Origin of the sequence: Streptomyces sp. NPDC093109 (assembly GCF_040701725.1) — a bacterium.
In the GTDB taxonomy this organism is placed as follows: domain Bacteria; phylum Actinomycetota; class Actinomycetes; order Streptomycetales; family Streptomycetaceae; genus Streptomyces.
The window spans coordinates 280,533-337,276 of record NZ_JBFBEZ010000002.1 but is presented as its reverse complement, the minus strand read 5'-3'; the positions used below and the strand labels follow the sequence as shown (position 1 = coordinate 337,276).

Here is a 56,744-nt window from a genome sequence, read left to right as displayed (position 1 = left end):
CCGTTCTCCGCGTACGGGACGTACGCGCCCCACCAGGCCCCGCAGCCCGGCTCCAGCAGCGGGCCCGCGGCGCACCGGCCGCTGGGCAGGGCGCCGGAGGCGGCGTTGTCGGGCAGGTCCCGGGAGGAGGCGGACGCCCGGTCGGCGCGGTCTTCGCGGGTGATCCAGACCCCGAGGCCGACGATCATCGCCCCTATGGCGGCCAGGATGACGGCGGTGTACGTATGCCTGCGTGTCATGGGTTCCTTGCGCGTCATGGGTTCCTTGCGTGACGTGAGTTCCTTGCGTGTCAACGTCATCGGCCCCTTCAGGGGCCCGGTGTGCGGCGCTCGGCCGCTCCTCGGGTCGCGGCGGGCAGCGGTACGGCGGGCAGCGGCGCCGCGAGGGTCGTTACGGTGGCGAGCGAGGCCAGGAACACCGTGGCCGTGAAGCCCGCCACCAGGTAGAGCGCGGTGGCGGCGAGCGTCGCGAGCGACAGGCTCAGCGGCGCGGCCAGCGCCAGCGCCTCCAGCCGGGCGGCGGGCCGCAGCCCGTGCGGCAGCGGGAGAAGAAGCGCGCAGCCGGGGCCGAAAGCGACGAAGAGAAGCACGGGGATCCAGCGCGCGGGCCAGCCGGCGGGCAGCGCCGTGGCGGCGAGCGCGAGCCAGCCGGAGAGCGCGAGGGCGGCTCTGAGCAGCCATGACGCGGAGAGGGCCGCTCTGAGCGGCGCCTTGGGCTGTGCCTCGGTTGCATACATGGCCGCGGTGGCCTCCTCATCTCTCATGGGCTGGCCGGATCCGGTACGTGTTCCAGGAACAGCCCGTTCCGGTTCTCCTCCACCACCCGGAAGTGCGGCGACCGCTTCAGCGCCGCGCTCATCCGGGCGAAGCCCCCTTCCGGCAGATACCCCTCGCCGAACGTGGCCTTCTCCTGCGACGGCGTGAGCAGCACGTACGCCGGACGCCCGTCCGGTACCCCCGCGTCGAGATAGCCGGCCGGATCCTTGAGCATCCGCAGGTTCTCCGGCACCTCCTGCTCGGTGAAGAACCAGCGCTCGTAACGGTCGTAGCGGTAGTACGCCCCCGGGAAGGACCCCGTCGTCGCCATGATCAGCGCGCCCTCCGGCGCCCGGTCGTAGGACCGTCTGACGAACGCGGTCTCGGCCGGGGGCACGTACTGCATGCCCTCCTTGCCGTAGTACGACGGCAGAAAGCCCGCCAGCAGCGCGAGCAGCGCCAGCGGCAGCGCGACGACCGTCACCCGGCGGGCATGGCGGCGCGCCCTGTTCGTGCCCGCGGCGGCCGGGACGAGTGCGGCGGCGGCGAAGAAGGCCGTGCCGGGTAGCCCGAACAGATAGACGCGGAAGAGCATTTCGCCGCCGTAGTCGTTCACGGCGAACAGCGGTACGGGCGCGGCGGCGGCCAGCAGCAGCGGCAGCGCGCTACGGGCCAGCCGGCGGCGGAGCAGTACGGCCGTACCGGCGAGCCCGCCGAGGACCAGCACCATCAGGATGTTGGCGTCGCCCACCAACTCGGGCCCCGCGCCCGTCGGTTCGCCCGCGAAGCCGGGACGGGAGTTCTTCATCAGGTCGCCGGCCGAGTCGCGCAGAGTACTCAGTGTGTCCAGGAAGAGGACGCGGCCCATGGTGAGATCCCAGATGAGCATGATCAGGCCGGTCACGGCGAGCAGCCCGAGATTGCGGTAGCGGCGGGTCAGGCAGAGCGCCATCAGGGTCATGCAGAGCATGACGGGCGTCAGCTGGTGCGAGGCGTTGATGGCCGCGATCAGCGGCGCGAGGATCGCCACGCAGATCGCGCGCTGCCACCGGCCTGTGGGCGGCGGCACGGCGGTCGCGGCCGGGTCGAGCCGGTCGCGGGTGCGCAGCGTCCGGGCGGATCCGGGCCGTACGAAGTGCCGTACGACGACGGCGAACACGCTCAGGAAGAGCAGATACGCGAACGCCTGGGGCGCCAGATAGTCCTGCCCCACCCAGTTCGCGAGCTGGAAGATCCACACCGCCGTCCAGACGAGCCGCCAGTCGTCGGTGAAGGTGCGGTAGATCAGGACGAGCACCGGCAGCATCAGCAGACCGAAGACGATCGGCGCCCAGTTGATGTAAGAGGCCGCGCCCGTCACCCCGAAGGCCCTGATCAGCGCCGCGTTGAGGGAGAAGAAGCCGGGCCACTGGTCGTACGCGGCCATGCCGCCGGAGAGCGGTGCGTGCGGGTGCACGGTCCCCTCCGCCAGCAGCCGGGCGATCACTTCGTCGTGCTTGGACGCCCAGGCGTAGCGCACCGCGTCGTAGAGCAGCGCGGGCGGCGCCTTGAGCGCGACGAGCAGGGCGACGCAGTAGGCGAGCGGCCACAGGGGGGCGGTGCCGGCGCGGCGGAGGGTGTGGAGAAAACCGGCGGTGAGGACGAGGAGGGAGGCGTAGAAGGCGATCGGGAAGCGGTCGAGGAGGCCGAACTCACCGATGTCGCGGAAGCCGATCCGGGGCAGGGACCAGCTCCAGAGGGCCCCCGCGATCAGCAGGAGGAGGAGCGGTACGGAGGCGAAGGGGCCGGCGCCGGGGCGGCGACGGCGTCGGGGCGGGGGTGGAGGCGCGGGGGGCGGGGATGCCGGAGGTACGGGTGCGGGGGGTACGGGTGCGGGTGCGGGGGGCGGCATGGGGCGCGCGTCGGCGCGGGTGGCGGTGCCGGTGCTGGTGCCGGTGCCCAGTTCGGTGCCGGTATCACTTTCGTATTCGTACGTACGTTGCCGCACGGCGTGGCGCTCCCCTCTTCCCGTAGACCTGTGCCCGTTACCGTTCCCGTTCCCGATACCGTTCCCGTTCCGTTCCGTCATCCGGCGAACTCGGGGCCGCGCACGCGGGCGCGCGCCCCCCGGTACAGCCGCCAGCCCAGCGTCGGCAGCGAGTCCGGGAAGGGCGCCACTTTGGCCGCCCGTTCGCCCTCGGCCGGCTCCCCCGCCATCCAGGACGCGACATCGGCGGCGGTGTGGGTGCGGCGCACGATCAGCCGGGCGATGCGGTACGTGTCGTCCCGGTCCGAGCTGAGCGCGTGGCGGACGGCGACGGCGGAGGCGTACCCGGCGCGCGCGGCGGCCCGGCGCACGCGGGCGCTGTTGTAGCCGTGGGGATAGGCGAGATGCGCGACCTCGTGCCCGAGCGCGTCCTCCAGCACCCGTTTCGCGTCGCGGAGTTCCCGGTGGAGCACGGCGGGCGGCACGGTGTCGAGCTGGGGATGGGTGACCGTGTGCGCGCCCACCTCCACTCCGTACCCCGCCAGCGCCGACGCCTGCCGGAGCGTCATCATCGGGGCGTACGGCAGCAGGCTGGTCAGGCCGGTGGTGATGGCGCCGGTGGTCAGATAGGCGGTGGCGGGCAGCGCGCGGGCGGCGAGTGCCTCGGCGGTCGGGCCCGGCAGATCGGCGAAGCCGTCGTCGAAGGTGAGGACGACGGGCCGGGACGGCAGCGGCGCGCCGCACGTCAGATGCCGTACGAGGGCGCTGACCGGGACGGCCGACCGGCCGGAGGCGACGACCGCGTCCAGATGGGCGGCGAAGTCGCTCGGCGCGACGGTGAATTCGGCGATCCAGGGGGGCGGGTCCGCCATGACCGCGTGGTAGAGGAGGACGGGGATCGGCGTGCGGGCGGCGGCGTCGGTGGTGGTGGTCATGTCAGACGCCCCCGCCCGTGCCTGTGCCTCTTCCCCCGCCGCTGCCCTCGCCTCTGCCTCTGCCTCCGCCGCCGCCTCCGTCGCCGCCTCCGCCGCCGCCTCTGCCGCCGCCGCGTATCCGTGCGCGCGCCTTGGCGTAGCCCAGCGGGCCGTACAGCATCCCCCGGCGCTCCAGCCGGGAGAGCGCGCGCGGCCAGGGGTGGCCCTGCCCGCCGTGCGTGCCGGGCACGGCGTCGGAGGCCGACCCGCTCCCGTCGTCCGCCCGGTGAGCCGTGATCGCGCGGGCGTGCGCCAGGGCGCGCGGGAGCTTCGCGAGGAAGGCGGGCAGCAGCACGGGCCGGCGCACCAGCAGGGCGGTGAGGTACGCGGTGAGCCCGGCGCCGTATCCGTACGCCTGGTTCCGCAGGTCGGCCCAGGTCTCGCGGTGGTGGTGCCAGACGAGCGCCTCGGGCGTGTAGCGCAGCCGGTGGCCCGCCGTCAGGATCCGTACGAAGGCGTAGAGGTCGTCGCCGCCCCGGGCGGCGGTGCCCGTGCCGGTGGCCGGGTCGAAGCCGCCGACGGCGCGCAGCGCGTCCGCGCGGAACGCCATGTTCGCGCCCGAGCCGAAGCTGCCCGCCGTGAACGGGAACAGCGGCTCGTCGGCGGGTGGCCGCGCCGGATCGTACAGCCGGGGCGCGAAGCCCTTGGCGAAGCCGCCGTGGCTCTCCAGCAGGATCTGCGCCGGGGTGGCCAGCCGGGCGGGGAGGATCAGGCCGGTGACACACCCGAGTCCGGGGTCCGTGGCGAAGGGCGCGGTGAGGGCGGTCAGCCAGTGCGGATCGGCGATCACGTCGTCGTCGGTGAAGGCGAGGACAGGATCGCTGACGCTCGCTTCCGCGATGCCCCGGTTGTGGGCGACGGCCAGGCCGGGGCGCGGCTCGACCACGTAACCGACCCGCCCGTCGTAGCGCGGTGACCGTACGAGATCGCGGGTGGCGGTGGTGACGGGCGCGTTGTCGACGACCAGGACGCGGAAGTCCGGGTGGTCCTGCGCGAGGAGCGAGTCGAGGGCGCGGGCGAGCTGCCCGGCGCGCTCGCGGGTGGCGACGACGACGGTGGTACGGGGGAGTTGGGGCGTGCCAAGGGCCGGACCAACGACGGTGGCACGGGGGAGCCGGGGCGTGCCAAGGGCCGGACCGGCCTGCCGGGGCTTTTCGTCCTCGTACCCGCCCCGGTACTCCTTCCGCGCGCGGAACGCGGCCGTCAGCACCTCGGCCGGGTCCTCCCCCGCCGCCACCCGCCCGACCACGGTGGCCACCGGCCGCCCCCGGAGCCGTACGAGCGCGTAGACGTCGCCGCCCGCCTCGCCCGGGAGCGGCCCGCCGGGGGCCGGGACGAGGGAGAGCACCGCGCCGTCGGGGCCGTCCAGGTCGAGCTGGACGACGGCGATGGGGCGGGGTTGAGGGCGGGGTAGCGGGCTCGGTCCACGTGGTGCGCGTATGTTCTCTGCCATCGGCTCCCCCGTTGTCTGACGCGGCAGGCACAATCGGTCCGCACAATCGGTCCGCCGTCCGCCGCCCGCCGCCCGCCGTCACCTGTCCGCCGTCACCTGTCCCGCAGCCGGCCCATCCGGCTCAGCGCCGCCTTCGCGTATCCGGCCAGTCCGGGCCGGTTCCGTACGAAGCCGTGGGCGCGCCGGGACGGCTCCCGGCTCAGCCAGTGGAGCGCCGCCCGCGCGCCGGGACGGACGGTCGCGCCCTCGTACACGCGCAGCCCGCCGGTCTTGAGCGCGTCCTTGTACTCCGCCGCGCCGCGCCCCAGATCGAGCATGCCGATGCCCGCCCCGGCGGCGGCCTCGGCCATCCGCAGATGCAGGATCAGCCCCGGTGAGTACTTGGCGAACTCCGGGTCGTACGCCGGGAACCAGCAGGACAGCACGGTGCGCGAGCGCAGCCCGAAGTGTGCGGCGACGGGGCGGTCGGCGACGTACAGCACGGAGAGCACACCGGCGCACTCCGGCGCGCGGGTCGCGGCGAGCCGGCGCACGAGCACGCTGATCCACTCCCGCGCGAACCGGTCGCGCCGGCCGGTCCGCCGGTATTGCGCGGATTTCCACGCCATGAGGGTGCGCAGGGCGGCCGGGTCGCGTTCGTCGAAGACGAAGCGGACCTCGCCCGCCTGCCGGCCCAGTTTCCGTTCCTTCGCGGTCGTCGTCCGGAAGAACTTGGGCGACCGTACGCGCAGGGCCGCCTCGTACGCCGCGTACCCCTCCCCGACGTCGATGACCGGGGACTCCAGCTCCTCGGCGGCGGACGGGACGAACAGCCCCTGGCCCGCTTCGAGGTTGTCGAACTCCCAGGCCGACAGCGAGCAGCCCGCCAGCAGTTCGCGCGCCGTCAGCCCGAGGCCCGCGCGGAACACCCCGCCCTGGCAGTCCGACACGCCGAGCCCGATGGCCCGGCCCCGGCCGAGCCGTCCCTTCTCGTACGGGAGGAAGCCGACCGGTTCGCCGGTGCCGGCGTCCTGGACGACGGCGACCCGGGCCCGGGGGCGGACGGAGCCGACCGCCCGGGTGAACTCCGGTTCCATGAAGGGGTTGGCGGGCGCGCCGGACTTGGCGCGTAACTCGCGCCAGGCCTCGGCTTCCGCTTCGCTCAATTCCCCCGGTGCCACCACGCACACACGGGTGCGCACGGCACTGCGTACCTTGCTCAACTCGACCCCCCGGTCACTGCCCTGTCCCCGTACCGCGCCACGTACTGCCCCCGCGCGGCCCCCGCCCCGCTCGACAGGACGTTACCGGTCGAAATCATTGCGGGACAGTGCCAGTCGCCCATCTGGTGATGGATCCGGGGATGGGGTGATACGGATGGGGCGAGTGATGCTAGAGAGGCGAACGTCGCCCTCCCGTAACCACGGTCGCTACAACCGCAGTCACTACAACCGCAGTCCGACCGCCAGGGCGATGGTGAGCCCCAGCGTGCAGACCGCGACCACGAACCACGCTTGCTGCTTTCCTTCGGGACTCATGTGCGGCCTCGCAGGTAGTCCATGAAGGTGCGGCACATCCGGGCCATCGCGCGCATGTGGACCCAGTTGGCCATGGCGCCCTCGCCGGGGCCGCCGTCGGTCAGGTCGTACCAGTCCTTGAGGGCGCCCTTGGCCCGTACGGAGTGCTCGGACTCCGGGATCGCCTCGACGACGGCGACGAGCCGCGCGCCGTGGCTGATGAGCCGGACCGTCAGATCGGCGATCTCGGCGGGCGGGGGCATCATCCGGTGCGGGGCGAGTGCCCGGTCGGCGTCGAAGCCGATGGTGTCGTGGTCGGGAATGCCAGGAGTGGCGGAAACGCTGGGAGTGGCAGGAACAGGAACTCCCGGCGTGTTGAGAGCGTCGGAGGTGGTGGGACGGACGGGGGTTGTGGGGCGGACAGGTAACTCGGTGTGGCTGGCTCGGGCGGTGTGCGTGGCGTTGGCGGTGTGGGTGGCGTTGGCGGTGTGGGCGGTGTGTATGGCCGGCGTGGTGTGCGTGGTGTGCGCGTTTTCGCCTGTGCCACCTGTTCTGTCGTCTGTCACTGTGGTCACCTTGACCCCCGTCTTCGTGTTCTCTGCCGCTGGAAGTGCTGGAACCGCTGGAGCCGCTGAAGCTCTGCGACGAGAGAACCGCGTTATCACCCTCCGCGAGTACCGTGGAAGGCAGGTCCAATGATGAAAGCCATGAACGCACTGGGGGAGTTGGAACATGGCGAGTAATTCACGCACGCCCAACAGCGGTCTGGCCCTGCTGCTGACGCAGGCGAAATGGTCCCGCTCACAGTTCGCCCAGATCATCAATCGCATGGGCGCGGAAGCCGGGCTCGAACTCCACTACGACCAGTCGGCCGTCTCGCACTGGGTGGCCGGAACCGTACCGAAAGAGCAGGTCAGGCCGCTGATCGTGGAGGCCTTCGCACGGAAGCTGCGGCGGCCCGTCACCCACGCGGAGGCCGGCCTGCCGAGCGCTTCGGGCTCGTCCGACCCTCCTGGCCTCTCCACCGCTCCCACCACCGCCGGCGCTCCGGGATCGGCCTCCTCACCCGCCTCACCTGGCTCTTCTCGCACCAACACCCTCGAAGAACTGGTCGACATGGGGAGAGCTGACATGGATCCCTCGCGCCGGAGCCTGATCGCCGCGGGACTGTTCTCGGCCGCCGTCGTCGTACCGCTGTTCCCCGATCTGGCCCATGCGGCCACCCACTCGATCACCGCCGCGCCGGGGAAGCGGACGGTCCGGATCGGTGCGCCGCAGGTACAGGCCGTACGTACAATGACCGACCGAATAGCAGACATTCTGGACGAGTTGGGTGGTGGTCACGCACGCCCCATGGCTGCTGCGTTCCTCGTGAATACGGTCATGCCGTGGCTGAAGGCCGAGGCCGCGGAACCCGTCCGCAAGGACATGCTGGCCGCCGCCTCCGATCTCGTATATCTGACCGGGTGGATGGCGATGTACGAGCGCGCGCACGGCCTGGGCCAGCGGTACTACCTCCGGGCGCTGGAGCTTGCGGGCGCCGCCGAGGACCACGTCACGTACTGCCGCACCCTGCGCGGTATGTCGCTCCAGGCGTCGAACCTCGGTTACGGCAAGCGCGCGCTGGAGCTGGCCGACTCGGCCGCCGAGGCGTCCCCGAAGGCCGAGCCGCGCCTTCAGGCGTTCCTCTCCGGGCAGCAGGCGCACGCGGCGGCGATGGTCGGCGACAAGCGGCAGGCCATGGCGCGGCTGCGGCAGACCGAGGCGGCGCTGACGAAGGCGGACAGCCGGCGGGAGTCAGTCGGGGGGTACGACCGGAGCGCGTACCTCTTCCATGTGTCGCACGTGCTGTACGAGTTCAAGGATCTGCCGGGCTCGATCGCGGCGCTCCAGCAGTCCTTGAAGGCGCAGGAGAAGAACGAGCGGCAGGGGCGCGTCCACTTCCTGGCCGTACTGGCCCAGCGCCAGCTGGAATTGGGGCATCTTGAGGCGGCGTGCGCGAGCTGGACGCTGTTCCTGGAGGACTACGAGCACGTGTCGTCGGCGCGTGGGGACGAGCACTTCGAGACGATGCGCCGACGGTTGAAGCCGTACGAGCGGACGCGGGTGGTACGGCAGTTGCGGCCGAGGGTGGACGAGATGGCGGTGCTCAAGGCGTAGCCGCGGCGCGCGGGTCCCGCCTACGCCTGTACGACGACGCGCGTGCCGGCGCGCCAGACCTCCGAGACGAGCGGGACTCCGGGGCGGTACGCGAGGTGGACATGGCTCGGCGCGTCGAGGAGGGCGATGTCGGCGCGGGCCCCGGGCGTGATGCGGCCGATGTCCGTACGGCGCAGGGCGGCGGCGCCGCCCGCGGTGGCGGACCAGACCGCCTCGTCCGGGGTCATGCCCATGTCGCGTACGGCGAGGGCGATGCAGAAGGGCATCGAGGAGGTGAAGGACGAGCCCGGGTTGCAGTCCGTGGAAAGCGCGACGGTCGCGCCCGCGTCGAGCAGCCGGCGCGCGTCGGGCCAGGCGGCGCGGGTGGAGAACTCGGCGCCGGGGAGCAGGGTGGCGACGGTACGGCCCTGGGCGAGGGCGTCGATGTCGGCGTCGGTGAGATGGGTGCAGTGGTCGGCGGAGGCGGCGTCGAGTTCGACGGCGAGCTGGACTCCGGGACCGTACGACAGCTGGTTGGCGTGGACGCGGGGGTGGAGGCCCTTGGCGCGGCCGGCGGTGAGGATCGCGCGGGCCTGGTCGCCGTCGAAGGCGCCCTGTTCGCAGAAGACGTCGATCCAGCGGGCGTGGGGGGCGCAGGCGTCGAGCATCTCGCCGGTGACGAGGGCGACGTAGGCGGCGGGGTCGGTGGCGTACGCGGGGTCGGGCGCGACGATGTGGGCACCGAGATAGGTGGTTTCCTCGGTCTGTTCGCGGGCGATGCGCAGGGCGCGGGCCTCGTCGTGGACGGTGAGGCCGTAGCCCGACTTGGTCTCCTGGGTGGTGGTGCCCTGGCGGAGCGCCTCGGCGAGGTAGCGGGCGACGTTGGCGCTCAGTTCGGCGTCGGTCGCTGCGCGGGTGGCGGCGACGGTGGTGCGGATGCCGCCGGCGGAGTAGGGGCGGCCGGACATGCGGGCGTTGAACTCCTGGGTGCGGTCGCCCGCGAAGACCAGGTGGGAGTGGGAGTCGACGAAGCCGGGGACGGCGGCCCGGCCGCCCGCGTCGAAGGCGTTGTCAGTGGCGGGTGCTTTGCTTGATTCACCGACCCAGGCGATGCGGTCGCCGTCGATGACGACGGTCGCGTCCTGGATCAGACCGATGGGGGTTCCGTCACCGAGGGAGGGGTCGTTGGTGACCAGACCGGCAATGTGGGTGAGGGCGGTGGTCGTCATCGCGGGGATGCTCCTGTACGGCCTCTTCGGCGAGGTCAGCGGGGTGGACGGAAGGGGTACGGCCGACGGCGTCAGCGGTCGTCGTACAGGGCCGCGATGGCCGAGGCGAGTGCGGCGGGGACGTCCGGCACCTGGGTGTGGACCCCGTCGCGGACGATCTGCCGGCCTCCCACGACCGTGTGGCGTACATCGGCCGCGGAGGCGGCGAATACGGCGGTCTCCGCGCCGAGCGAGGGCCGTGGTCCCGCTGTTCTGACCGAGTCCAGGGCGATGGTGGTCAGGTCCGCGAGCGCGCCCGGTGCGATCCGGCCCGCCCGGTCCCAGCCGAGCGCCGCGTGGCCGTCGGCGGTGGCGGCGCGCAGCAGCGCGGCGGCCGTCCAGTGGCCCCGGGTCCTGGTGCGCAGGCGCTCGTTCAGCTCCAGCGCGCGGGCCTCTTCGAGGATGTCGATGACGGCGTGGCTGTCGCTGCCGAGCGAGAGCGGCGAGCCGGCGTTCTGGAGGCGGGCCGCCGGGCCGATGCCGTCGGCGAGGTCGCGTTCTGTGGTGGGGCACATGCAGGTGCCGGTGCGGGCCGCGCCGAGGAGGGCGATGTCCTCGTCGGTGAGGTGCGTGCTGTGGACGGCGGTGGTGCCGGGGCCGAGGACTCCATGGTCGGAGAGGAGCTGGGTCGGGGTTCGGCCGTGGGCGTTCAGGCAGGCGTCGTTCTCGGCCGTCTGCTCGGAAAGGTGCACATGGAGCGGGGCCCGCCGTTCCTGGGCCCACCGCGCGACCGTGGCCAGCTGGTCGGCGGGGACCGCCCGTACGGAGTGAATGGCCGCGCCGATCCTGGCGTGGTCGCGATCCTTGACAACTGAACAGCGTGCGGCCCAGGCGTCCGCCGTCCCGTCGGAGAAGCGCAGCTGGTGGCGGTCGGGGGCGGCGCCGAAACCCGAGGAGAGATAGGCGGTGTCGAGGAGGGTGATCCGGATCCCGGCGTCGGCGGCGGCCTCGATGAGGGCCTCGCCCATGGCGTTGGGGTCGGCGTAGGGGGTGCCGCCGGGCGCGTGGTGGAGGTAGTGGAACTCGCCGACGGCGGTGATGCCGGCGAGCGCCATCTCGGCGTACACGGCGCGCGCGAGCGCGTGGTACGCGTCGGGGGTGAGCCGGTCGGCGACGCCGTACATGACCTCTCGCCAGGTCCAGAAGGTGCCGGAGCCGACCTGGACGGTGGCGCGCAGGGCGCGGTGGAAGGCGTGCGAGTGGGCGTTGGCCAGCCCGGGGAGGGTGAGCCCGCGCAGCGCGGTGGCGCCGGGGGGCGGGGTGGCGACGCCGGTGCGGATGTCGGTAATGCGGCCGTCGGCGACGGAGAGGACGACGCCGGACGCGACACCGGACGCGACGCGGGACTCGGCCCGGGGGCCCTCCTGCGCTGGAGAACCCTCCTGTGCCGGAGAACCCTCCTGCGCCGGCGGGGCGGCCGGTGCCGGAGCTCCGGCGAGCCAGGCGTGTTCGAGCCAGTAGACGGTACGGGCCACTGCCGTCTGCGTCATGGGCGCACGAGTCCTTCCAGTACGTCGGCGAGCGCGCGGACTCCGGCCACGCAGTCGTCCTCGGTTGCGGATTCGGCCGGGGAGTGGGAGACGCCGGTCGGGTTGCGGACGAAGAGCATGGCGGTGGGGACGGTGCCGGAGAGGACCCCGGCGTCGTGTCCCGCGCCGGTGCCCAGGACGGGCGGCCGGCCGAGGATCCCGCCGATCTCGTCGCGCAGGGCGTGCCCGAACTCGACGATCGGGCTGAAGGACTCCCGTACGACGCGCAGGTCGATCCCGGCGCGGTCCGCGTCGGCGCGGGCAGCGTTCTCGACGGCGGTGACGACGGCGTCCAGGGTGGCTTCGTCGGCGGCCCGCGAGTCGAGCCAGCCCCGGACGAGGGAGGGGATGGCGTTGACGCCGTTGGGCTCGACGGAGACCTTGCCGAAGGTGGCGAGCGCTCCGGCGAGTGCCGCTTCGCGGCGGGCGGCGAGGACGGTCTCGGCGAAGGTGAGCATCGGGTCGCGGCGGTCGGCGAGGCGGGTGGTGCCCGCGTGGTTGGCCTCGCCGTGGAAGTCGAAGCGCCAGCGGCCGTGGGGCCAGATCGCGGAGGCGATGCCGACGGGGTCTCCGGACAGGTCGAGGGCGCGGCCCTGCTCGACGTGGAGTTCGACGAACGCGCCGATCCTGGCCAGGCGTTCGGGGTCGGGGCCGATGGCGGACGGGTCGTGTCCTGCGGCCTCCATGGCCTTGGGCAGCGGGATGCCGTCGCCGTCGTGCAGCTCGTGGGCGCGGGCGGGGGTGAGCTGTCCGGCGGCGAGCCGGGAGCCGACGCAGGCGACGCCGAAGCGGGCGCCCTCCTCGTCGCCGAAGTTGGCGATGGCGAGGGGCCGGCCGAACCGGGTCCCCCTGCGGCGCAGTTCGTCGAGGGCGGCGAAGGAGGAGACGACGCCGAGGGGGCCGTCGAAGGCGCCGCCGTCGGGTACGGAGTCGAGGTGCGAGCCGGTGACGACGGCGTCCCCGGCGAGCGGGTCGCCGAGCCAGGCCCACTGGTTGCCGTTGCGGTCGACCTCGTACGTCAGTCCGCGCGTCTCGGCCTGCGCCTGGAACCAGGCGCGGCAGTCGGTGTCGGCGGCGGTCCAGGCGTAGCGGCGGTAGCCGCCGGTGACGGAGTCACGGCCGAGGGGGGCGAGGTCGCGCCACATCTCCTGGAAGGAGGGGGGCGCGGCCGTCGGCCCGGGGGCGAGGGGCACGCTCACACGTCCTCCCGCATGGGGATGCGGACGTCGCGCTCGTCGGCGACGGTCTCGGCGATGTCGTAGCCGGCGTCGACATGGCGGATGACGCCCATGCCGGGGTCGTTCGTCAGGACGCGGCGGATCTTCTCGCCCGCGAGCTTCGTGCCGTCCGCGACGGAGACCTGGCCGGCGTGGATGGAGCGGCCCATGCCGACGCCGCCGCCGTGGTGGATGGAGACCCAGGAGGCGCCGGAGGCGACATTGACCATGGCGTTGAGGAGGGGCCAGTCGGCGATGGCGTCGGAGCCGTCGAGCATGGCCTCGGTCTCGCGGTACGGGGAGGCGACCGAGCCGCAGTCGAGGTGGTCGCGGCCGATGACGAGGGGGGCGGCGAGTTCTCCGGAGGCGACCATGTCGTTGAAGCGCTCGCCGGCGCGGTCGCGCTCGCCGTAGCCGAGCCAGCAGATCCGGGCGGGCAGCCCCTGGAAGTGGACGCGCTCGCCGGCCATCCTGATCCAGCGGTGGAGGGACTCGTTCTGGGCGGAGTCGCCCTCGGGGAAGAGTTCGAGGATCGCCTTGTCGGTCTTGTGGATGTCCGACGCCTCGCCGGAGAGGGCCGCCCAGCGGAACGGGCCCTTGCCCTCGCAGAAGAGGGGGCGGATATAGGCGGGGACGAAGCCAGGGAAGGCGAAGGCGCGGTCGTATCCGGCGAGTTGGGCCTCGCCCCGGATGGAGTTGCCGTAGTCGAAGACCTCGGCGCCCGCGTCCTGGAAGCCGACCATGGCCTCGACGTGCCGGGCCATCGACTCGCGGGCGCGCACGGTGAAGTCTGCGGGCTTCTCGGCGGCGTACGCGGCCATGTCGTCGAAGTCGACGCCGAGCGGCAGATAGGCCAGCGGGTCGTGGGCGGAGGTCTGGTCGGTGACGATGTCGACGGGGGCGCCCTCGGCGAGCATCCGGGGCAGCAGTTCGGCCGCGTTGCCGAGCAGTCCGATGGAGAGCGGGCGGCGGGCGTCCCTGGCCTCGGTGGCGAGCTGGAGGGCGTGGGCCAGGTTGTCGGCCTTCACGTCGAGGAAGCGGTGCTCGATCCGGCGCTCGATGGCGCGGGGGTCGCAGTCGATGCAGATCGCGACGCCGTCGTTCATGGTCACGGCCAGCGGCTGGGCGCCGCCCATGCCGCCGAGTCCGGCGGTGAGGGTGATCGTCCCGGCGAGAGTGCCGCCGAAGCGCTTGGCGGCCACGGCGGCGAAGGTCTCGTAGGTGCCCTGGAGGATGCCCTGGGTGCCGATGTAGATCCATGACCCGGCCGTCATCTGCCCGTACATGGTGAGCCCGAGGGACTCCAGCCGCCGGAACTCCTCCCAGTTCGCCCAGTCGCCGACCAGGTTGGAGTTGGCGAGCAGCACGCGCGGCGCCCACTCGTGGGTCTGCATGACGCCGACGGGCCGGCCGGACTGGACGAGCATCGTCTCGTCCTGCTTGAGGGTGCGCAGCGTACGGACCATGGCGTCGAAGGAGCGCCAGTCGCGGGCGGCCTTGCCGGTGCCGCCGTAGACGACGAGCTTGTCGGGGTGTTCGGCGACCTCGGGATCGAGGTTGTTCTGGAGCATGCGCAGAGCGGCCTCCTGCTGCCATCCCAGGGCGCTCAGTTCCGTACCGCGCTGTGCCCGTACGGGGCGGGGTCCTGACATGGCGTGGCCTCCTCCGAAGTAGTCAATCTATTCACATCCTGAACGGATGAATACTTATAGTCAACAGCTGCGGGGCGGTCCGGCGGGTGATTGGCTGGCGGACATGTCTCCCGGCAAGCACATCACCGACAGCGACAGCGGCACGGACACCGTGGCAACCCGCCGTGACCGTGCCGTACGGGCCGCGGCCGAGCAGGGCCTGCTCGACGGGGGCGAGGCGGTCTGCGCACTGCTCGACGTGGCCGGAATCCGCGCCTCGGCCGCCGCGCTGAAGGCCGCGTTCACCGAGGTCACCGCCCCGGGGACGGCCCTCCTGCACGCCTTCGCCGTGAAGGCCGCGCCGCTCGTGCCCGTACTGCGGCTGCTGGACGCGGCCGGGATCGGCGCGGAGGTCGCGAGCCCCGGGGAGCTGGCCCTGGCGCGGGCGGCGGGGGTACGGGCGGACCGGATCGTCCTCGACTCGCCCGCCAAGACGCCGGCCGAGCTGCGCGAGGCGCTGGCGCTGGGGATCGCCGTCAACGCGGACAACCCGCAGGAGCTGGACCGGATCGACGCCCTGGTGAGCGCCGCCGGGGACGCGGACCGGGCCGCCGCGCCCGCGTCCCCCGTCGGGCTGCGGATCAATCCGCAGACCGGCGGCGGCTCGATCGGCGCGACGGCCACCGCCACGGCCACGTCCAAGTTCGGCGTGGCGCTGCGCGACGAGGGCGCCCGTGCCTGGGTGGTCAGGGCCTTCCTCGACCGGCCCTGGCTGACCCGGCTGCACACCCACTCCGGTTCGCAGGGCGTCCCGACGGCCCTCATGACACGGGGTGTGCGGGAGCTGTACGAGCTGGCCGAGGAGATCAACGCGGCGGCCGGCCGCCGGCAGGTCGACACGCTCGACATCGGCGGGGGCCTCCCGGTCAACTTCGCCTCCGACGAGGAGACGCCGACGTACGCGCAGTACGCCCGGCTGCTGAAGGAGACCGTCCCCGGACTGCTGGACGGCCGCTACGGTCTGGTGACGGAATTCGGCCGTTCCCTGCTCGCCCGGCACGGCACGGTTCTCACCCGGGTCGAGTACGCGAAGTCCGCCGGATCCCGCCCCATCGCGGTCACCCACGCGGGCGTGCAGCTCGTCACCCGTACCGTCTACGCCCCGGAGTCCTGGCCGCTGCGCGTCGCCGCGTACGACCGGGCGGGCCGGCCCAAGGGCGGGCCCGCCGTGGCCCAGGACATCGCCGGCCCGGCCTGCTTCGCGGGCGACCTGCTGGCCGAGAACCGGCCGCTGCCGCTGCTGGAGCAGGGGGATCTCGTCGCCGCCCTGGACACCGGCGCCTACTGCTTCACCGCCCATTACGGCTACAACAGCCTGGCCCGGCCGGGGGTTTACGGGTTCACGGTGGCCCCCGGCGGCGGGGTGCGGTTCGCGACCGTACGGGCTCCGCAGACGCTCGCGGAGATCGTCGCCGAGTCGGGCGGCGCGACCCCGGACGCGCTGCTCGCCGACTGATCCGGCCGCCCCGCCGCCCCGCAGGCGTGGTCCACCGAAATCGCGCCACCCTCGGCCGGACGTTCGAGCATGTTCCGATGGAAAATGCCAGAACGCCCACCCCGCTCCCGAACGTTGCGTAATCTCACGGTTACCGCCATACGACAGTGCGACCGCACGCCCGGCCTGGGGAGGGGAATCCGCGTGCCCGGAATCGATGCATGCCTGGAAGAGGCCATGAGCCTGCCAGGCGCGCGCGGAGCGGCGATTGTCGACTGGACCAGCGGCCTCGCGCTCGGCACAGCGGGCGAGTCGCCCAACGGAGACCATGAGGCTACCGCCGCCGAGACGGCCGAGATAGCCAGAGCGGCGGCCGAGTACTCGGCGTTCGCGCCGGTGGAGAGACCCACGAGACCGGCGCGACCGGCGCTGGCGCTGCCCGCGGGACCGATGGCCACGGCCAGGGCGCTGCCCCCCGGCTTAGGCCCCGTCCCGCCACCGTCCCCCGCCGGTCCCCCGCCACCCCCCGTCGCGCGGCCCGCCTCCGCGCCACCCTCCGCCGGGCCCCCCGGCACCCCCGGAACTCCCAGAACCCCCGGGAACGAGAAGGGCCCGCCGGTCGAGGACCTCATCGTCACCACCCGCACCGGCTATCACATCCTCAGCTTCGTGGAGACGACGTTCGACAGCAGCGTCTTCCTGCACCTCTGGCTCGACCGGGAATCCGGCAACCTCGCCCTCGCCCGCATCCGCCTCAGGCGACTCGCCGAACGGCTGGTTCTGGGATGACCGCGCAGTCCCCCCTCCCCCACATACCGCCGGCCCCCGCCCTGCCGCCGGGGACCCATATCCAGTCGGCCGTCTCCCCGATGCTCGTCCGGCTCGCGGGCGAGCGCGCCACCGGCGCCCTGCTGCGCGACCAGGGCACGCTCTATCTCGCCGACGGCCGCGTCGTCCACGCCGAGAGCCCCGTCGCACCGGGCATGGACGTCCTGCTCACGGCAGGCGGGCGGTTACCTCGCGGCGGCTGGGAGGAAGCCGTCGACCGCGCCGGCACCCGCCGCGAGGTCGGCAGATACCTCGTGGACAGCGGCCGGCTGCACGACGGAGAGCTGGAAATCGCCCACCTGGGCGCCCTGTTCGACGCCGCGTTCTTCGCCCTGGCCCCCGGCAGCGGACCCACCCGGTTCCGGTACGGGGTGGCGCACTGGATGGGTCCCGTACGGCCCGTATCCGCGACGGCCGTCGAGCGCGAGACGGTACGACGGCGCGAACTCCTCGACCACGTATGGCCCTACGCGGCCGTCGACTCCGCGCCCGTGGTGGCGCGCGAGCCGGCGCCCGGCCAGTCCGTCACCCGCAGGCAGCGCGCGCTGCTGGCGCTGGCCGACGGCGTACGCACCCCGGTGGCCATCGCCTGGGCGCTGGGCCGGCCGGCGTTCCACACCCTTCTCGACGTCCGGCGGCTGGCCGCCGCCGGGCTGGTCGAGACGCCCGACGACCCGGTGCCGCCCGCGCCCGCGACGCTTCCGCCGTGGGTGGCGACGGTCTCCGGCGACCCGGACATCACGCTGTTACGCCGGCTCCGCGACGCCCTGGAGGCAAGCCTGTGATCCCCCGCTCCATCCACCGCCGCCCGGTCCGTGCCACCCCGTCATGGTCATGAGGCGTGCTCTGCGGGCGCGTGCCGAGAGGAGACAGCTGATGAGCGCAGAAGCCGACGTACTGGGTGAGATCAGACGCCTACGGGCCCGCCTCCCCCAGCTCACGGGGGCACTGGCGGCCAGCACGGACGGCCTGGTCCTCGCCCAGGACACGGCCGACGTGGAACCCGAAGGCGTCGCGGCCCTCACCGCCGCCGCCCTGGGCGTCGCCATGCGCCTGACGGACGCCACGGGCCAGGGCGGCTTCCGCGAACTGCTGATCCGGGGCGAACTGGGCTACGTGGCGACCTACGCGGCGGGCTCCTCGGCGGTCCTGACGCTCCTGGCGGAGCCCCGGACCAATGTGGGCCGGCTGCATCTGGAGGCCCGCCGGTCAAGCGCCAGGATCGGCGAGCTGGTGGACGGCGCCCTGGAGCGCCTGGAGAACGCCTGACGCGGAAGGCCCCACCCCGAAGACACCCACCTCACCCAACAGATCAGATCAAACTCACAGAAGGAAGTGCGACGATCCATGGCCAACACCGAAGCCGCTCTCAAGGAAGCCGTCACATCCATCGAGGGCGCCATTGGGGCAGCCCTCGTCGACTACGCCAGCGGAATGGCCCTCGGCACGGTCGGCGGCAGCAAGGACCTCGACCTGACGGTCGCGGCGGCCGGCAACACCGACGTGGTCCGGGCGAAGGTCCGCACCATGGAACTGCTCGGCCTGAAGGACGAGATCGAGGACATCCTCATCACGCTCGGCGGCCAGTACCACCTGATCCGCCTCCTCAAGGGCCGTGGAAACAGCGGCCTCTTCCTCTACCTGGCGCTCGACAAGGCCCGCGCGAACCTGGCGATGGCCCGCCACCAGCTGATGAAGATAGAGGCGAACCTGGAGGTCTGACAGACCTCCAGCCCGCTCAACGGCGACGCCGCGCCCCGCCGGGTGCGGCGTCGCCGGCCGCGATTCCGGTGGTCCGGTAGCCCTTCACCCGCTTGCCGACCGGCCGTCCGGCGCCGGCCCAGTCGGTACGTACCCACAGCAGCGCGTCGTCCCGGCGCTCCCGCGCCCCCAGCCACAGCGCCTTGGCCCACAGCCCGGCGCCGACGCCCGCGAGAACGAGCCCGCCGGCGATGGGCAGGACGAACGAGAAGGCCGCGGCCACCAGGAACGCGCCCAGCAGCCACCACCGGTGCGCCCGCCGCCAGTTCCGCAGGGTTACGGCGCGGTCCTGGAGGATGTCGAACTTCCCGGCCCGCGAGGCGGCGTCCGCCCACCCCGCGTAACGCCGCCGCCGCACCAGCACGACCACGGCCGCGCACACCAGGAACAGCGCGGCCCCGGCATACCCGCCGATCCGCCGCCCGGTCAGCCCCGGGATCAGGAACCCGACCCCGGCGGCCACCACCCCCAACCACCACAGGGGCACGGCCCCCGCCCGTACGACCACCGCGACCCGCGCCAAGGACTGTCCGCCGCGCCCCACTGTCTGCCTCCTAGAAGTCACCGTCCGGAGCCGTTCGTGGCGAAGGATAATAACGCTCTCTGAACGTTCTCTGAGAGCCCGGAGAGCCCTGGGAAGGCAACGAGCGCTGTGACCGGAAGGTCTGCCGTGGGGCTGGTGAACCTTCCGGCCACAGCACCGGCTAGTTGAGCAGGTATGCCTTCTCGATCGTCACGTCGTAGGCGTTGCCGCTCGTGTCGGTGACCTTCGCCTTGAGGGAGACCGAGGTCGCGGTCTTCGGGTGGGTCAGGGTGATGTGGTGTCTACCGTCCGTGCCCGTGCCGTAGGTGACCGGAGTGTCGGCCCAGACCTTGCCTCCGTCGTAGGAGACCTGGACGGTGAGCGACCCGAGGTTGTTCTGCGCCGGGCCCCGGACATGGAGCGGGAAGGTGACCGTCTCGCCGGCCTTCGCGGTGCTCGTCAGATCCAGACTCGGCGTGAAGCGGACGATGTTGATGGGCAGGCTCTCGGGCTTACCGCCCGTGACCTGCTTCGAGGTGAACGTCCAAGCCGCCACGAGCCGGCTCGTGACACCCGCGAGCGACGTGGATCGCGTTGCGTCCGTGCTTATCCGGTACGTGGCGGACCCGGCGGGAAGGCTTTCGAGCGTCCCGCACGTCCCGGCCTGCTCGTCGAAGACGGTCTTGCCGTCGACCGTGACCATGGTGCGCTGCTTGGCGACCCCCGAGTCGCCGCGGTGGCCGACCCCGTCGGTGAACTCGTTCATGCAGAACTGCAAGTCGTTGCCGAGCCGCCTGCTGTTCCAGTAAGACTCCTTCGGGCTGAACACACCGACATTGAAGGTCTCCGCGTACGTCTTCCCCGCCTCGAAGGTCCTGGGGTCACCAGCCTCCAGACTTACGCCCAAGCCGTCGTCGCCGTCCTGGTAGGCCCCGAGGTCCCAGGTCAGGTATTTGGGCGCGGTGAAATAGGTCTTGGCCGTGGTGGGCAGGGCGAACGAGTCGGTCATCAGGCCGGTGCTGTACGACGACGACCCTGTGCTGTCGATCCAGGCCGGCAGGAGAGCGCCTGTACGGTTCTTGGCGGAGGAGCCGAACTTGACGTTCAGCAGAGCCAGTTCACTCATAACGGCCGTGTGGTTGAACCCGGTGTAGAACGAACCGGTGCGGTTGTAGAGCAGGTTGTAGCTGGTGCTGCCCTTCTGCCAGAGGCCACCGACCTGCGCGTTCATCAGCGCCGTCGGGACCTGCGGGCCGACATGGCCGACGCGCATGCCGTTGAAGTTGTCCAGCAGCCAGCCGCCGGAACGAACCCAGTCCCCCTTCACACCGAAGCTCACATACGCGTAGAGAAGATTGGCGGAGGAGTCCGGCGCGGTGATGCTGATCGGCTTCGCCGTGCGGGCGTCGAAGGTGACGGTGGTCTCCTCGGTGACGTTCAGCTTCGGCTGGACCAGCCAGGCGTAGTCCGAGCCGGTCTCCACTCCCGTACTGAGCGTGTACGGGCCCTTCGGGAGCCGGATCTTGACGGTACCGCTGTTGCCGGCCATCACATCCTCGGTGAAGCGGCCGTCGTGGCTGAACACCCAGGCCAACGCCGCGGTGGGCTTGCCGTTGTTGTCGATGAACTTCAGCGTGACGTCGTGCGCCTCGCCCTCGCGGACGGCGCCGAAGGTCGTGCGGACGGTCTGGGCGCCGTCGGGTGACTTGGCGACGACCGCGCCGGTGAAGGTGCCGTCGACGCCGCCGATGTTGATGTTCGCCTTGAGGGCGGCCTTCGTGCTGCCGCCGGCGGGGACGGTGACCTTGGTGGCGCCGAGGACGAAGAAGCCGTCCGGGACCGTCTTGCCGGCCGGACCGGCCACCTCCAGCGACAGATCGAGCGTGACGGGCACCGTCCCGCTGTTGCTGTACGTGATCTCCTTGGTGACGGGCAGGGCGTAGGTGTGCGGCCACGGATGGGTGCCGAAGTTCACTCCGGTCTGCTCGCTGACGACGGTCTGGGTGATCGCCTTCGTCAGATCGGCACGGCCCGTCCCCTGCTGGTTCGCACCCAGTCCCGCGCTGGGCTTGGCCGAGGAGACCAGCGCCTGCTTGATGCGCTGGCCGGTCCAGTCGGGGTGCTGCTGGGCGAGGAGAGCAGCGGCGCCCGCGACATGCGGGGTCGCCATCGACGTACCGGACATGGCGACGTAGCCGTCGGCCGCCGGGTCACCGATGAAGCCCTGGGCGGCCTTCGCGGCGACGATGTCCACGCCGGGCGCGGTGATGTCCGGCTTCAGCGCCCCGTTGGTCGTCGGGCCCACGCTGGAGAAGTCGGCGATCCGGTCCTTGCTGTCCACCGCACCCACCGTGAGCGCGGAGGTGGAGCTGCCGGGAGAGCCGACCGTGTTCGCGTCCGGACCCTCGTTGCCGGCGGCGATGACGAAGAGGATGTCGTTCTCGGCCGACAGCTTCTTGACCGCCGCCTCCAGCGGGTCGGTCCCCGGGGTGTCCTCGCCACCGAGGCTCAGGTTGGCTATCTTCGCGCCCTGGTCGACGGCCCACTGCATGCCCGCGATGATGCCGGAGTCCTCGCCCTCACCGTTGTCGTTGAGGACCTTGGCGTCGAGGATCTTCGCGCCGGGCGCGACCCCGAGGTACTTCCAACCGGACTTGGCACCCGAACCCGCGATGATCGACGCGACATGCGTACCGTGGCCGACGTGGTCGACGGTGTTGCCCGAGCCCGAGAAGTCCTTCCGGGCGATCGAGACACCCTTGAGGTCGGGGTGCGTCTGGTCGACCCCGGTGTCCAGGACGGCGACCTTCACGCCCACACCGGCGTAACCGGCCTGCCAGGCCGTCGGCGCGCCGATCTGCGCCACGCTCTTGTCCAGCAGCGCCTTGCGCTTCCCGTCCAGCCACACCCGCTCGATACCGGGGGCGGTCTCACGGGCCTCGTTCGGCGCGTCGGTGGGCTCGGTCAGCGCGTCCCAGGCCTCGGACGCCTCCTCCTTGGGCACGGTGACCGCCTCGCCACCGACGGACGGCAGAGCGCGGCGCACCGAGACGTCCGCCTCGGCGATGGCTGTCCTGGCCTCCGCCTTCCGGCCCGCGTTCTTCTCGTACGACACGATCAGCGGGAGCGAGGCCCGCCGCTCGTCGTCGTACCCGGCCTTCCGCAGCCCCGTCACATTGAACAGCCGCCGGTCCAGCTTCCCCTGGACCACCAGCGGAGCGGCGTCCGCCGGCAGGACGTACACCTCGTCCCCGACGGTCCTGATGTTCATCCGCGTGCCCTCGCGGCCCTTGCCGGGCTGCACACGCGTCACCCGGCCCTTGCTGTCCATCAGGACCTGGTCACCGGTGATCAGGGTGACGGAGCCGCCGGCCTCCGCCTGCCGCCCCTTCACTCCGAGTACCTCGGCATCGCCGGTCCCCGACGCGGTGGCGGTATTCACGGTGGCACCCGATATGAGCCCGGCCGTCAGCAGGGCGGCCACCATGGCCGCACCCGCTCTCCTTCTGTGAGTACGCAACACTTCCCCAACTGTGTAAGCACTGACCCGAACAGGACTCCCGAGGCGCGTGCGTCCCCCTCGGACACATCCTCAGAAAACGACAACCACCGGGACCCACGGCGCACGAAACTCACAACCCACGTGCGTGCAAGCAGAGTTGAAGAGGATCCAGGTGGTTGCCCAACTCCGGGCGATAAGACGATCAGCACCCCCCGCAGGTTCTCCCGCACGACCAGTTTCTTTCGTCAGGAGGCGTACGGTTCGAGCGCGCCGCGCAGGATACGGACGCACGGCCTGTGATCTCGTCCCGGCTCAGGGTCCGCAGATCCGGAATGTCCACGGTGCGGGTGGTCGCGCGCCGGTGGTGTTCCATGATGCCCAACCCCGGCCCCGGGGCAACGCGAAGGGGCCCTCCCTCTGACGAGGAAGGGCCCCTTCGCACATGGAGCGCCCGGCAGGCCTTGCACCTACATTTCCCACCGGCAGGTGGGCGTCTTTCCTTGGACCACAGACGCGAGACTTCGTTTCGCTGAACCGAAGTAACACCATGATCATACAAGAGACTTGAGGTTCGGATCAACAACGGTCGCCACCGAGACGGCCCTACCGTCGCACGGCGTCCACGAACGTCCGCCAGGACGCCGCCGCGAAGACAACGGCCCCACGCTCGCGATCCTTGGTGTCACGAACGGCCTGACGGCCGGAGCGCAACCGGCCGTGCTCCACGCACCCGTTGTTGCTGCCGCTGTATGTGCTCTTGCGCCAGACCGCACCGTCGAACTCGTCGGAGGTCACTGCCCACTGTCCTAGAGGAGATCACGAATGTACTTCTCTGAGGCGGACGGCGAGAGAGCCGCTGCGGTGAACTCGTCCCATACACGCGTGTACATCTGAACGTCCGTCCGCTGTTCCAACAACGTACCACCGGTGACATGCTCCAACCATGTGACGTCGATGGACGGTTCACCGCTGAGCGAGAAGAGCGTGAACGGTGCGTACTGCTCGGCCGGAATCGCAGCATCGAGGGGCAGGATCTGGATGTTGACGTTCGGCCGGTCCCCCATCTCCAGCAGGTGCCCGAGCTGTTCTCGCGCCACGGCCGGCGACCTGCCGATCCGGTGGAGTACAGACGCCTCGATGATCGCGCGCAGCCGGAATTCCAGTTGGGAGTCAAGGAGTTCCTGTCGCTTCATCCGCGTCTCGACCAGCGCGTCGATCATCGCCACCGGCGTACGCGCCTCGAAGATCTGCCGCATGTACGACTCGGACTGGAGCAGCCCCGGGATGACCGCCGGGCCATACTCACGCACCAGCGCGGAGTCGGACTCCAGCGTCAGGTAGTCCTTCAACTCCTCGTACAACAGCGGGCCTTGGCCGCTCCACCAGTCCACCTTGTGGATCTCCCGGGAGAGCCGCTTGACGCTCGCGATGTACGCCTCGTCCTCGACCCCGTAGAACTCCAGCAGGACCGTCAGATCCAGCGGCCTTATGCCCCGCTTGCCGTTCTCGATCTGCGAGATCTTCGGCTGACCGCACTGCAACTTGTCGGCGATGTCCTGGACCTTGTACCCCCTCTCCACACGGAGTCGCTTCAGCTCGTTGCCGAGCCGCCTGCTACGCATCGTGGGCATATCGCTCTGGGCCATGCCCTCATGGTGGCGCTCTCACAGCCAGATACAAGCCTCCGCAGGCATCATTCACTCTCAAGAGTTAAGCCGCCTAGGAATACTTGCCTTAGCAATCCTCCTTCGCACACCATCAGCCCGTAACACGGCGCACCGACCCGGTGACTCGCCGTCGTCCACCGCGCTGCCCCCACCGGCAGCAGCCCAGGAGGAGCCATGGCGAGCGTGGCCGGGATCGAACGGGAGCTGCGGCTCAGCCTCACCGTGCGGCCAGCCGAGTTGGGCCGTATCCGGCGTGACCTGCTGGAACGGCTGGACGCATGGGGGTACGCGGCCGTACGTGACGACGCCGTTCTCGTCGTCACGGAGCTGCTGACGAACGTTCACCAGCACGCCGGCGGGCGGTGCGACCTGCTCGTCAGACCCGCCGAACCGGGCCCCGAACCGGGCCTTCTCCTCATCACGGTCAGTGACCCCGTGATGGTCGCGCCGTCCCGACGGAAGGCACACAAGGCACCCGGCACCGCCGAGGACGGCCGGGGGCTCGTCCTGATCGACGCGCTGACCGAGCACTGGGAGACCGTGCTCACCGCGACCGGCAAGGACATCCGGTGCGTCATGCGAGTGCCTCCACCCCTACCCCACAACGGAGTTGACCCGTGTCCGTCGACGCACGCGCCATCTTCAAAGAGCTGAACACCTACCTCGTCGCCCACCCCGACGAAACCCCCGCCCTCATTCCGCTCTTCGACTCGATGCTCGACCACGAGCACGCCGGCCGCTGCACCCACCACAGCCGCTGCCCGGTGATCAGCGCCGGGGCCGTTCTCGTGAACGAGCGCGGGCTGGCGCTCGCCCTCCGTCGCGGCGACGCCAACAGACCGGAAGCCATCTGGGGATTCGCCGAGGGCGACCCCGAGCACGCGGATCGCTCCCTCCGGGACACCGCCGCGCGGGTGCTTCAGGAATCGACCGGCGTCCATGACCTGTGGCCGGTGGCCGGTACGGAGAGCCCGGTGCTGGTCGATACGTCGCGTATCGCGTCCGAAGGAGCCGAACCGCCCACGCCCACCCGCACGCGGTACGGGTTCCGTTACCTCTTCCGCGTCCGCACCGGCATGGTGCTGCGCACCCTGACCCACCTGGGCCACGCACGCTGGATATCCCTCGACGCCATCGGATCGCCCCTGCTCAGCTCACGGTTGAAGGCCCGCCTCGGACGTCCGGGCGGGCCCACGTGAGCCCTGGCGCCCAGCAGCTCGGTTACGTCATCGCCGTCCTGGCCATCGGCGGCTCGCTCGCCTTCGCCATCTGGCGCGGCTGAGCGGCACCCCCGTACGCCCTGATACGCCCTGACACCCTCACTCCACGAACAGCCCCCGCACGCTCGCCCGCGCGTCGAACTCCTCCAGCCGCGCCTGCGCGTCCGGCAGCCCGTCGCACATCGCCTCCAGCAGCACCCGCCCCAGCAGCATCGGCGCGCACACCGTGTCGAAGGCGAGGCCCGTGCCGACCGCCGCCGGGATCAGCAGGTCGCTGTGGCGGGCGACGGGGGCGAAGGCGGAGTCGGCGATCGTCACGACCGTCAGGCCGGTGGACCTGGCGTACGCCAGCGCGTCCACGACCTCCTTGGGGTGGCGCGGCAGCGCGAAGCAGAGCAGCGCGCTCGCGCCCGCGTGGCGGGCCGTGTCGATACGGTCGGCGAGCAGCGTGCCGCCCTCGTCCAGGAGCCGGACGTCGGGATGGACCTTGGCGGCGAAGTACGCGAAGCCGCGCGCCTGCGAGGAGGCGGCGCGCAGGCCGAGGACCGGGAGCGGGCGGGAGGCGGCCAGCAGGCGGCCGGCGCGTTCGACGGGGGCCGGGTCGGCGAGGAGTTCGGCGAGCTGGCGCAGGTTCTCGATCTCGCCGTGGACGGCCTGCTGGTACTCGTTGTACGAGGCGCCCCGGTCCGTCTCGGCAGGCCCGATCACGTTGCCCGGCGCGACCTCCCGCAGATGTCTGCGCAGCGCCGGGTAGCCGTCGAAGCCGAGCGCGACCGCGAAGCGGGTGACGGACGGCTGGCTGACGCCGGCGAGTTCGGCCAGTTCGACGCTCGACAGGAACGGCGCGTCGGCCGCCCGCCGGACCATGCTGTGCGCGATGCGCCGCTGGGTGGGCGTGAGGCGGTGGCCCTCGAAGAGCTGCTGGAGTCGGGCGGCAGGGCTGTCGCTCATGCGATCCCCCTTGTCGGTTCGGTTGAGGGCAGGTAGGCGCCGGGCGCGCCGCCGTACCCGTCGCCGTCGCCCGCGACGTCCGCGAACCGGTCGAGCAGCGCGGCGGCTGCCGTCACATCATCGGTCAACGGCCGGTCCGCGACCGCCTCTTCGAGTACGGACCCGGCCAGCTCCAGCGCCCGGCCGACCGGAAGCCCGGCGTCCGGGCTCAGCCCGCGCAGCCGCAACGCCCGTACGGCGGCGACGAGTTCGCAGCCGACGACCAGACGGTACGCGCCCGCCACCCGCAGCGTCTGACGTGCGGCGAGCGACGCGAAGCTGGCCTGTTCCTCCACGCCCCGGGACAGTACCGCGTGGCCGAGCGAGGCCGGGGCCGCGTAGGCGCGCAGATCGCCGAGGGCCGCGCCGGCCGCGTACTCCAGGATCATCACGCCGGAGCTCGCGGGCTCGGCGTCCGCGAGGAACGGGCGCAGCCGGGTGAAGGCCGGTTCGTTCAGGGCGGAGAGCCGGGAGGTGGAGAGCCGGGCGGTCTGGACGAGCGAGAGCCTGAAGTGGTCGAGCGCGAGGGCTATCTGGGCGAGATAGAAGCCGCCGTGGTGGTACGCGGCGGGGATCGGGTCGGCGTCCGTGCCCGGGAAGATCAGCGGGTTCTCGGCGGCGGCGTTGATCTCGACGGCGAGGGCGGCCTCCAGCGCGTCGGCGGCGTCCCGCGCGGGGCCGTGGATCTGCGGCACGCAGCGGAAACCGTACGGGTCCTGGATGCGGCCGAGCGGCGGCCCCGGCCGTTCGTCGGCGCCGAGGAACCGGCGCATCCGGGCGGCGACTGCGTACGAGCCGACGTGCGGGCGCGCGGCGTGCACGGGCTCGGCGTACGCCTCGTACGAGCCGTCGACGGCCAGCAGCGAGAGCGCGGCGACCAGCTCGGTGGCGTCCAGGAGGCGGCGCAGCTCGTGCAGGGCGAGCGCGGCCTGCCCGAGCGTCAGGGCGTTGCTGCTGATCAGGGCGAGGGCGTCGTTGTTGTCGAGCGGCTGTGCCTCGGGGGCGCGCCCGCCCTGCCAGGGGTGCTCGCCGACGAGGGCGAGGCCCATCTGCGCGAGGGCCGCGATGTCGCCCGTACCGACTGAGCCGAACGCGTTCACGACCGGGTACGCGCCGGCTTCCAGCGCGTCGCAGAGGGCCGTGATGACGGTCGGCCTGAGTCCGGCACCGCCCGCGAGCAGCTGGTTCGTCCGTACGGCGAGCATGGCGCGGACCTCGCGGGCGGGCAGGGCGTCGCCGATGGCGCCGGCGTGGCTGCGCAGCAGGCGCAGCCCGTGGTCGGCGGCTGCCTCGCTGGGCACGCTCTCGCCGCGGTTGGCGCCGACGCCGGTGGACCGCCCGTACACCCGGCCGGAGGCGGCCAGCTCGCGCGCGACGTGCCAGCTCAGCTCGACACGCTTCATCGCGTCGGTCCCGGGTACGGGACGAGCGGCGCCGGAGGCGAGGCGGACGACATCGGCGACGGGGAGGCTCCGGCCGTCGAGCACGACGATGGCGGGGGGCGAGGGCGCGGTGACGACAGCGGCGGCAGGTGCGGACGGCGTCACAGCGCCGTCACTCTCGGTCCTGGTCATACCACACCTCTTCCGTCTCGCCGCGCCCTGCGATCACTGCCGCTACGCACATCCGTAACCAGTGATTTACCTCGGGGCATTGACAATCTATTCAGTCAACGAGAACTCTGCATGACTATATGCAGCCAGGCAAGGGACGCGGGCAGACCCGAGCAGACTCGGCAAGGGACAACAGATGATCAAGTTCGACACGGTGCACAAACGCTTCCCGAACGGAACGACGGCGGTCCATGATCTGACGCTGGAGATGCCGGAGGGCGGGATCACCGTCCTCGTAGGCTCCTCCGGCTGCGGGAAGACGACCACGCTGCGCATGGTCAACCGCATGGTGGAGCCGTCCTCGGGCACCATCCGGCTGGCCGGCAAGGACATCCGCGAGCAGGACGCGGCCGAGCTGCGGCGCGGCATCGGATACGTGATCCAGCAGTCGGGCCTCTTCCCCCACCGTACGGTCCTCGACAACATCGCGACCGTGCCGCTGCTGCTCGGCTGGGGCCGCAAGAAGGCCCGCGCGCGGGCCTCGGAGCTGCTGGAGACGGTCGGGCTGACGGCGGAGGCCGGCAAGCGCTACCCGCACCAGCTCTCCGGCGGCCAGCAGCAGCGCGTCGGGGTGGCGCGCGCCCTGGCGGGTGATCCGGCGGTGCTGCTGATGGACGAGCCGTTCGGGGCGGTCGACCCGGTCGTCAGGATCCAGCTCCAGGACGAGCTGCTCCGGCTCCAGCAGGAGCTGAACAAGACCATCGTCTTCGTCACGCACGACATCGACGAGGCGGTCCGGCTCGGGGACCGTATCGCCGTCTTCCGCACGGGCGGCCATCTCGTCCAGTGTGCCCCGCCCGCCGAGCTGCTGGCCCGCCCGGCGGACGACTTCGTGGCGGGGTTCCTGGGCGAGGAGCGCGAGCTGAAACTGCTGTCGCTGATGACCCTCGCCACCGTCCCGGTAGCACCGACAACAACGGTACGGGAGGACGAGCCGGCGCCAGGCCCGGAGGCGCACCTGGTCGTCAACGCGAAGGGCGAGCCACTCGGCTGGCGCGAAACAGAGACGCCGGCCACCGCCCCTCTGCTCCCGATCCGCCCCCTCCGCGACACGGACTCCCTCCTCGCGGCGCTCAACGAGTCGATCGCCTCCCCGACACCCACCGGCCTGATAGCCAGGATCGACGCCGACGGCGTGCTGAAGGGCGTGACCTCGCGGGACGCGATCCACGAGCACGCGGGCCGCAGGCACCTCCAGGTCCGTGACGGCGGGGAGTCGATATGACCATCGACTGGTCCTGGATCTCCGGTCACACGGGCGATCTCGCCTCCCTGACCCTCAACCACCTCCAGGCCGCCCTGAGCGCCGTCTTCTTCGGCCTGCTCATCTCTCTCCCGCTGGCCGTCCTGGCCCACCGGGTGCGTCCGCTGCGCGGGTTCCTCCTCGGGGTGTCGAACGTCCTGTTCACGATCCCGTCCATCGCGGTCTTCGTCCTGCTGCTGCCCGTCTCGGGCCTGACCAGGACCACGACCGTGATCGGGCTGACGATCTACACGATCGTCGTGCTGCTGCGGAACACGGTCGAGGGCCTCGACGCGGTCCCCACCAGGGCCCGCGAGGCGGCCGTCGCCATGGGCACGCGCCCGCTGCGGACGCTGCTGACCGTAGAACTGCCGCTGGCGCTGCCGGTGATCATGGCGGGGGTGCGGATCGCGACCGTCATGTCGATCTCGCTGGTCAGCGTGGCGACGTACATCGGTGACGGCGGGCTCGGCCAGCTCTTCACCGACGGTTTCCAGCGCAACTTCCCGACGCCCGTGGTGGCCGGCATCGTGCTGACGCTGCTGCTGGCGCTGGTCGCGGACGCGCTGCTGGTGACCGTGCAGTACGTCCTCACCCCCTGGACCAGGAAACAGCGCCACTCAGCCGGCGGAAGGGCCTAGGCCATGTTCGAACTCTTCAAGAACCTGGGCTCCTGGCTGGTAGCCGGCGAGCAGTGGTCGGGCTCCGACGGCATCGGCCACCGCCTGGCCGAACACCTCCAGTACTCACTGCTCGCGACGGTGATCGCCGCCGTCATCGCGCTGCCCGTAGGACTGCTCATCGGGCATACGGGCCGAGGCGCGTTCGTGGCGATCAATCTCGCCTCGTTCGGCCGGGCCCTGCCGACCGTCGGTCTGGTCGTCCTGGTGTTCCTCGCGAGTGGTCTGTCGATGACGCCGGTGTACGTGGCACTGGTCGCGCTCGCCGTGCCGTCCATCGTGACCAACACGTACGCAGGGATGACCGCCGTCGATCCGGAGGTGAAGGACGCGGCGCGCGGCCAGGGCATGCGCGGCCATCAGGTGCTCCTCCGCGTCGAGGTCCCGCTGGCGCTCCCGCTGATCATGACCGGGCTGCGGCTCGCGCTGATCCAGGTGGTGGCGACGGCGACCATCGCCGCGTACGTCAGCTTCGGCGGCCTCGGCCGGTACGTGTTCGACGGGCTGGCCCAGCGCGATCTGGTGCAGGTCCTGGGCGGGGCGGTGCTGGTCGCGGTCGTCGCGGTCGGCCTGGATCTGGCGCTGTCAGGACTCCAACGCGTGCTCTTCCGCCACCGCACGGCCCGCCCGTAAAGAAAGGGAAGAAAACCCATGACCTCCCCCTCCCCCTCGCCCACCGCCTCCTCCACCCCCTCCTCCCCCACCCCCTCCTCCTCGTCCATGCCCCGCCGACGGGCCGTGCTCGGCGGCCTGTTCGCCGCCGCCTCCGTCCCCGTACTCGCCGCGTGCGGCGGCGGCATCACCTCCCTGGACGGCCAGGGAGGCAGCGGAGGTGGTGGCGGCGGCTCCAGCGCGGACGGCATCACCATCGGCACCGCCAACTTCACCGAGAACCAGATCCTCGGCTATCTGTACGCCGCCGTGCTGAAGTCAGCCGGCGTGAAGACGAAGGTCCGGCCCAACCTCGGTACGCGCGAGATCCTCATCCCGGCGCTCAAGGGCGGCGACATCGACCTTCTCCCCGAGTACCAGGGCGCGTTGCTCCACTATCTCTCCCCGAAGGCCACCGCCACGGAGGAGGGCGAGATGCAGAACGCGCTCACCATCGCCCTCCCGGCGGGCCTCCAGGTCCTCCCGTACGGCAGCGCCGAGGACTCGGACGCGTTCGTCGTGACCCGCGCGACCGCCGACAAGTACGGTCTCACCTCCCTGGCCGACCTGCGGAAGCAGAACGGCAAGCTGATCATCGGCGCGGCGCCGGAGGTGAAGAAGCGGGTCGTGGGGGTGATCGGGCTGAAGGACGAGTACGGCGTCGAGTTCAAGGAGTTCAAGTCGCTGGACTCGTCGGGTCCGCTGGTGAAGGGCGCGCTGAAGAAGGGCGATGTGGATGTCGCCAACCTCTTCACCACGGACACCGACATAGTCTCCGAGGGCTGGGTGGTCCTCACGGACCCGAAGAACCTGATCCCCGGCCAGCACATCGTCCCCCTGATCGCCGACCGCAAGGCCGACTCCACGGTACGGAAGGCCCTGGCGCGGCTGGGCAACGCGCTCTCGACGAAGGACCTGACCGAGCTGAACCGCCAGGTCGACAAGGACAAGAAGGACCCGGAGGACGTCGCGAACAAGTGGGCGGCGGCACACATAAAGGCCTAAGACCGACCGGTCCAAGCGCTACCGCGCAATGCCTTGACCATGACGTCACAGACCGGCGCGTCCACGGCCGGCCGCTGGGTGCCGACCCGCCGGTACCCCCACCCCTCGTACCGTTCGCGCACCTTGGGGTGCCCGCTGTCGACGAGCAGGACCGCCAGGTCTTCGTCGCGCTCCGCCAGCAGGGCCTGGTGGAGCGCGTCCGAGGCCCCGGTCTTGCGCCACTTGGGCCGCAGCATCAGCTCGGAGACGGCGTAGGTACGGGACCGCTCGGGGGCGGGGTCGAGATGGCCGCGCCACCACTCGCGGCCCGTCTCCAGCGGGGCGCCGTAGGCGAACCCGACGGGCTCGCCGCCGTTCCCGTCGTACCCGATCACGCAGGTGAACCCGGGCCGGCCGCCCCAGTGGTCGACGAACCAGGGGAAGCGCTGGACGAAGGGATCGTCCGGTGCGTACTCGGGGATGCCCGCGTGGAGGTCGAGGAGGATACGACGGATGCGCGGGAGGTCGCTGTGGCTGTAGGGGCGCAGGTGAATCACGGGGTCGGCTCCGTTCCGTATGCGCGAACGCGCGTAGACATACGACCGCGTCCGGCGTGCTCGATAAGTTGCCCACCCCGCACCCCACCTACTCCTCCCCGCTACTCCCTCTCCCCGCTACCCCTCTCCCCGCCACTCCTCTCCCCCCGGCCGACCCGCTCGGCGCGCCGCCGGAGCAGGTCGCGTTCGCGCGCGTTGCGGGTGAGCCCGGCCGCGCGCTCGAACTCCGCGCGCGCCTCGGCCGTACGCCCCAACTTCTCCAGGAGATCACCGCGGACGCTCGGAAGCAGGTGGTACGAGCGGAGCGCGGATCCGGCGGCGAGGGCGTCCACGAGCGCGAGCGCGGCGGCGGGGCCGTCGGCCATGGAGACGGCGACGGCGCGGTTCAGCTCCACGACCGGGGAGGGCGTGAGCGCGGCGAGCCGGCCGTAGAGGGTGGCGATGGCGGCCCAGTCGGTCTCCCCGTACGTCGCCGCACGCGCATGGCAGGCGGCGATGGCGGCCTGGAGCGCGTACGGCCCCGGCTCCTCCTTGAAGTCGCCCGCGCGGGTGAGGGCGGTGAAGCCGCGGCGGATGAGGAGCTGGTCCCAGCGGGCCCGGTTCTGGTCGGCGAGGAGCACGGGCGCACCGTCGGGTCCGGTACGGGCCGCCGTACGGGACGCCTGGAGCTCCAGCAGCGCGGCTAGGGCGTGGACTTCGGGCTCGTCGGGCATGAGCGCGGCGAGCTGCCTGGCCAGCCGGAGGGCGTCCTCGCAGAGGGCGGGGCGGAGCCAGTCGTCACCGGCGGTGGCGGAGTACCCCTCGTTGAAGACGAGGTACACGACCTCCAGTACGGAGGCGAGGCGCGCGGCCCGCTCGGGACCGTACGGCACCTCGAAGCCGACGCCCGCCGCGGCGAGGCTCCGCTTGGCGCGCACCACACGCTGGGCGACGGTCGCCTCGGAGGTGAGGAAGGCGCGGGCGATCTCGCCGGTGGTGAGCCCGCAGAGCAGCCGGAGGGTGAGGGCGATGCGGGCTTCGGTGGAGAGGACGGGGTGGCAGGCGGTGAAGATGAGGCGCAGGAGGTCGTCGTCGATGGGATCGGACTCGGCCAGCTCCTCCACAACCCGCACGTCTACGCCCGGTTCGGCGTCCGCCAGCTCCCGCCCGACCTCGGCGAGCTTGCGCGCGTAGGTCTCGCGGCGGCGGACGAGGTCGATGGCGCGGTGCTTGGCGGTGGCCATGAGCCAGGCCCCCGGCTTCTCCGGAACACCCGACTCCGGCCACCGCTCCACCGCCGCGACCAGCGCGTCCTGCGCGATCTCCTCAGCGATGCCGACATCGCGCACGATGCGGGCGACCACGGCGATAATCCTCGCCGACTCCACCCTGAACACCGCGTCAAGCGCGCGGCCCGCCCGTTCAGCCCGTTCCGCCTGCCCATCCCGTCCAGCATGCTCAGCGCTCACGGAAACCCATCAGAGCACAGAACACACACCGGCACCCTGCCCGGCCGTCGCGTGGCGCAGGCAAGAGGGAGACCACTGGGACACATGTGGCGACAAGCAGGCTCCCACCGGGCACATCGCACCCCTGGAGAGCATCTGGAGAGCGTCTTATGCACCTCAGGACACAAGAGCCGCCGGAGACGCCCCCAAACTGCCCACCAAATCACCTCAAACGGGACACAATGGCGACCAGGAAGCAGACACCCAGCCACGGAGCCGACGCCGCGCCACCCCACACCACCGCCGCGCGGGGCGCCGCAGACCGTGCAACCGCCGCGCGGGCCCCGCAGGCCGTGCAACCACCGCGCGGGCCCCGCAGGCCGTGCAACCACCGCGTGGGCCCCGCGGGGCCCACCGGCCCACCGGCCCGCCAGACCCGAACCGACCGCAATCGCGGCAAACCCCCCGGGTAAACCCCCCTCCCACCCGGCCGCCCCTCCCGATAAGCCGCACTTGCGTCTCCGGGACAGGTGTCAAGGGTGAGCGAAGCGAAATCGGCGCAGCCGACGCGACGCAGGAGCGCCCTTTACACCTGTCACGGAGACGCGAAACTCACAGCCGGAGGGGCGGCCCACCTACCCAACAACCCGCGCCACCCACCCCACCCACCCCACGCGACCCGCTCGACCTACTCGACCTACTCGACCTACTCGACCTACTCGACCTACTCGGCAATCTGCCGGACCTCAAGGGTCACGGGCATCTCGTCCTCGTGCACGTCCACGAAGCGCTGCGCCCAGTAGACCGCCTCTTCCTTGTCCTTCGCCTGGAGCAGCGCGTACCCCCCGATGACCTCCTTGGTCTCGGTGAACGGCCCGTCGGTGACGGTGGTCTTCCCGTCCCGCCGGCTGACCCGCACCCCGTCCGAGGTGGGCGTCAGCCCGGCGGTGTCGAGCATCGCCCCCGCCTTGGTGATCTCCTCCAGCAGCGCCCCCATGCGCTGCATCAGCTCGGGGCTGGGGCCGCCCTCGGGGATGGCGGACTCCTCGATACGGACCATGGACAGGTAGCGCGGCATGGTGACTCCTCAGATAGTTCCGAATGCGCCGGACGTGCCGGATGTACTGGACGTGCCGAACGTGCCGGACGGAGTGGGACTCTTTCCCGCTCTCACCCTTACGTCGAACGGGAGACGCCCGCATCGACACACGCCGGAGACTTTTCCCGAAGATCTTTTCCGCGCGCGTTCCAGAACCGGACGCAGACAAGGCAGAGCAGGGCCATGGGGATGACCGGGAGCCAGGTGAGGGTGGTGGTGTCGAACCGGCTGGAGCCACCGCCACCGACACCACCACCGTCACCACCGCCACCGCCGTCCCCGACCACCACGGACAGCAGGAGGGACAGCACCATGTTGTTGCCCGCGTGGGCCAGAGAGGCGGTCCAGATGGTGCCGCTGCGCAGATAGAGCCAGCAGAGAAGGATCTCCTGGAACAGAAAGGAAACCGTCCAGACCGCCAGTCCGAGCAGCACATTCCCGAATTCGATATAGCCGAGGAACGCCAGCGGATAGTGCCACACCGCCCAGACAACCCCCGTAACCAGCACGGACGGAACCATCCGCCCCGGATACACCCGCGGCCGGAGATAGCTGGTCCAGCCGAATTCCTCACCCCAGTACAGCGGCGTGAGCAGCGGTACGACGCACATCAGCAGCAGCACACCCGCCCAGCCGGGCAGGCCGGGGACCAGTCCGTCCAACGGAGACAGATCCGGGCGCCACAGCCCGGCCACCGCCGCGAAGGCCAGGGCCCCGGCGGCGATCAGCAGCGGTGTCAGCCATGCCATCAGGTAGTACGGCCAAGCATGCCGCAGCCGCAGGGCCAGCCCGGCGTCCGCGAACCCCTCGCGGGTGACCCAGCGGCGTACGACTACCGCGGCGATCGCCGGCAGAAACGCGAACGACAGCTGGACCAGCGGATTGACAAGCGACATTCCCAGGAATCCGGCGCCGAACATGCACAGCCAGGACCCACCGAAAGCGATAAGCAGAAACACCCATAGCCCGCGACCCCGCACAGAAACAGACACAGACCCACCGGAATTCCCCACCATTTCGCGCCTCTCCCTCTCGCGTAATTCGCGTACGGCGGCAATGGTCGCCGCAGGCGGCACAGCCGCACATCGCGGCGGGGAGGGATCTCGGACCTGAGGAATCTGGCTCTCAAGAGGGAAGCGGTGACCGGCCGGCGCGGGACACACTGACGCCCGTGCAGAAACAGAACCTGATACGGAACTCGGTGTACGGCATCACGTACGGCGTCACGTACGCCGCCCTCGGCGCGGCCCTGAGCCTGCCCCCGCTCACCGCAGCGCTGATCGCGGGCCTGGGCCTCCGCTGGGCGGGCTTCGGCGCCGTACTGGCGGTGCTGCTGGCGGTGGGTGGTTTCCCGGGGCCGGTACGGGGATGGTGCGTGAGCCTGGCGAACAGGTTCCTCCGTACGTCCCTCCCCGCGCCGACCGCGCCGGCCACGCGGGAGGCGGGCTCCCCCTGGCCGAACCGGTGGCGTACCTCGGCCTGGCTCCTCGCCCATGTCACCGTCGGCTGGCTGGTGCTGACCACGGCCGGACTCGTCCTCCTGGCGGTGGCGGTGACGGGCGGGGCCTGGGCGGCCGGCGGTGACCGGGTCCAGTTCTTCGGCGGCGACGTGGTTGTACGGCCGGGCTGGCCAGGGGCATGGGTGGTACTCGCGGCGGTCGCCGGGATCGCGGTGGCGGCGCAGATCTGCGCGAGCGGCGCGGCCGTCCTGCGGGCGCTCGCGCCCGCGCTCCTCGGCCAGAGCCCGGCCGAGCGGCTGGCCGCCGCCGAGGCCCGGACGCGCGAGCTGGCCCACCGTAACCGGCTGGCACGGGAGCTGCACGACTCGATCGGGCACACCCTCACCGCGTCCACCATCCAGGCGGCCGTGGCGAGCGAGCTGATGACCACGGACCCGGCCCGGGCGCGCCGGGCGCTGACCAGCATCGAGGAGTCGTCGCGCAGCGCGCTGGACGATCTGGACCACGTACTGGGCGTACTGCGCGAGGCGCCCAGCACCGCAAGCACCACAACCCCCGCCCCACCCACGCTCACGGACCTCCCCGCACTGCTGGCCCGGGTTCGGCAAACCGGTACGGATGTACGCGCCGACCTACCCGCCGCCGACGCGCTGACGCGCGTACCGGCCGCCGTCTCCCGCGAGGCGTACCGCATCGTCCAGGAGGGCCTGACCAACGCCCTGCGGCACGGCGCCGGAACACCGGTCTCGGTCACCGTGAGCGTGACCGTCACGACGACGGAAGACGGCGACCGCCTGAGCCTGGAACTGGCGAACAAAACAACAGAACCCCACCCCCGTCACAGCCACGGCCACGGCCTGACGGGCATGTCCGAACGCGTACGACTCCTGGAAGGCGAGTTCCACGCGGGCCCGACCGCCGACGGCCGCTGGACCCTGACGGCCGCCCTGCCACTACGGTCGGCACGGTGAAGCCCGCGACGCCCGTAACACCCGTAACACCCGTAACACCCGTAACACCCGTAACACCCGTAACACCCGTAACCGTACTCATAGCCGACGACGAGGAACTCACCCGCACCGGACTGCGCGCCCTCCTCTCCGCCCAGCCCGATCTGGAGGTAGTCGGCGAGGCCGCGAACGGCGCCGAAGCGCTCCCCCTGATCCGGCGGACGCGCCCCGATGTGGTGCTGATGGACGTACGGATGCCGGTGATGGACGGAATCGAGGCCACGAGCCGCCTGAAGGCCGAGCAGCAGCAGACCGCCCAGCTCCTCCCGAAGGTCCTGGTGATCACGACCTTCGAGAGCGACGCCTACGTCTACGACGCCCTGCGCGCGGGCGCTGACGGCTTCCTCCTCAAACGCGCCCCGGTCCAGCAGATCGCCCACGCCGTCCGGCTGGTCGCCACCGGGGACTGCCTCCTCTTCCCCGACGCCGTACGCAGAGTGGTCACCGCCCGCCCCCACCCGACCGCACCTCTCCTCCCGGCCCCCCTGACTGCCCGCGAAACGGAGATCCTCCGCCTGATCGCCACCGGCCTCTCCAACCCGGCGATCGCGGCCCACCTCACGGTCAGCCTGGAGACCGTAAAAACCCACGTCAGCAACCTGCTCACCAAGCTCGACGCCCAGAACCGCACCCAGGCGGTGATCCTGGCCTACGAATCCGGCCTGGTCGTCCCGGGCAGCAGCCGCCACTGACGCCCGTTCGGGGTAATTTCCATAAAAGTGCCACGGGCATGTGCGTGTCCGCTCCAGCATCGGTCTGCTTGAGCAACAGCGACATGGAGGGTGGGCGATGAACGTCGAGCCAAGCCAGGAGCCCGTCGATCTGCTGATCGCGATCGAAGAAGCGTCGGAAACGCCGATTCGGCCCGAATACGTCGAAGGGATGGTGGTCGTGCCACCGCGACCGGACGACAGCCACAACAGCAGTGCCACGGAGCTGAGTTTCCAGTTGCACGCCGCCGGCATCCGTTCGACCGGTCTCGGCAACGGCTTCCGCTCCTGGCTGGGGGACAACCACTCCCACGCCCTCGTCATCCCGGACTTCTACGTGATGCACCGCCGTCCGACCGATAGGGACGAGGCGTACCGCACGACGCACAAGGGCTGGTATCCGATCGACCTGCTCGCCCTCACCGGCGAAGTCACCTTCAGCAACCACGACATCGACTCGGGCCCCAAGTACCGCAGCTACGCTGCCGCAGGCGTCCCCGTCTACGTGCTCATCCACCGACAGGAGGCCAAGGCGTACGCCTTCTCCGACCCGGTCCCGGGCGACGATCCCGCCACCGCGCACTACGCCACCAAGGTGGAGGTCGAGCTGGGTCGGCCGCTGCCGCTGCCGGCCCCCTACCCGGCGCTCGACACCGCCGTACTCCTGAAGGGCTGACCTCGCGCGCCTAGTGAGAGGCCTCGGCCGCCTCAACCGACTCGAAGCGCCAGCGGTGCACCGGCCGGGCCACCAACTCGCCCTCTGGATGCGGGAGTTCGGGGACGGTCGCGTCGTATCCACCCGGCCACCACGTGATGACCAGCACGCGGTCCCCCGGCGCGCGCAGCAGTTCGTGGCGCAGTGGTGCGGGCGTCAGCTCGTGCGTACGGGTCCGGGCCCAGGCCAGCAGGTCCGCGTCCCGGCCGGGGGCGGCCTTGGCCTCCCACATGAGCGCGACAGTTGCCGTGACCGCAGTCTCACTCATGAGTACAGGTTGTCCTTCGCCAGCTCGTGCACATGATCGTGCCCATGCCCATGCCCATGCTCGCGCCCCGGCACATGCGGGTCCGTAACCGGCAGCGACGAGTCCGCCGACAGCTCCCAGTCCGACGCCGCACGCCCCCGCGCCACCATCTCCGCGCCCAGCGCCGCCACCATCGCGCCGTTGTCCGTGCACAGCCCCGGGCGCGGCACGCGCAGCCGGATGCCGGCCCGCTCGCAGCGCTCCGCCGCCAGCGCGCGCAGCCGGGAGTTCGCCGCGACGCCGCCGCCGATCATCAGGTGGTCCACGCCCTCGTCCTTGCAGGCGCGCACCGCCTTTCGCGTCAGCACGTCGACGACCGCCTCCTGGAACGACGCCGCCACATCCCGTACGGGCACCTCCTCGCCCGCCGCCCGCTTCGCCTCGATCCAGCGGGCCACCGACGTCTTGAGGCCGGAGAAGGAGAAGTCGTACGGGGCGTCGCGCGGCCCGGTCAGTCCGCGCGGGAACGCGATCGCGCGCGGGTCGCCCTCGCGCGCCAGCCGGTCGATCACCGGCCCGCCGGGGAAGCCCAGATGCAGTACGCGGGCGATCTTGTCGAACGCCTCGCCCGCCGCGTCGTCGATCGTCGCGCCCATGGGCCGTACGTCGGACGTGATGTCCGGTGCGAGCAGCAGCGACGAGTGCCCGCCGCTGACCAGCAGCGCCATCGTCGGCTCGGGCAGCGGGCCGTGTTCGAGCTGGTCGACACAGATATGGGAGGCGAGGTGGTTCACCCCGTACAGCGGCTTGCCCAGGGCGTACGCGTACGCCTTGGCCGCCGAGACGCCCACCAGCAGCGCGCCGGCCAGCCCGGGGCCCGCCGTGACCGCGATCCCGTCCAGGTCCCGCGCCGAGACGCCCGCCTCCTTCAGCGCGCGCTCGATCGTCGGAACCATCGCCTCCAGATGCGCCCGGGACGCGACCTCCGGCACCACACCGCCGAAGCGCGCGTGCTCGTCGACGCTCGACGCGATGGCGTCGGCGAGGAGGGTCGTCCCGCGCACGATGCCGACGCCGGTCTCGTCGCAGGAGGTCTCGATACCGAGGACGAGGGGTTCGTCAGCCATGGGTGTCAGTCCTTGAGGAAGCTTCTTGCCCTGCGGGGGCTTCTTGGCCTGCGGGAGCGTCTTGGCCCACTGGGCCGTCTTGACCCGCCGAGGCGTCTTGGTCGTTCTGGCCCGCCGGGGCGTCCTGGTCGTTCTTCACTATGAGCCGCATGACGAGCGCGTCGACATTGCCGGGCTGGTAGTAGCCGCGCCGGAAGCCGATGGGCTCGAAGCCGAACCGCGTGTACAGCTTCTGCGCCCGGGTGTTGTCCACCCGCACTTCGAGCAGCACCTCTTCGCACTCGAAGGCGGTGGCGTGCTGGAGGAGGTCGGTGAGCAGCCGGGAGCCGAGGCCGCTGCCCCACTGGTCGCGGGCGGTGGCGATGGTCTGTACGTCACCGAGCCCGCCGGCCGCGGCGAGCCCGGCGTATCCGGCGATCCGCCCGTCGGGCGTCTCGGCCACCACGTAACGCCGGGTCGCGCGCGGGCCGCGCGCGTGGGCCAGCTCCGACCAGAACATGCCGGCCGACCAGGCGTCCTCCGGGAACAGCTCGCGCTCCAGCGCGAGGACGGGATCGATGTCCCACCAGCGCATCTCACGCAGCACGGTGGTCACTTGGGGGTGACCACCTTGTAGTTCTTGGGCACCTGCGCGTCGGGACGGCGCAGATACAGCGGCACCGGCGGCAGAAACCCGTAGCTCTCCCCCTCGGCCGATTTCCCGGCTCCGGCCTCGGCCGATTTCCCGAACTCGGCCGTCTTCCCGGCCTCGGCAAGCTTCCCGGCCTCGGCAAGCTTCTCGGCAGCCAACGCCGCGAGCGCCGCCGCCGACTGGTGCTCGGGCCCCCGGGCGTCCGGGAAGGCGTCGGGGTAGAGCAGCCCGCCGGCTCCGACGACCGGCAGTCCGGCCAACTGTTCCGCGATGTCGGCGGGCCGGTCGACGGCGGGGTCGGTGAGCCGCGTACGGCCGTCGGCCGCGTACCGCGCCCAGTAGACCTCTTTGCGCCGCGCGTCGGTGGCAACGACAAAAGGCCCGTCGATCCCGGCACCGCCACCGGCACCGCCACCGCCACCGCCACCAATGCTGGCCGCGTACGCGAGACCGTCCAGAGTGCACAGCCCCCGTACCGGCACCCCGAGCACCGACCCGAAGGTCAGCGCCGTGACGAGCCCGACCCGCAGGCCGGTGTACGGTCCCGGGCCCACCCCCACGATCACGTCCGTGACGGCGTCCAGTTTCACCCCCGCCGCGCCGAGGACACGGTCGACGGCGGGCAGCAGCAGCTCCCCATGGCGGCGCGCGTCGACCTGACTCTCCGTGGCCAGGACGGAGCTGCCGTCGTGGAGAGCGACGGTGACGGCGGGCGTGGCGGTATCAACGGCGAGCAGAAGCACGCAAACAGCCTACGGCTCCCGGACCGGTGGCACGCCGCCCCGGGTCGCCGCCCGGGGTCGCGGGACGCCTGCTGCTACGGTCCCCCACGGGGTCCCACGCACGAGAGGCGGATCAAAGGTGTCCAGGAGAAGCTCCGGAATCGTGGCCGCGCTCACCGCCGCGGCGATCGGCGCGGTCGGCTTCCTCGCCATCCAGGCGTCGGCGAACGTACCCGGCGCTGCCACCGGCAAACCCGGCGGCTCACCCAGCTCCGCCGCCTCCGCCTCCGCCGGGGCCCCCGCCCATCAGCGCAAGAACCCGCGCGCGCTGCCCGCCGACTCGGGCACCGGCGAGCGGGTCGTGTACGCGCTCGGTGAGCGGCGCGTCTGGCTGGTCGCCGAGGGCGGCAGGCAGGAACGTACCTTCGCGGTCGTGCCGAGCACGGTCAGCCCGGCGGCCGGCTCGTACACCGTCTCCTCGCGCTCCGGCTCGGTGACGGGCTCGGACGGCGTACGGATCGAGCACGTGGTCCGGTTCACGAGCGTCGAAGAGGTCGTGATCGGCTTCAGCTCGGCGGTGGACGGGAAGACGGCGGTTCCTGACCCGTCGCTGAAGACGGGCGGGGTCCGGATGAAGCGGGCGGACGGGAACGCGATGTGGCGGTTCGCCACGGTGGGAACGAGGGTCGTCGTAGTCCCGTAACGCCGCACACCACAGCTCAGGCGGCTTTTCCGACCTCGTCCGCGACGTCCGCGACGGGGGCGGCGGCCTTCGGCGGAGGCGGCGGCGTGGACACGGCTCTGGCCGCCGCACAGGACGCGAGCAGGTCCTTCATCGGTACGGACGACGGCGACAGCGTCCGGAACAGATACGACGACGACGGCTGCGGCTGGGGCTGCGGCTGCCGCTGCGGCTGGGGACTGACGTCACGCTCGGGGGCCGGCATGGATGCCTCCTGTGGCTCCGGGGGCAGGCATGGTTAGGTAGACCTAACCACGTCTCTGTAACCATGTGACCATGCGCGGCACGGCACGCGCAACATTTTGCCGACGTCTTGTCGGAACGTACGGAACACCCCGCCCCGCGCTCATCCCGCAAGCGCCTCCAGGCGCGACCGGTCCGCCGCCCAGCGGGTCCCGTACCCGGTGAAACGCACGGTGCGCCGATCGTCGTCACCCCCGACAGCGGACGTATCGACAGCGGACGTGTCGACAGCGGCGCCCCCGACACCACGCTCGATCACCACATGCAGCCGATCGTCCGACAGCTCCTCGACCTTGCCGTCGCCCCACTCCACGACCACCACCGAGTCCGGCAGCGAGACGTCCAGGTCGAGATCCTCCATCTCGTCCAGTCCCCCGCCGAGCCGGTACGCGTCCACATGGACCAGCGCCGGGCCGCCCACCAGCGACGGATGGACGCGGGCGATGACGAACGTGGGCGAGGTCACGGCGCCCCGGACGCCGAGCCCCTCGCCGAGGCCGCGCGTCAACGTGGTCTTGCCGGCGCCGAGTTCGCCGGTGAGCATCACCAGATCGCCGGGGCGCAGCAGGGCGGCGAGGGAGCGCCCCAGGTCACGCATGGCGTCGGGTGACTCGATGAGATGAACAACAGGGGGGCCGGCAGGGCTGGCAGGGCCGGCGGGGGCGTCAGTCGCCCGGCGGTGCGGTGCTTCCATGCGTGCCAACGTTAGACGGTCCAGCCTCCGTCCCCCGTGTCCCAGCCGCCCCAGCTGTCCCCGCCGCCCCCGCCGCCACAGCTCCGACGCGTACGAGCAGGTCCGCGAGCCGGTCCGTGACGGCCTCGGGGTGCTCCATCATCACCAGATGCCCGGCGTCCGGCACGATCACCAGCTCCGCGTCCGGGAGCAGATCCGCGATGGTCTCGCTGTGCGAGCTGGGCGTCACGAGGTCGCTCTCACCGGCCAGTACGAGCGTCGGCACGTCCCTGAAGACGGCGAGCGCCCGCACCTTGTCGTGGGCGGTGAAGGCGGGGTAGAACTCCGCGACGACATCGATGGGGGTGGACTCGATGAGCCGCTCGGCGAACCGTACGACGGCGGGGTCCACGTCCTTCGAGCTGAACGAGTACCGCTTGATCAGCCCGGCGAAGAGGTCGGCGGTCATCCGCCGCCCGCGTTCGACCAGCTCCGCCTGCGAGCCGAGCGCCCGGAGAACTCCGGGGAGTATGCGGCGTACGGCGTTGACGCCCGCGGCCGGCAGCCCGTAGCTGACCTCGGCGAGCCGGCCGCTCGACGTACCGACGAAGGCAGCGCCGACGACCCGGTCGCGTACCAGCTCGGGGTACTGGTCGGCGAGGGCCATCATCGTCATCCCGCCCATGGAGTGCCCGACGAGCACGAGCGGCCCCTCGGGCGCGGCGGCGTCGATGACGGCCTTCAGGTCGCGGCCGAGCCGGTCGATGGTGACCGGCACCGCGTCGGGTCCTGCCTGGGAGACCGACTGGGAGACGCCCCGCTCGGAGCGGCCGTGGCTGCGCTGGTCCCAGTGGACGGTACGGACGAGACCGCGCAGCGCGGCGCGCTGGAAGTGCCAGGAGTCCTGGTTGAGGCAGTAGCCGTGGCTGAACACGACGGTGACGGGCGCGGGCGCCTTGCGGCCGAAGAGCCGCCGGCGGCGCGGGGCCGAGCCGGCGCCGGTGCCGGTCTCGGGGGCGATGTCGTCGACCTCGTAGTACAGCTGCGTTCCGTCGTCGGCGGCGGCCGTGCCGGGGGTGCCGCGCAGGGCGCCGTACGGTCCGGTGGCGTCGAGCGCGAGCCGGGCGCGGCGGCGTGTGGAGCGGCCGACGGTCAGCCGCTCGATGGCGACTCCGGCGGCGGCGGCGCCGGCGATCACGCCGACGGCGACACCGGCGACCCCGGCCCGGCGCCAACTGGCCACGGCGTCGGCCGCGTCCACGGCACCCACGGCACCCACGGCACCCGTCACCGCACCACCCTCACTCACCGCGTGTCCTCGCCGTCCGCATCATCACGGTCCACATAAACCCGAGGAACACGGCCCCCGATCCGCGTGACGATCTCGTACGCGATGGTGTCGGCGGCCCGCGCCCAGTCCTCGGCGGTCGGTTCGCCCCGGTCGCCGGGCCCGAAGAGGATGGCCTCCGCGCCCGGCTCGGGCGTGTCGGCGCCGAGGTCCACGACGAACTGGTCCATGGCCACCGTCCCGGCCACCCGCCGCCGTACCCCGCCGACGAGCACGGGCCCGCGCCCGGAGGCGTGGCGGGGGATGCCGTCGGCGTAACCGAGCGGGATGAGCCCGAGGTGGGTCTCCTCCCGCGTGACGTAGCGGTGCCCGTAACTGACCCCGTGCCCCGCGGGAACGCCCTTCACCAGCGCGACGGAGGCGGCGAGCGTCATGACGGGCCGCAGCCCGAAGTCGGCGGGGACGCCGATCTCGGGGCTGGGCGAGAGGCCGTACAGGGCGATGCCGGTGCGGACGAGGTCGAAGTGCGACTCGGGCAGGGTCAGTGTGGCCGGGGAGTTGGCGATGTGCCGCACCTCGGGCGTGACGCCTTCCTTCTCGGCGTACGCGAGCATTTCCTGGAAGACGTCCAACTGGCCCGCGATGGAGGGGTGTCCTGGCTCGTCGGCGCAGGCGAAGTGCGACCAGAGGCCGGTGACGTCGACCAGCCCTGCGGCCTGCGCGGCGAGCGCGGCGCCGACGAGTTCCGGCCAGTCGGCGGGCTGGCAGCCGTTGCGGCCGAGGCCGGTGTCGGCCTTGAGCTGGATACGGGCGGGCCGCCCCGCCTCCCGCGCGGCGGCGGTCACCTCGCGCAGCGCCCACATGCCGCTGACGGCGATGTCGAGGTCGGCCTCGATGCCCTCGCGCCAGGGGTCCCCGGGCGTCCACAGCCAGCACATCACCCGCCCGTCGACCCCGGCGGCCCGCAGCGCGAGCGCCTCGTGCGGCGTGGCGGTCCCCAGCCAGCCGGCCCCGGCGGCACGGGCGGCACGGGCGACGGGCACCATGCCGTGCCCGTAGGCGTCGGACTTCACGACGGCCATCAGCGCCGTCCCGCCCCCGACCCGGGCCCGCAGGGCGCGCACATTGCCCCGCAGGGCAGCAAGATCGACTTCGGCACGGGCCCGCGGGGCGGCGGTCGAGGTCTGCGTCATTCCGGTCATCGTGGCCAGTGTCTCAGCTCACCGCCCGGGAGGTACGTTCACGGTGCGATCGCGGTGCGCTCGCGGCGAGCGCGACGGCGAGCGCGCGACGGCCCCGGTCAGCGACCGGTCAGATCCGGCCGAGATCGATCTCCACCGGAAACGGAGCGGCGACCTTGACCACGCCGGTGAACACGTCTCCGTCCCGGTAGGTCCTGCTCGCGGGGTCGAGCACGTACGTGTACAGCAACGGCGCACCGTTCGCGGCCTGCTCGATCCGCCAGTAGAAGGCGATCCCGGCCCGCGCGTACTGGTCCACCTTCACGACGCGGTCGGTGGTCTCCGAGCCCGGCGAGACGACCTCGACGACGAGCAGTACATGTTCGGGGCGGGTCGGCGTGATGTCGATCGTGTCCGCGCGGTACACGACGACATCCGGACGGCGATTGGTGAGCGGTACGTCCTGGAGCCGGACGTCGAAGTCCGTGTCGGCGTTCCAGTCGGGTCCGGCGGCGGCCTCCAGGGCGTTCGCCAGAATGCGGGCGAGGCGGTTGTGCCGCTTGGACGCTCTGGGGCGCTCGGCGATCATGCCGTCCACGATCTCGATTCCCGAGCACTGTTCCGCGGACCAGGACTCGTACTGCTCTGCCGTGATCGTTTCAGCGGTCATGACACCCCCTCCGGAACGCTCGACCCGAACGCGCGACCGCCAGAACGGGTGCGACGGCCCCGCTCCCCCATCACGTCACCCCACCACATTCCGCCACGCCTCCGGCAGCCACTCCGCGACATCGTCCGCCACCACAGGCGCTCCATGGGCCACCGGCGCCGCCCCCGGCGCAGTCCCCGCCCCCGGCGCCACACCCGCCGCCCCCCGCGCCGCCCCCGCCGCCGCCAGCCGCGCCGCCAGGCCGTGCAGATACGCGCCCACCGACCCCGCGTCGCGCGGCGGCAGGCCCGTGGCCAGCAGGGATCCGGCGAGGCCGGACAGGACGTCGCCGCTGCCCGCCGTGGCAAGCCAGGGCGTGCCGGTGGGGTTCACGCGTACGGGAATGCCCGCGTCCGGGTCCGCGACCAGCGTCGTGGAGCCCTTCAGCAGCACCGTCGCGCCGTACCGCGCCGCCAGTTCCCGTACGGCGGCGAGGCGGCCCGCCTCGACGTCCTCGCGGGGGATGCCGAGCAGCGCCGCCGCCTCCCCGGCGTGCGGGGTGAGCAGGGTGGTCGCCGTGGCGGCCCGCGCCGCCCGGCCCCTGAGCGTCTCGACGTCCAGCAGCCGCAGCCCGTCCGCGTCGACCAGGACCGGTACGTCCGAGGCCAGGACGTCCGCGACGGCCGCCGACGCCCAGGAACCGTCGCCCAGGCCGGGGCCGACGACCCAGGACTGGACCCGGCCCGCCGCTGACGGCGGGCCCTCGTGCACGAGCGTCTCGGGGTAGCGCGCCAGCACCGCGTCGACGCCGGGCCCGACGTACCGCACCGCCCCCGCGCCGCCCCGCAGCGCGCCCGCGACGGCGAGGACGGCGGCGCCGGGGTAGCGCGCGGAGCCGGCGACGACGCCGACGACCCCGCGCCGGTACTTGTCGCTCTCGCCGGTCGGCACGGGCAGCAGCCGCGCGACATCCGCGTGCTGGAGCGCCTCCAGCGCGGGCACGGACGGCAGGTAGGGCCCAAGCCCGATGTCCACGAGCCGCAGCGCGCCGGCCCGTTCCCGCGCGGGGTCGATGAGCAGGCCGGGCTTGTACGTACCGAACGTCACGGTCGCGTCGGCGCGCACCGCCTCGCCGCCCACGGCGCCGCCCACCTCACCGCTGTCGGCCTCCACCCCGCTGGGCAGATCGACGGCCACGACCATCGCGCTCCCGCCGCGCGCGGCCCGTACCACCGGTACGGCGTCGGGCCGCAGCCCGCCGCGCCCGCCGATGCCGGTGATGCCGTCGAGGACGAGATCGGCGGCGGCCAGTACGTCGAAGGGGTCGTCGGCGACGCGCCCGCCCGCGCCGAGGAGCGCGCCGAGGCCGCCCTGGTGCGTACGGCCGGGTACGAGCAGTACGGCGCACACGCCGGCGCCCCGGCGGGCCAGCCGCGCGCCGGCGTACAGCGCGTCACCGCCGTTGTCGCCGCTGCCGACGAGGAGGACGACGCGGGACCCGTACACCCCGCCGCGCGCATCGCGGAGCAGCCCCGCACAGGCCGCCGCGAGACCGGCCGCGGCGCGCTGCATGAGCGCGCCTTCGGGGAGCCGGGCCATCAGCTCCCGCTCGGCGTTCCTGACGGCCTCGACCGTATGAGCGGTACGCATTGCCTCAACCCACCTCCACCGAACAACCCACAGACACTGACCGGCCCACCCCCACCGACCGGCCCACCGCCACCGAACAACCCACCACCGCCGACCGGCCCACCCCCACCGACCGGCCCACCGCCACCGAACAACCCACCACCGCCGACCGGCCCACCCCCACCGACCGGCCCACCTCGGCCGACCGGCGCACCCCCACCGACCAGCCCACCTCCGCCGACCGGCCCATGATCAATCAACCCTCCGCGATCACGACCGCCGACGCCACCCCCGCGTCATGGCTGAGCGAGACATGCCAGCTCCGCACACCCAGCTCGGCCGCGCGCGCTGCCACCGTCCCGCGCACCCGCAGCCGGGGCTGTCCGCTGCCCTCCTGCCACACCTCGGCGTCGGTCCAGTGCAGCCCGGGGGGCGCGCCGAGCGCCTTCGCGACGGCTTCCTTGGCGGCGAACCGCGCCGCCAGGGAGGCGACCCCGCGCCGCTCGCCGCTCGGCAGGAGCAGCTCGCTCTCCGAGAAGAGCCGGCCGGCGAGGAGCGGGGTCCGCTCCAGGGACGCCGCGAACCGGTCGATGGCAGCGACATCGATGCCCACCCCAATGATCATGTATGTGAACCTCACTCCACTGTCACGGACTTGGCCAGGTTCCGGGGCTGGTCCACCTCGTTGCCCCGCGCCGTCGCCAGCTCGCACGCGAAGACCTGCAACGGCACCGTAGCGACCAGCGGCTGAAGCAGCGTCGGAACCACCGGAATCCGGATCAGATGATCGGCGTACGGTGCCACCTCCTCGTCCCCCTCCTCCGCGATCACGATCGTGCGCGCGCCCCTGGCCCGGATCTCCTGGATGTTGGACACGATCTTGCCGTGCAGCACCGAGCGCCCGCGCGGCGACGGTACGACGACGACCACCGGCAGGTCGTCCTCGACGAGCGCGATCGGTCCGTGCTTCAGCTCGCCCGCCGCGAACCCCTCGGCGTGCATGTACGCCAGTTCCTTCAGCTTCAGGGCGCCTTCCAGCGCGACCGGATACCCGACGTGCCGCCCGAGGAAGAGCACGGTCGCCTTCTCCTTCAGGGAGCGCGCGAGGTCCCGTACGGGCTCCATGTCCGCCAGGACGCGTTCGATGGCGTCGGGCACGCGCGCGAGGTCGCGTACGACGTCGCCGATCTCGTCGCCCCACTTCGCGTCGCGCCGCTGCGCCAGGTAGAGCGCGACGAGGTAGCAGGCGACGAGCTGGGTGAGGAACGCCTTGGTGGACGCGACGGCGACCTCGGGGCCCGCGTGGGTGTAGAGGACGGCGTCGGACTCGCGCGGAATGGTCGAGCCGTTCGTGTTGCAGATGGCGAGCACCCTGGCGCCCTGCTCGCGCGCGTGCCGCAGCGCCATCAGCGTGTCCATGGTCTCGCCGGACTGCGAGATGGCGACGACGAGCGTGCGCGGGTCGAGGATCGGGTCGCGGTAGCGGAACTCGCTGGCCAGCTCCACCTCGCAGGGCAGCCGGGTCCAGTGCTCGATGGCGTACTTGGCGATCAGCCCGGCGTGGAAGGCGGTGCCGCAGGCGATGATGACGACCTTGTCGGCCTCGCGCAGCACGGCGTCGGGGATCCGCACCTCGTCGAGGGTGAGCGCGCCCTCGGCGTCGACGCGGCCGAGGAGGGTGTCGGCGACGGCCTTGGGCTGTTCGGCGATCTCCTTGAGCATGAAGGAGGCGTAGCCGCCCTTCTCGGCGGCGGAGGCGTCCCAGTCGACGTGGTACGAGCGGACTTCGGCGGGCGCACCGGAGAAGTCCGTAACGCTGACCACGACCCGTCCCGCTTCCCGCCCCGCTTCCCGCCCCGCTTCCCGGCCCCCCTCCCGGCCCCCCTTCCCGCCCCGGCGCAGCTCGACCACCTGGTCCTGGCCGAGCTCGATCGCCGAGCGGGTGTGGGCGATGAACGCGGCGACGTCGGAGGCGAGGAACGCCTCGCCGTCCCCGACCCCCACGACCAGCGGCGAGTTGCGGCGCGCGCCCACGACGACATCGGGTTCGTCGGCGTGGACGGCGACGAGCGTGAAGGCGCCCTCCAGCCGCCGGCAGACCTGCCGCATCGACTCCGCGAGGTCGCCGCACGCGGAGAACGCCTCGGCGAGGAGGTGCGAGACGGCTTCGGTGTCGGTCTCCGAGCCGAGGTGGTGGCCCCGGCCGGCCAGCTCGGCGCGGAGCGCGGCGAAGTTCTCGATGATGCCGTTGTGGACGACGGCCACGCGCCCGGAGTTGTCCAGGTGGGGGTGGGCGTTGGCGTCGGTCGGGCCGCCGTGGGTGGCCCACCGGGTGTGTCCGATCCCGGCGGGGCCGCTCGGCAGCGGCCGTTCGACCAGCACCTTCTCCAGGTTGACGAGCTTGCCCGCCTTCCGTGCCGAGGCGAGCCCGCCATCGGCGAGCACGGCCACCCCGGCCGAGTCGTACCCCCGGTACTCCAGCCGCTTGAGCCCGGCGACGACGACGTCGAGCGCCGACTGCCCGCCGACGTAACCCACGATTCCGCACATGAAGCTCCCCTTCCAGCCGCTAATGCCGTATTTACGTCACATTCATGACGAATCGTCGCAGAAGCAACGCCGGGGTCCGGGGACCACACGACCGTGGCGACCGACTGTGGCGACCGACTCTGGCGACCGGTTGTGGCGACCGACCGGGCAGCACCGGAATCCACCTGCCGGAGTGTCAGTGGGTGCTGTTAACCTGCGCGTTCACCCCACACACAGCTCGCGCACACAGCGATCGCACACAGCGATCGCACACACCTCCGCGCGCCACCGCACCCCACCAGTTGACGCGTCCTGCTCACCCCCCCCGTCCCCGTCTCGTACGTCACCACCCGAGGACCGTTGACCACAATGCGCCCAACCCCTGCCCCAACCCCTGCCCCCACCCCAACCCCAACCCCAGCCTCGTCACACCTCTCCCCGGAGGATCCGCCCGAGTTCAACCCGTACGTCACGATGCCCTGGCTGGCACCGCTCCGTACCGCCGCCGAGTCCGGCGACTGGCCGGCGACCAAGGCGTTCTTCGCCGCCCTCACCACCGAGGACGACCGGTCCTTCGCCGCCTCCCTCGTCGGCACGACGGCCGGGGCCGAGCGCTACCTGGAGTCGGCCGAGGCCGAGGAGCCAGGTGACCCCCTGGTCAGGACGCTGCTCGCGGAGCGCTATGTGATCGCCGGCTGGGAGATCCGCAGCGACCACCGCGCCACGCAGGTCTCCGCCTGGCAGTTCGAACAGCTCCACGACCACCTGCGGCGTGCCGAGCGGCTCCTGATCGAGGTGTGCGCCGAGTATCCGGACTACGCGCTCGCCTGGTGCGTACGGCTCTCCACCGCCATGGGTCTTGAACTCGGCCAGAGCGAGAGCCGCCGCCGCTACGACCGGCTGACCGAGCACCACCCGCACCTCTACGCCGCCCAGTCCGCGCTGCTCCAGAAGCTCTGTCCCAAGTGGGGCGGCAGCTGGGAGGCCGTGGACGACTTCACGCGCGCGTGCGTGGCCGCCGCGCCGCCCGGCGGATATACGGGGACCCTGATCGCCGAGGCCCACCTGGAGCGCTGGGCGGAGCAGGGCCACGCGGGCGGTCCCGGCCGGCTCCAGGATCCCGCGGTACGGGACGAGCTGGTCGCCGCCGCGGCCGGCTCCGTACTGCACCCGGACTTCCGGCCCGGCGCCCACGCGCTGAGCTGCCACGGCTACTTCGCGGCGACGCTCTCGCTCGGCGGACACCACACGGAGGCGGCGCCGCACTTCCGGGCGATGGGCAGCGGCGCCACGTCGCATCCGTGGGAGTACCTGGGCGACAAGCAGGCCGCATTCCTCAAGCACCGCGCGACCGCGCTGGCGAAGGGCTGAGCAGACCGATGACGCAGAGCACGACGGCAGCCACGACCACGGCCACTGCCACGGCCACGACGGCAGCCACGACGGCGACGGCGACCCCCGGCTTCCAGGTGACCGAGGTGGACGGCATCCGCACGGTCCTGGCAACAGCGCCGAGCAAGAACACCCCGGGCACGCCAGACACCACAGACACCACAGACACCCCCACCGCCACCCCCACCCCCACCGCCACCGCCACCGCCACCATCAAGGCCGGCCTGGTCTTCCGCGTGGGCACCGCCGACGAGACGCACGCCACCCACGGCATCACCCACCTCGTCGAGCATCTCGCCCTGCACCGCCACGGCGTGTCCGACCTGCACTACAACGGCGCCACCGCCGCCACGTACACCCTCTTCGTGGTCGACGGCACGGCGGAGGAGGTCGTCACGTATCTCAACGGGGTGTGCGCGGCCCTGCGCGATCTCCCCATGGAGCGGCTGGAGACCGAGCGCGAGATCCTGCGCACCGAGGCGGCGGGCCGCAGCCGCGGCCCCAACCGGCAGCTGCCGCTGTGGCGTTACGGCGCGCAGGGCTACGGCCTGTCGAGCACGGCCGAGCTGGGCAGCTGGCATCTGACGGCCGACGCGGTCCGCGACTGGGCCCGTACGCGCTTCACGTGCGACAACGCCGTTCTGTGGATCTCCGGGACCGAGGTCCCGCCCGGCCTGTCCCTGACGCTCCCCACCGGCACCGGCGTACGCCCCCTGCCCGCCGCGACCTCCGCGCTCCCGCGCACGCCCGCCCACATCGTCGGGGAGAACGGCGTGGTCGTCATGGACGGCGTCGTACGCCGCTCGGTCGCCGGCGCCGTCTTCGCCGAGGTCCTCGGCCGGGCGCTCTTCGCGGACCTGCGGCAGAAGGGCGGCTACTCGTACGCGGCCGGGGCCGACTACACCCCGCGCGACAACGGCCACGCCACCATCACCGCCGTCGCGGACGCGCTCGCGCAGAAGCAGGACGCCGTGGTCGGCGGCTTCGTGGACGTCTTCGCGCGGCTGCGGCTCGGCCGGATCGAGCAGTCGGAACTCGACGCCGTACGCGCCACGTTCCAGAAGAGGTACGACACGCCCGACTCCGAGGCCGCCCGCCTCCCGGCGTACGCGCTGAACCTGCTGATCGGCTACCCGAACCGGTCCGTCGAGGAGCACCGGGCCGAGCTGGCGGCCGTCACCGTCGAGGATCTGCACGAGGTGGCCCGCGAGCTGTACTCCACCGCGCTGCTCCAGGTGCCGGGCCGGGAGGCCGCGTGGGCGGGCTTCGCCGAGGCGCCCCATCACTCCACGGGCCCCGCCCTGCCGAACGGCACGCGGCACCCGGCGCACGAGGACCCGGACACCGTCCTGACCGTGGCGCCCGAGGGCATCAGCCTGACGGTCCCGGACGGTACGGTCACGGTGCGCTACGACGCGTGCGCCGCGATGGTCGCGTTCCCGGACGGCGCCCGCCACCTCACCGGCCTCGACGGCTTCCGTACGACGGTGGAACCGACCCTCTACGCGGGGCTGACCCCGGACCGCATCGCGGCGATCGACGCGGCGGTGCCGCGCGCGCGGGTGGTCCCGATGCCGCCGCGCGACGAGGAGCGCATCCCACGGCCGGACCCGTCCCTGGTGAACGCGGCGGTGGCCGCGTCGGCGCCGGAACCGGCCTTCCGCAAGTGGTGCCGGCGGATCCTCATGGTGACCTTCGGATTCTTCGCGGCGATCATGACGCTGGTCGCGCTGGTCGGCACGGCGGACGAGCTGGACGCCGAGAGCCCCGAGTTCGGCTCCATCGTGGTGTTCTGGGTGTTCCCGCTGATTCCGCTGGCCGCCATCCATGTGCTGCGCAAGGCGAAGAAGAAGCAGGACCAGGACCAGGACCAGAAGCGACAGCAGTGAGCGGGCGGCAAAACGCCGGCAGCTGCGGTACACCCCGGGCGCGGTGAAACCCCGGGCCGCAGTGACACCCCGGGCAGGGTGACGCAACACACCAGCAACAATCAGCCACGACCCCGGACAATGGCTCGGTGATCACTCCGCCGCCGAACGCCACCGCCACCACCCCCCGCCGCCGTGGTGGCGGCGGCGACCAAGGCCCGGCCCAGCCGTCGACCCCGTACGTGGACCTCTCCCGCGCCGAGTGGAGCGCCCTGCGCGAGAAGACCCCGCTGCCGCTGACCGCCGAGGAGGTCGAGCGGCTGCGGGGGCTCGGTGATGTCATCGACCTGGACGAGGTACGGGACATCTACCTCCCGCTCTCCCGGCTGCTCAACCTCTACGTACAGGCGACGGCCGGCCTGCGCGGCGCGCTCAACACCTTCCTGGGAGACGCGGGCAACGGCCACGGCGCGCAGCGCGGCACGCCGTTCGTCATAGGGGTGGCGGGCAGCGTGGCCGTGGGCAAGTCCACCGTCGCGCGCCTCCTCCAGGCGTTGCTGGCGCGCTGGCCGGAGCACCCGAGGGTCGAGCTGGTCACCACGGACGGCTTCCTGCTGCCGATGAAGGAGCTGGTCGCCCGCGACCTCATGCACCGCAAGGGCTTCCCCGAGTCGTTCGACCGGCGCGCCCTGACGAGGTTCGTCGCCGACATCAAGGCGGGCAAGGACGAGGTGACGGCGCCGGTCTACTCGCACCTGATCTACGACATCGTCCCGGGCGAACGGCTGACCGTACGGCGTCCCGACATCCTGATCGTCGAGGGCCTGAACGTCCTCCAGCCGGCCCTGCCAGGCAAGGACGGCAGAACGCGCGTGGCGCTGGCCGACTACTTCGACTTCAGCGTGTACGTGGACGCGCGGCCGGAGGACATCGAGACCTGGTACCTGAACCGCTTCCGCAAGCTCCGCGAGACGGCGTTCCAGGACCCGTCCTCGTACTTCAGGAAGTACACCCAGGTCTCCGAGGAGGAGGCCCTCGACTACGCCCGCACCACCTGGCAGACGATCAACAGGCCCAACCTTCTGGAAAACGTGGCCCCCACCCGGGGCCGCGCCACCCTGGTCCTCCGCAAGGGCCCGGACCACAAGGTCCAGCGCCTGTCGCTGCGCAAGCTCTGACACCCTCATGCTGTATCGAACGCCCCGCCCAGAGCCCATCGACATCCAGGTCCTGGACCAGGTCAACGCCATGCGCGACGAGCTGCGGCACACCGTGCGGCAGCCCCCCGCGAAGCGGACCCGCGACCTGCGCAAGGCCCTGACGGCCAGCGCCATCGCGGCCTCGAACACCATCGAGGGGTATCAGGTCGAGGCCAGAGACGTGGCCGACCTGTTGGACGGCGAGCGCGAGGTCGAGGCCAGCGACGAGAACAAGGCCGAGACCCTCGCCTACCAGCAGGCCATGACCTACATCCAGTCCCTGCACGACGCCCGGCTGATCCGTTCCGCTCCGCTGTGCCGGGCAGCGTCACGTGTATCACGCAGCGTCACGCCCGAAGGCCGCCGTCGACCGCGAGGATCACGCCGGTCACATAGGACGCGCGGTCGCTCAGCAGCCAGGCCGCCGACTCGGCGATCTCCTCGGGCGCGGCGGCCCGGCGCAGCGGGGTGTGCGCGCTGATCTGGTCGACGACGCCGGGGGTGGCCGCCTCCCACGCGCTGATCATGTCGGTCAGCGTGCCGCCGGGTGCGATGGCGTTGACGCGGATGCCTTCCGGGCCGTACGTGACGGCGGCCGACTCGGTCAGGCTGTTGACCGCGCGCTTCATCGCGCCGTACGAGGGCAGCGCGGGGTTGCCCCGCAGGCTGCCGACGCTGGAGTTGTTGACGATGGCCCCCGTCCCGGCGGTGGCCCGGATGGCGGCGACCTCGGCGGACATGGCGAGCCAGGCGCCCCTGAGGTTGACAGCGTAGACCGCGTCGAACTCCTCCTCGGTCACCTCGTCCACAGGACCGGGCCGCACCATGGCCGCGCCGTTGTTGAAGGCCACGTCAAGGCGCCCGTACACCTCCACGACACGGTCCACGGCAGCCCGCACACTCGCCGCGTCCGCCAGGTCACACACCACGTACTCCGCGGTGCCGCCCGCCGCCCGGACCTCCTCGGTGACCGCCTTCAGCTGCGCCTCCGTCCTCGCCGCGAGCATCACCCGCGCCCCCTCCCTGGCGAACAGCCGGGCAGCGGCGGCGCCGATGCCACGTCCGGCACCGGTGATGAAGGCGACCTTGCCCTCCAGCAGCCGCGGAATCGCATGAGCGGTCGTGGAAACGGAGGTTTCGTTGATTCCGTTGGTTTCGCTGATTCCGTTGGTTTCGCTGATCCGTGTGGTGTCCATGCCTCCACCGTGCGCCCGGTGGCGGGGGCTATCCAGGCATCGGCTGTACCTGGATGATGCGCGGCGGCCCCGCGCACACTGGAGAGCGTGGACAGACAAGAACTCGCCGGTTTCCTGCGCAGCAGGCGCGAACGGATCACCCCCGCCGAGGCGGGGCTGCCCGCCGGGCCGCGCCGCCGCACGCCGGGGCTGCGCCGCGAGGAGGTGGCGCAGCTGGCGTACATCTCGACGGAGTACTACACGCGGCTGGAGCAGGCCCGCGCCCCGCGCCCGTCACGCGAGGTGCTGACCGGGCTGGCCCGCGCCCTGCGTCTGTCGGACGCCGAACGCGACCACCTCCACCACCTGGCCGGCGCCCCGCCGGGCCCGCCGTCCGGCCCCTCCCGCGACGTACGGCAGTCCATCCTCGACCTCGTGAACCGGCTCCCCCAGGCGGCGGCCATGGTGATGTCCGCGGCGGGCGAGGTGATCGCCTGGAACGACCTGGCCGCCGCCCTCATGGAGGACTTCTCCGCGCTGCCGCGCCGCGACCGCAACTTCACCCGCCGCGTCTTCCTCGGACCGCACCCCGAGGGCGGGCCCCTGTACGGGCTCTCGGACCCGACGGAGTTCGCCCGCTCGGCGGCCCGGGACCTGCGCGCCACCGCCGCCCGCTACCCGGACGACCCCGAGGTGACGGCTCTGGTACGGGAACTCCTGGCCGACAGCGAGGAGTTCGCCCGCCTCTGGTCCTCCCACGACGTGGCGTCGGCACCCACGCTGTGCAAGACGTTCCGCCATCCGATGGTCGGCACGGTCACCGTCAACTGCGACGTCCTCCAGATCACCGACCGCGACCAGCGCGTCGTGATCTACACCGCCACCC

Annotated in this window: 53 protein-coding genes and 1 pseudogene (2 of these 54 cut by a window edge); 20 read left to right on the top strand and 34 right to left on the bottom strand. The window is 71.8% G+C overall.

Translation table 11 applies throughout. From position 1 onward, the window contains the following. The 7 genes from AB0389_RS03975 to AB0389_RS03945 form a co-directional block, all read right to left on the bottom strand. Nucleotides 1–239, bottom strand: the 5' end (the start) of a protein-coding gene (locus AB0389_RS03975; protein WP_366393694.1) for a glycosyl hydrolase. Its footprint begins 865 nt before the window's first position; the window shows 239 of its 1,104 coding nt (coding positions 1–239); it begins with the start codon at nt 237–239; the stop codon falls past the left edge of the window. Between the two features lie 68 nt (nt 240–307). After that, complete coding sequence (locus AB0389_RS03970; RefSeq protein ID WP_366393693.1) at nt 308–736, bottom strand: hypothetical protein; 429 nt, start codon at nt 734–736, stop codon at nt 308–310. A 23-nt stretch (nt 737–759) separates the two neighbouring features. Beyond that, complete coding sequence (locus tag AB0389_RS03965) at nt 760–2,742, bottom strand: hypothetical protein (RefSeq protein ID WP_366393692.1); 1,983 nt, start codon at nt 2,740–2,742, stop codon at nt 760–762. A gap of 77 nt (nt 2,743–2,819) precedes the next feature. Then, entirely contained in the window at nt 2,820–3,656 is an 837-nt protein-coding gene (locus AB0389_RS03960; protein ID WP_366393691.1) for a polysaccharide deacetylase family protein, read from the bottom strand. Nucleotide 3,657: 1 nt separating this feature from the next. Next, complete coding sequence (locus tag AB0389_RS03955; RefSeq protein ID WP_366393690.1) at nt 3,658–5,148, bottom strand: glycosyltransferase; 1,491 nt, start codon at nt 5,146–5,148, stop codon at nt 3,658–3,660. A gap of 92 nt (nt 5,149–5,240) precedes the next feature. Next, on the bottom strand, nt 5,241–6,329 hold the full coding sequence (locus AB0389_RS03950; protein WP_366393689.1) for a GNAT family N-acetyltransferase: 1,089 nt from the start codon (nt 6,327–6,329) through the stop codon (nt 5,241–5,243). A 332-nt stretch (nt 6,330–6,661) separates the two neighbouring features. Then, nucleotides 6,662–7,210 carry a DUF6415 family natural product biosynthesis protein gene (locus AB0389_RS03945; protein ID WP_366393688.1) on the bottom strand — a complete coding sequence of 183 codons (549 nt, stop codon included), beginning with the start codon at nt 7,208–7,210 and terminating at the stop codon, nt 6,662–6,664. A 166-nt stretch (nt 7,211–7,376) separates the two neighbouring features. Between AB0389_RS03945 and AB0389_RS03940 the strand changes: the two genes are divergently transcribed. Beyond that, entirely contained in the window at nt 7,377–8,804 is a 1,428-nt protein-coding gene (locus AB0389_RS03940) for a hypothetical protein (protein WP_366393687.1), read from the top strand. 20 nt (nt 8,805–8,824) lie between these two features. On the opposite strand, the gene hutI is transcribed toward AB0389_RS03940, so the two are convergent. The 4 genes from hutI to hutU all read right to left on the bottom strand — a co-directional run bounded on the left by hutI (nt 8,825) and on the right by hutU (nt 14,449). Then, nucleotides 8,825–10,012: an imidazolonepropionase gene (gene hutI, locus AB0389_RS03935; RefSeq protein ID WP_366393686.1), complete on the bottom strand. Its 1,188-nt coding sequence runs from the start codon at nt 10,010–10,012 to the stop codon at nt 8,825–8,827. Between the two features lie 71 nt (nt 10,013–10,083). Then, nucleotides 10,084–11,541, bottom strand: a complete 1,458-nt coding sequence (locus tag AB0389_RS03930) for a formimidoylglutamate deiminase (RefSeq protein WP_366393685.1) — start codon at nt 11,539–11,541, stop codon at nt 10,084–10,086. Continuing rightward, nucleotides 11,538–12,725, bottom strand: coding sequence for an allantoate amidohydrolase (locus tag AB0389_RS03925; protein ID WP_366393778.1), 1,188 nt, complete (start codon nt 12,723–12,725; stop codon nt 11,538–11,540). Before AB0389_RS03925 ends, AB0389_RS03930 begins: the two co-directional genes overlap by 4 nt. 50 nt (nt 12,726–12,775) lie before the next feature. Beyond that, nucleotides 12,776–14,449 carry a urocanate hydratase gene (gene hutU, locus AB0389_RS03920; protein ID WP_366393684.1) on the bottom strand — a complete coding sequence of 558 codons (1,674 nt, stop codon included), beginning with the start codon at nt 14,447–14,449 and terminating at the stop codon, nt 12,776–12,778. A 103-nt stretch (nt 14,450–14,552) separates the two neighbouring features. Between hutU and AB0389_RS03915 the strand changes: the two genes are divergently transcribed. The 5 genes and pseudogenes from AB0389_RS03915 (at nt 14,553) to AB0389_RS03895 (ending at nt 18,473) form a co-directional block, all read left to right on the top strand. After that, entirely contained in the window at nt 14,553–15,944 is a 1,392-nt protein-coding gene (locus AB0389_RS03915) for a diaminopimelate decarboxylase (RefSeq protein ID WP_366393777.1), read from the top strand. A 183-nt stretch (nt 15,945–16,127) separates the two neighbouring features. Next, nucleotides 16,128–16,316: pseudogene (locus tag AB0389_RS03910) on the top strand (hypothetical protein); the annotation flags it as partial. A 476-nt stretch (nt 16,317–16,792) separates the two neighbouring features. Further along, entirely contained in the window at nt 16,793–17,536 is a 744-nt protein-coding gene (locus tag AB0389_RS03905) for a transcriptional regulator (protein WP_366393776.1), read from the top strand. Nucleotides 17,537–17,585: 49 nt separating this feature from the next. Beyond that, the gene (locus AB0389_RS03900; protein ID WP_366393683.1) at nt 17,586–18,020 is read left to right on the top strand and encodes a roadblock/LC7 domain-containing protein; all 435 of its coding nucleotides are present in this window, start codon (nt 17,586–17,588) and stop codon (nt 18,018–18,020) included. Nucleotides 18,021–18,098: 78 nt separating this feature from the next. Continuing rightward, a complete protein-coding gene (locus AB0389_RS03895) occupies nt 18,099–18,473 on the top strand; it encodes a hypothetical protein (protein ID WP_366393682.1) in 375 nt (124 codons plus the stop codon). 16 nt (nt 18,474–18,489) lie between these two features. Here AB0389_RS03895 and AB0389_RS03890 read toward each other — a convergent pair whose 3' ends face one another. From AB0389_RS03890 to AB0389_RS03875, 4 genes are all read right to left on the bottom strand, one after another. Beyond that, nucleotides 18,490–19,056, bottom strand: a complete 567-nt coding sequence (locus AB0389_RS03890; protein ID WP_366393681.1) for a hypothetical protein — start codon at nt 19,054–19,056, stop codon at nt 18,490–18,492. A gap of 160 nt (nt 19,057–19,216) precedes the next feature. Further along, the gene (locus AB0389_RS03885; RefSeq protein ID WP_366393680.1) at nt 19,217–22,522 is read right to left on the bottom strand and encodes a S8 family peptidase; all 3,306 of its coding nucleotides are present in this window, start codon (nt 22,520–22,522) and stop codon (nt 19,217–19,219) included. Between the two features lie 618 nt (nt 22,523–23,140). Beyond that, nucleotides 23,141–23,332, bottom strand: coding sequence for a DUF397 domain-containing protein (locus AB0389_RS03880; RefSeq protein WP_366393679.1), 192 nt, complete (start codon nt 23,330–23,332; stop codon nt 23,141–23,143). A gap of 11 nt (nt 23,333–23,343) precedes the next feature. Next, on the bottom strand, nt 23,344–24,183 hold the full coding sequence (locus AB0389_RS03875) for a helix-turn-helix transcriptional regulator (protein WP_366393678.1): 840 nt from the start codon (nt 24,181–24,183) through the stop codon (nt 23,344–23,346). A 195-nt stretch (nt 24,184–24,378) separates the two neighbouring features. On the opposite strand from AB0389_RS03875, the gene AB0389_RS03870 reads away from it, so the two are divergent. Then, a complete protein-coding gene (locus AB0389_RS03870) occupies nt 24,379–24,858 on the top strand; it encodes an ATP-binding protein (RefSeq protein WP_366393677.1) in 480 nt (159 codons plus the stop codon). After that, nucleotides 24,822–25,403, top strand: coding sequence for an NUDIX domain-containing protein (locus AB0389_RS03865; RefSeq protein ID WP_366393676.1), 582 nt, complete (start codon nt 24,822–24,824; stop codon nt 25,401–25,403). The genes AB0389_RS03870 and AB0389_RS03865 overlap by 37 nt, the downstream gene beginning before the upstream one ends. Before the next feature lie 120 nt (nt 25,404–25,523). Here the strand turns inward: AB0389_RS03865 and AB0389_RS03860 are convergent, their stop codons facing one another. Then, complete coding sequence (locus tag AB0389_RS03860; RefSeq protein ID WP_366393675.1) at nt 25,524–26,375, bottom strand: MurR/RpiR family transcriptional regulator; 852 nt, start codon at nt 26,373–26,375, stop codon at nt 25,524–25,526. After that, the gene (locus AB0389_RS03855) at nt 26,372–27,988 is read right to left on the bottom strand and encodes an aromatic amino acid ammonia-lyase (RefSeq protein ID WP_366393674.1); all 1,617 of its coding nucleotides are present in this window, start codon (nt 27,986–27,988) and stop codon (nt 26,372–26,374) included. The genes AB0389_RS03860 and AB0389_RS03855 overlap by 4 nt, the downstream gene beginning before the upstream one ends. A 175-nt stretch (nt 27,989–28,163) precedes the next feature. Between AB0389_RS03855 and AB0389_RS03850 the strand changes: the two genes are divergently transcribed. From AB0389_RS03850 to AB0389_RS03835, 4 genes are all read left to right on the top strand, one after another. Further along, nucleotides 28,164–29,252 carry an ABC transporter ATP-binding protein gene (locus AB0389_RS03850; protein ID WP_366393673.1) on the top strand — a complete coding sequence of 363 codons (1,089 nt, stop codon included), beginning with the start codon at nt 28,164–28,166 and terminating at the stop codon, nt 29,250–29,252. Further along, a complete protein-coding gene (locus AB0389_RS03845; RefSeq protein WP_366393672.1) occupies nt 29,249–29,911 on the top strand; it encodes an ABC transporter permease in 663 nt (220 codons plus the stop codon). Before AB0389_RS03850 ends, AB0389_RS03845 begins: the two co-directional genes overlap by 4 nt. A gap of 3 nt (nt 29,912–29,914) precedes the next feature. Then, entirely contained in the window at nt 29,915–30,583 is a 669-nt protein-coding gene (locus tag AB0389_RS03840) for an ABC transporter permease (RefSeq protein ID WP_366393671.1), read from the top strand. A gap of 87 nt (nt 30,584–30,670) precedes the next feature. Continuing rightward, entirely contained in the window at nt 30,671–31,606 is a 936-nt protein-coding gene (locus tag AB0389_RS03835) for an ABC transporter substrate-binding protein (RefSeq protein ID WP_366393775.1), read from the top strand. On the opposite strand, the gene AB0389_RS03830 is transcribed toward AB0389_RS03835, so the two are convergent. The 4 genes from AB0389_RS03830 to AB0389_RS03815 all read right to left on the bottom strand — a co-directional run bounded on the left by AB0389_RS03830 (nt 31,603) and on the right by AB0389_RS03815 (nt 35,564). After that, the gene (locus AB0389_RS03830) at nt 31,603–32,142 is read right to left on the bottom strand and encodes a GNAT family N-acetyltransferase (RefSeq protein WP_366393670.1); all 540 of its coding nucleotides are present in this window, start codon (nt 32,140–32,142) and stop codon (nt 31,603–31,605) included. The two genes, AB0389_RS03835 and AB0389_RS03830, sit on opposite strands and share 4 nt — an antisense overlap. Before the next feature lie 101 nt (nt 32,143–32,243). After that, entirely contained in the window at nt 32,244–33,518 is a 1,275-nt protein-coding gene (locus AB0389_RS03825) for a DUF6596 domain-containing protein (protein WP_366393669.1), read from the bottom strand. 775 nt (nt 33,519–34,293) lie between these two features. Further along, nucleotides 34,294–34,647 (bottom strand): YciI family protein, encoded by a 354-nt coding sequence (locus AB0389_RS03820; protein ID WP_366393668.1) that lies wholly within the window; start codon nt 34,645–34,647, stop codon nt 34,294–34,296. Nucleotides 34,648–34,745: 98 nt separating this feature from the next. Further along, nucleotides 34,746–35,564 (bottom strand): CPBP family intramembrane glutamic endopeptidase, encoded by an 819-nt coding sequence (locus AB0389_RS03815; protein WP_366393667.1) that lies wholly within the window; start codon nt 35,562–35,564, stop codon nt 34,746–34,748. A gap of 275 nt (nt 35,565–35,839) precedes the next feature. Between AB0389_RS03815 and AB0389_RS03810 the strand changes: the two genes are divergently transcribed. From AB0389_RS03810 to AB0389_RS03800, 3 genes are all read left to right on the top strand, one after another. After that, the gene (locus AB0389_RS03810) at nt 35,840–37,099 is read left to right on the top strand and encodes a histidine kinase (RefSeq protein WP_366393666.1); all 1,260 of its coding nucleotides are present in this window, start codon (nt 35,840–35,842) and stop codon (nt 37,097–37,099) included. Nucleotides 37,100–37,179: 80 nt separating this feature from the next. Continuing rightward, nucleotides 37,180–37,830: a response regulator transcription factor gene (locus tag AB0389_RS03805; protein WP_366393774.1), complete on the top strand. Its 651-nt coding sequence runs from the start codon at nt 37,180–37,182 to the stop codon at nt 37,828–37,830. A gap of 97 nt (nt 37,831–37,927) precedes the next feature. Next, nucleotides 37,928–38,524 carry a Uma2 family endonuclease gene (locus AB0389_RS03800; protein ID WP_366393665.1) on the top strand — a complete coding sequence of 199 codons (597 nt, stop codon included), beginning with the start codon at nt 37,928–37,930 and terminating at the stop codon, nt 38,522–38,524. A 10-nt stretch (nt 38,525–38,534) separates the two neighbouring features. Here AB0389_RS03800 and AB0389_RS03795 read toward each other — a convergent pair whose 3' ends face one another. The 4 genes from AB0389_RS03795 to tsaB are packed head-to-tail and all read right to left on the bottom strand — an operon-like array spanning nt 38,535 to nt 41,311. After that, the gene (locus AB0389_RS03795; RefSeq protein WP_366393664.1) at nt 38,535–38,831 is read right to left on the bottom strand and encodes a hypothetical protein; all 297 of its coding nucleotides are present in this window, start codon (nt 38,829–38,831) and stop codon (nt 38,535–38,537) included. Continuing rightward, nucleotides 38,828–39,937 carry a tRNA (adenosine(37)-N6)-threonylcarbamoyltransferase complex transferase subunit TsaD gene (tsaD, locus tag AB0389_RS03790; protein ID WP_366393663.1) on the bottom strand — a complete coding sequence of 370 codons (1,110 nt, stop codon included), beginning with the start codon at nt 39,935–39,937 and terminating at the stop codon, nt 38,828–38,830. Before tsaD ends, AB0389_RS03795 begins: the two co-directional genes overlap by 4 nt. Next, complete coding sequence (gene rimI, locus AB0389_RS03785) at nt 39,930–40,511, bottom strand: ribosomal protein S18-alanine N-acetyltransferase (RefSeq protein WP_366393773.1); 582 nt, start codon at nt 40,509–40,511, stop codon at nt 39,930–39,932. Before rimI ends, tsaD begins: the two co-directional genes overlap by 8 nt. A gap of 17 nt (nt 40,512–40,528) precedes the next feature. Further along, a complete protein-coding gene (gene tsaB / locus AB0389_RS03780; protein ID WP_366393662.1) occupies nt 40,529–41,311 on the bottom strand; it encodes a tRNA (adenosine(37)-N6)-threonylcarbamoyltransferase complex dimerization subunit type 1 TsaB in 783 nt (260 codons plus the stop codon). 118 nt (nt 41,312–41,429) lie between these two features. Here tsaB and AB0389_RS03775 point away from each other — a divergent pair, with 118 nt between their 5' ends. After that, on the top strand, nt 41,430–41,993 hold the full coding sequence (locus AB0389_RS03775; RefSeq protein WP_366393661.1) for a hypothetical protein: 564 nt from the start codon (nt 41,430–41,432) through the stop codon (nt 41,991–41,993). 16 nt (nt 41,994–42,009) lie between these two features. On the opposite strand, the gene AB0389_RS03770 is transcribed toward AB0389_RS03775, so the two are convergent. The 8 genes from AB0389_RS03770 to glmS form a co-directional block, all read right to left on the bottom strand. Further along, nucleotides 42,010–42,237: a hypothetical protein gene (locus tag AB0389_RS03770; protein ID WP_366393660.1), complete on the bottom strand. Its 228-nt coding sequence runs from the start codon at nt 42,235–42,237 to the stop codon at nt 42,010–42,012. Nucleotides 42,238–42,378: 141 nt separating this feature from the next. After that, nucleotides 42,379–42,969, bottom strand: coding sequence for a tRNA (adenosine(37)-N6)-threonylcarbamoyltransferase complex ATPase subunit type 1 TsaE (tsaE, locus tag AB0389_RS03765; RefSeq protein ID WP_366393659.1), 591 nt, complete (start codon nt 42,967–42,969; stop codon nt 42,379–42,381). Then, nucleotides 42,941–44,239, bottom strand: coding sequence for an alpha/beta hydrolase (locus AB0389_RS03760; RefSeq protein WP_366393772.1), 1,299 nt, complete (start codon nt 44,237–44,239; stop codon nt 42,941–42,943). Before AB0389_RS03760 ends, tsaE begins: the two co-directional genes overlap by 29 nt. Before the next feature lie 14 nt (nt 44,240–44,253). Continuing rightward, nucleotides 44,254–45,429: an alanine racemase gene (alr, locus tag AB0389_RS03755; RefSeq protein WP_366393658.1), complete on the bottom strand. Its 1,176-nt coding sequence runs from the start codon at nt 45,427–45,429 to the stop codon at nt 44,254–44,256. A gap of 118 nt (nt 45,430–45,547) precedes the next feature. Beyond that, nucleotides 45,548–46,087 carry a Uma2 family endonuclease gene (locus AB0389_RS03750; RefSeq protein ID WP_366393657.1) on the bottom strand — a complete coding sequence of 180 codons (540 nt, stop codon included), beginning with the start codon at nt 46,085–46,087 and terminating at the stop codon, nt 45,548–45,550. Between the two features lie 75 nt (nt 46,088–46,162). Next, a complete protein-coding gene (locus AB0389_RS03745; protein ID WP_366393656.1) occupies nt 46,163–47,716 on the bottom strand; it encodes an NAD(P)H-hydrate dehydratase in 1,554 nt (517 codons plus the stop codon). Nucleotides 47,717–47,951: 235 nt separating this feature from the next. Beyond that, complete coding sequence (locus tag AB0389_RS03740; RefSeq protein ID WP_366393655.1) at nt 47,952–48,320, bottom strand: holo-ACP synthase; 369 nt, start codon at nt 48,318–48,320, stop codon at nt 47,952–47,954. An 11-nt stretch (nt 48,321–48,331) separates the two neighbouring features. Further along, nucleotides 48,332–50,245: a glutamine--fructose-6-phosphate transaminase (isomerizing) gene (gene glmS / locus AB0389_RS03735; protein WP_366393654.1), complete on the bottom strand. Its 1,914-nt coding sequence runs from the start codon at nt 50,243–50,245 to the stop codon at nt 48,332–48,334. Nucleotides 50,246–50,698: 453 nt separating this feature from the next. On the opposite strand from glmS, the gene AB0389_RS03730 reads away from it, so the two are divergent. From AB0389_RS03730 to coaA, 3 genes are all read left to right on the top strand, one after another. Beyond that, a complete protein-coding gene (locus tag AB0389_RS03730) occupies nt 50,699–51,595 on the top strand; it encodes a hypothetical protein (protein WP_366393653.1) in 897 nt (298 codons plus the stop codon). A gap of 8 nt (nt 51,596–51,603) precedes the next feature. Then, the gene (locus tag AB0389_RS03725; RefSeq protein ID WP_366393652.1) at nt 51,604–53,505 is read left to right on the top strand and encodes an insulinase family protein; all 1,902 of its coding nucleotides are present in this window, start codon (nt 51,604–51,606) and stop codon (nt 53,503–53,505) included. 221 nt (nt 53,506–53,726) lie between these two features. Beyond that, nucleotides 53,727–54,662 (top strand): type I pantothenate kinase, encoded by a 936-nt coding sequence (coaA, locus tag AB0389_RS03720; RefSeq protein ID WP_366393771.1) that lies wholly within the window; start codon nt 53,727–53,729, stop codon nt 54,660–54,662. Nucleotides 54,663–55,030: 368 nt separating this feature from the next. Here the strand turns inward: coaA and AB0389_RS03715 are convergent, their stop codons facing one another. Next, the gene (locus AB0389_RS03715) at nt 55,031–55,828 is read right to left on the bottom strand and encodes a glucose 1-dehydrogenase (RefSeq protein WP_366393770.1); all 798 of its coding nucleotides are present in this window, start codon (nt 55,826–55,828) and stop codon (nt 55,031–55,033) included. A 138-nt stretch (nt 55,829–55,966) separates the two neighbouring features. Between AB0389_RS03715 and AB0389_RS03710 the strand changes: the two genes are divergently transcribed. Beyond that, nucleotides 55,967–56,744, top strand: the 5' portion of a protein-coding gene (locus tag AB0389_RS03710; protein ID WP_366393651.1) for a helix-turn-helix transcriptional regulator. The gene runs 68 nt beyond the window's last position; only the first 778 of its 846 coding nucleotides appear in the window; the start codon lies at nt 55,967–55,969; its stop codon lies off the right edge, out of view.

Coding starts and splice junctions, on each gene's coding strand:
- AB0389_RS03795 (WP_366393664.1), bottom strand. CDS start 38,831: ATGAGTGAGACTGCGGTCACGGCAACTGTCGCGCTCATGTGGGAGGCC.
- AB0389_RS03900 (WP_366393683.1), top strand. CDS start 17,586: ATGAGGCGTGCTCTGCGGGCGCGTGCCGAGAGGAGACAGCTGATGAGC.
- AB0389_RS03725 (WP_366393652.1), top strand. CDS start 51,604: ATGACGCAGAGCACGACGGCAGCCACGACCACGGCCACTGCCACGGCC.
- hutU (WP_366393684.1), bottom strand. CDS start 14,449: ATGTCAGGACCCCGCCCCGTACGGGCACAGCGCGGTACGGAACTGAGC.
- AB0389_RS03955 (WP_366393690.1), bottom strand. CDS start 5,148: ATGGCAGAGAACATACGCGCACCACGTGGACCGAGCCCGCTACCCCGC.
- tsaD (WP_366393663.1), bottom strand. CDS start 39,937: ATGGCTGACGAACCCCTCGTCCTCGGTATCGAGACCTCCTGCGACGAG.
- AB0389_RS03730 (WP_366393653.1), top strand. CDS start 50,699: ATGCCCTGGCTGGCACCGCTCCGTACCGCCGCCGAGTCCGGCGACTGG.
- glmS (WP_366393654.1), bottom strand. CDS start 50,245: ATGTGCGGAATCGTGGGTTACGTCGGCGGGCAGTCGGCGCTCGACGTC.
- hutI (WP_366393686.1), bottom strand. CDS start 10,012: ATGACGACCACCGCCCTCACCCACATTGCCGGTCTGGTCACCAACGAC.
- AB0389_RS03820 (WP_366393668.1), bottom strand. CDS start 34,647: ATGCCGCGCTACCTGTCCATGGTCCGTATCGAGGAGTCCGCCATCCCC.
- AB0389_RS03855 (WP_366393674.1), bottom strand. CDS start 27,988: ATGACCAGGACCGAGAGTGACGGCGCTGTGACGCCGTCCGCACCTGCC.
- AB0389_RS03885 (WP_366393680.1), bottom strand. CDS start 22,522: ATGGTGGCCGCCCTGCTGACGGCCGGGCTCATATCGGGTGCCACCGTG.
- AB0389_RS03860 (WP_366393675.1), bottom strand. CDS start 26,375: ATGAGCGACAGCCCTGCCGCCCGACTCCAGCAGCTCTTCGAGGGCCAC.
- AB0389_RS03940 (WP_366393687.1), top strand. CDS start 7,377: ATGGCGAGTAATTCACGCACGCCCAACAGCGGTCTGGCCCTGCTGCTG.
- AB0389_RS03905 (WP_366393776.1), top strand. CDS start 16,793: ATGCTCGTCCGGCTCGCGGGCGAGCGCGCCACCGGCGCCCTGCTGCGC.
- AB0389_RS03840 (WP_366393671.1), top strand. CDS start 29,915: ATGTTCGAACTCTTCAAGAACCTGGGCTCCTGGCTGGTAGCCGGCGAG.
- alr (WP_366393658.1), bottom strand. CDS start 45,429: ATGACGCAGACCTCGACCGCCGCCCCGCGGGCCCGTGCCGAAGTCGAT.
- AB0389_RS03915 (WP_366393777.1), top strand. CDS start 14,553: ATGTCTCCCGGCAAGCACATCACCGACAGCGACAGCGGCACGGACACC.
- AB0389_RS03750 (WP_366393657.1), bottom strand. CDS start 46,087: ATGACCGCTGAAACGATCACGGCAGAGCAGTACGAGTCCTGGTCCGCG.
- AB0389_RS03970 (WP_366393693.1), bottom strand. CDS start 736: ATGTATGCAACCGAGGCACAGCCCAAGGCGCCGCTCAGAGCGGCCCTC.
- AB0389_RS03770 (WP_366393660.1), bottom strand. CDS start 42,237: ATGCCGGCCCCCGAGCGTGACGTCAGTCCCCAGCCGCAGCGGCAGCCG.
- AB0389_RS03740 (WP_366393655.1), bottom strand. CDS start 48,320: ATGATCATTGGGGTGGGCATCGATGTCGCTGCCATCGACCGGTTCGCG.
- AB0389_RS03745 (WP_366393656.1), bottom strand. CDS start 47,716: ATGCGTACCGCTCATACGGTCGAGGCCGTCAGGAACGCCGAGCGGGAG.
- AB0389_RS03800 (WP_366393665.1), top strand. CDS start 37,928: ATGAACGTCGAGCCAAGCCAGGAGCCCGTCGATCTGCTGATCGCGATC.
- AB0389_RS03895 (WP_366393682.1), top strand. CDS start 18,099: ATGGCCAACACCGAAGCCGCTCTCAAGGAAGCCGTCACATCCATCGAG.
- AB0389_RS03925 (WP_366393778.1), bottom strand. CDS start 12,725: ATGTGGCGCGACCTCGCCCCCCTCGGCCGTGACTCCGTCACCGGCGGC.
- AB0389_RS03960 (WP_366393691.1), bottom strand. CDS start 3,656: ATGACCACCACCACCGACGCCGCCGCCCGCACGCCGATCCCCGTCCTC.
- AB0389_RS03875 (WP_366393678.1), bottom strand. CDS start 24,183: ATGGCCCAGAGCGATATGCCCACGATGCGTAGCAGGCGGCTCGGCAAC.
- AB0389_RS03815 (WP_366393667.1), bottom strand. CDS start 35,564: ATGTCGCTTGTCAATCCGCTGGTCCAGCTGTCGTTCGCGTTTCTGCCG.
- AB0389_RS03870 (WP_366393677.1), top strand. CDS start 24,379: ATGGCGAGCGTGGCCGGGATCGAACGGGAGCTGCGGCTCAGCCTCACC.
- rimI (WP_366393773.1), bottom strand. CDS start 40,511: ATGCGCTGGTGGGACATCGATCCCGTCCTCGCGCTGGAGCGCGAGCTG.
- AB0389_RS03835 (WP_366393775.1), top strand. CDS start 30,671: ATGCCCCGCCGACGGGCCGTGCTCGGCGGCCTGTTCGCCGCCGCCTCC.
- AB0389_RS03850 (WP_366393673.1), top strand. CDS start 28,164: ATGATCAAGTTCGACACGGTGCACAAACGCTTCCCGAACGGAACGACG.
- AB0389_RS03930 (WP_366393685.1), bottom strand. CDS start 11,541: ATGACGCAGACGGCAGTGGCCCGTACCGTCTACTGGCTCGAACACGCC.
- AB0389_RS03845 (WP_366393672.1), top strand. CDS start 29,249: ATGACCATCGACTGGTCCTGGATCTCCGGTCACACGGGCGATCTCGCC.
- tsaE (WP_366393659.1), bottom strand. CDS start 42,969: ATGGAAGCACCGCACCGCCGGGCGACTGACGCCCCCGCCGGCCCTGCC.